The 53453-nt window shown below is 71.6% G+C and carries 38 protein-coding genes and 3 pseudogenes; 20 read left to right on the forward strand and 21 right to left on the reverse strand.

Annotated features, from left to right (window positions below; translation table 11 throughout):
* Nucleotides 1-213: 213 nt before the first annotated feature.
* Nucleotides 214-687 (reverse strand): annotated as a pseudogene (locus tag HLK59_RS18625) (FUSC family protein); the annotation flags it as partial.
* Nucleotides 688-897: 210 nt separating this feature from the next.
* Here HLK59_RS18625 and HLK59_RS18630 point away from each other — a divergent pair.
* Nucleotides 898-1374, forward strand: a complete 477-nt coding sequence (locus HLK59_RS18630; RefSeq protein WP_046257178.1) for an Lrp/AsnC family transcriptional regulator — start codon at nt 898-900, stop codon at nt 1372-1374.
* Nucleotides 1375-1387: 13 nt separating this feature from the next.
* A complete protein-coding gene (locus HLK59_RS18635) occupies nt 1388-2083 on the forward strand; it encodes an HAD family phosphatase (protein WP_171142585.1) in 696 nt (231 codons plus the stop codon).
* Nucleotides 2084-2126: 43 nt separating this feature from the next.
* Here the strand turns inward: HLK59_RS18635 and HLK59_RS18640 are convergent, their stop codons facing one another.
* A complete protein-coding gene (locus tag HLK59_RS18640; RefSeq protein WP_171142586.1) occupies nt 2127-3542 on the reverse strand; it encodes an FAD-binding oxidoreductase in 1416 nt (471 codons plus the stop codon).
* Nucleotides 3543-3642: 100 nt separating this feature from the next.
* Complete coding sequence (locus HLK59_RS52410) at nt 3643-6270, reverse strand: LuxR family transcriptional regulator (protein ID WP_171142587.1); 2628 nt, start codon at nt 6268-6270, stop codon at nt 3643-3645.
* Nucleotides 6271-6550: 280 nt separating this feature from the next.
* Between HLK59_RS52410 and HLK59_RS18650 the strand changes: the two genes are divergently transcribed.
* Nucleotides 6551-9364 (forward strand): beta-L-arabinofuranosidase domain-containing protein, encoded by a 2814-nt coding sequence (locus tag HLK59_RS18650; protein WP_171142588.1) that lies wholly within the window; start codon nt 6551-6553, stop codon nt 9362-9364.
* Nucleotides 9365-9381: 17 nt separating this feature from the next.
* Here the strand turns inward: HLK59_RS18650 and HLK59_RS18655 are convergent, their stop codons facing one another.
* Nucleotides 9382-10140, reverse strand: a complete 759-nt coding sequence (locus HLK59_RS18655) for a LysR substrate-binding domain-containing protein (RefSeq protein WP_171142589.1) — start codon at nt 10138-10140, stop codon at nt 9382-9384.
* Nucleotides 10141-10198: 58 nt separating this feature from the next.
* Here HLK59_RS18655 and HLK59_RS18660 point away from each other — a divergent pair, with 58 nt between their 5' ends.
* The 4 genes from HLK59_RS18660 to HLK59_RS18675 all read left to right on the forward strand — a co-directional run bounded on the left by HLK59_RS18660 (nt 10199) and on the right by HLK59_RS18675 (nt 16986).
* Nucleotides 10199-10597, forward strand: coding sequence for a DUF5997 family protein (locus tag HLK59_RS18660; RefSeq protein WP_171142590.1), 399 nt, complete (start codon nt 10199-10201; stop codon nt 10595-10597).
* 108 nt (nt 10598-10705) lie between these two features.
* Nucleotides 10706-12760 (forward strand): DUF11 domain-containing protein, encoded by a 2055-nt coding sequence (locus HLK59_RS18665; protein ID WP_171142591.1) that lies wholly within the window; start codon nt 10706-10708, stop codon nt 12758-12760.
* Nucleotides 12761-13036: 276 nt separating this feature from the next.
* Entirely contained in the window at nt 13037-15955 is a 2919-nt protein-coding gene (locus HLK59_RS18670; RefSeq protein ID WP_171142614.1) for a glycosyl hydrolase 115 family protein, read from the forward strand.
* Between the two features lie 221 nt (nt 15956-16176).
* On the forward strand, nt 16177-16986 hold the full coding sequence (locus HLK59_RS18675; protein ID WP_240982498.1) for a helix-turn-helix transcriptional regulator: 810 nt from the start codon (nt 16177-16179) through the stop codon (nt 16984-16986).
* On the opposite strand, the gene HLK59_RS18680 is transcribed toward HLK59_RS18675, so the two are convergent.
* From HLK59_RS18680 to HLK59_RS18695, 4 genes are all read right to left on the reverse strand, one after another.
* Nucleotides 16975-18456: an MFS transporter gene (locus tag HLK59_RS18680; protein WP_171142615.1), complete on the reverse strand. Its 1482-nt coding sequence runs from the start codon at nt 18454-18456 to the stop codon at nt 16975-16977. The two genes, HLK59_RS18675 and HLK59_RS18680, sit on opposite strands and share 12 nt — an antisense overlap.
* A gap of 147 nt (nt 18457-18603) precedes the next feature.
* The gene (locus HLK59_RS18685; RefSeq protein ID WP_171142592.1) at nt 18604-19521 is read right to left on the reverse strand and encodes a TIGR01777 family oxidoreductase; all 918 of its coding nucleotides are present in this window, start codon (nt 19519-19521) and stop codon (nt 18604-18606) included.
* 49 nt (nt 19522-19570) lie between these two features.
* Nucleotides 19571-21181: an MFS transporter gene (locus tag HLK59_RS18690; RefSeq protein ID WP_171142593.1), complete on the reverse strand. Its 1611-nt coding sequence runs from the start codon at nt 21179-21181 to the stop codon at nt 19571-19573.
* Nucleotides 21182-21240: 59 nt separating this feature from the next.
* Nucleotides 21241-21714: a MarR family transcriptional regulator gene (locus HLK59_RS18695; RefSeq protein WP_171142594.1), complete on the reverse strand. Its 474-nt coding sequence runs from the start codon at nt 21712-21714 to the stop codon at nt 21241-21243.
* An 83-nt stretch (nt 21715-21797) separates the two neighbouring features.
* Here HLK59_RS18695 and HLK59_RS18700 point away from each other — a divergent pair, with 83 nt between their 5' ends.
* Nucleotides 21798-23126, forward strand: a complete 1329-nt coding sequence (locus HLK59_RS18700) for a HEAT repeat domain-containing protein (protein WP_171142595.1) — start codon at nt 21798-21800, stop codon at nt 23124-23126.
* 7 nt (nt 23127-23133) lie between these two features.
* On the opposite strand, the gene HLK59_RS18705 is transcribed toward HLK59_RS18700, so the two are convergent.
* Complete coding sequence (locus tag HLK59_RS18705; protein WP_171142596.1) at nt 23134-26508, reverse strand: pyruvate carboxylase; 3375 nt, start codon at nt 26506-26508, stop codon at nt 23134-23136.
* 150 nt (nt 26509-26658) lie between these two features.
* The gene (locus HLK59_RS18710; RefSeq protein ID WP_240982499.1) at nt 26659-27099 is read right to left on the reverse strand and encodes a hypothetical protein; all 441 of its coding nucleotides are present in this window, start codon (nt 27097-27099) and stop codon (nt 26659-26661) included.
* On the opposite strand from HLK59_RS18710, the pseudogene HLK59_RS18715 reads away from it, so the two are divergent.
* Nucleotides 27094-27513: pseudogene (locus tag HLK59_RS18715) on the forward strand (PLP-dependent transferase); the annotation flags it as partial. The gene HLK59_RS18710 and the pseudogene HLK59_RS18715 overlap by 6 nt on opposite strands.
* Nucleotides 27510-28658: a homoserine O-acetyltransferase gene (locus HLK59_RS18720; RefSeq protein WP_171142617.1), complete on the forward strand. Its 1149-nt coding sequence runs from the start codon at nt 27510-27512 to the stop codon at nt 28656-28658. The pseudogene HLK59_RS18715 and the gene HLK59_RS18720, both read left to right, overlap by 4 nt.
* A gap of 24 nt (nt 28659-28682) precedes the next feature.
* Here HLK59_RS18720 and HLK59_RS18725 read toward each other — a convergent pair whose 3' ends face one another.
* On the reverse strand, nt 28683-29888 hold the full coding sequence (locus HLK59_RS18725) for a cysteine desulfurase-like protein (RefSeq protein WP_171142597.1): 1206 nt from the start codon (nt 29886-29888) through the stop codon (nt 28683-28685).
* Between the two features lie 184 nt (nt 29889-30072).
* Here HLK59_RS18725 and HLK59_RS18730 point away from each other — a divergent pair, with 184 nt between their 5' ends.
* Nucleotides 30073-30504, forward strand: a complete 432-nt coding sequence (locus HLK59_RS18730) for a DUF6174 domain-containing protein (RefSeq protein ID WP_171142598.1) — start codon at nt 30073-30075, stop codon at nt 30502-30504.
* Between the two features lie 2 nt (nt 30505-30506).
* On the opposite strand, the gene HLK59_RS18735 is transcribed toward HLK59_RS18730, so the two are convergent.
* The 5 genes from HLK59_RS18735 to HLK59_RS18755 form a co-directional block, all read right to left on the reverse strand.
* A complete protein-coding gene (locus HLK59_RS18735) occupies nt 30507-30938 on the reverse strand; it encodes a hypothetical protein (protein ID WP_346779763.1) in 432 nt (143 codons plus the stop codon).
* A gap of 67 nt (nt 30939-31005) precedes the next feature.
* Nucleotides 31006-31926: an ABC transporter substrate-binding protein gene (locus tag HLK59_RS18740; protein WP_346779764.1), complete on the reverse strand. Its 921-nt coding sequence runs from the start codon at nt 31924-31926 to the stop codon at nt 31006-31008.
* 46 nt (nt 31927-31972) lie between these two features.
* The gene (locus tag HLK59_RS18745) at nt 31973-32662 is read right to left on the reverse strand and encodes an ABC transporter permease (RefSeq protein WP_171142600.1); all 690 of its coding nucleotides are present in this window, start codon (nt 32660-32662) and stop codon (nt 31973-31975) included.
* Nucleotides 32659-33315, reverse strand: coding sequence for an ABC transporter permease subunit (locus HLK59_RS18750; RefSeq protein WP_171142601.1), 657 nt, complete (start codon nt 33313-33315; stop codon nt 32659-32661). The genes HLK59_RS18745 and HLK59_RS18750 overlap by 4 nt, the downstream gene beginning before the upstream one ends.
* Nucleotides 33302-34396, reverse strand: a complete 1095-nt coding sequence (locus HLK59_RS18755; RefSeq protein ID WP_171142602.1) for an ABC transporter ATP-binding protein — start codon at nt 34394-34396, stop codon at nt 33302-33304. Before HLK59_RS18755 ends, HLK59_RS18750 begins: the two co-directional genes overlap by 14 nt.
* Nucleotides 34397-34534: 138 nt before the next feature.
* Here HLK59_RS18755 and HLK59_RS18760 point away from each other — a divergent pair, with 138 nt between their 5' ends.
* The 4 genes from HLK59_RS18760 to HLK59_RS18775 all read left to right on the forward strand — a co-directional run bounded on the left by HLK59_RS18760 (nt 34535) and on the right by HLK59_RS18775 (nt 39433).
* A complete protein-coding gene (locus tag HLK59_RS18760) occupies nt 34535-35536 on the forward strand; it encodes an ornithine cyclodeaminase family protein (protein ID WP_171142603.1) in 1002 nt (333 codons plus the stop codon).
* Nucleotides 35533-37047, forward strand: coding sequence for an aromatic amino acid ammonia-lyase (locus HLK59_RS18765; RefSeq protein WP_171142604.1), 1515 nt, complete (start codon nt 35533-35535; stop codon nt 37045-37047). The genes HLK59_RS18760 and HLK59_RS18765 overlap by 4 nt, the downstream gene beginning before the upstream one ends.
* The gene (locus HLK59_RS18770; RefSeq protein WP_171142605.1) at nt 37044-37946 is read left to right on the forward strand and encodes an amidohydrolase family protein; all 903 of its coding nucleotides are present in this window, start codon (nt 37044-37046) and stop codon (nt 37944-37946) included. Before HLK59_RS18765 ends, HLK59_RS18770 begins: the two co-directional genes overlap by 4 nt.
* Before the next feature lie 110 nt (nt 37947-38056).
* The gene (locus HLK59_RS18775) at nt 38057-39433 is read left to right on the forward strand and encodes an MFS transporter (RefSeq protein WP_240982500.1); all 1377 of its coding nucleotides are present in this window, start codon (nt 38057-38059) and stop codon (nt 39431-39433) included.
* Here HLK59_RS18775 and HLK59_RS18780 read toward each other — a convergent pair.
* Entirely contained in the window at nt 39408-40259 is an 852-nt protein-coding gene (locus HLK59_RS18780) for an isocitrate lyase/phosphoenolpyruvate mutase family protein (RefSeq protein ID WP_171142606.1), read from the reverse strand. The two genes, HLK59_RS18775 and HLK59_RS18780, sit on opposite strands and share 26 nt — an antisense overlap.
* Before the next feature lie 110 nt (nt 40260-40369).
* Here HLK59_RS18780 and HLK59_RS52415 point away from each other — a divergent pair.
* Nucleotides 40370-41392, forward strand: a pseudogene (locus HLK59_RS52415) (FAD-dependent monooxygenase); the annotation flags it as partial.
* Between the two features lie 33 nt (nt 41393-41425).
* Nucleotides 41426-41950: a hypothetical protein gene (locus HLK59_RS52420; protein WP_346779765.1), complete on the forward strand. Its 525-nt coding sequence runs from the start codon at nt 41426-41428 to the stop codon at nt 41948-41950.
* Here the strand turns inward: HLK59_RS52420 and HLK59_RS18790 are convergent.
* Nucleotides 41941-43359, reverse strand: a complete 1419-nt coding sequence (locus tag HLK59_RS18790) for a condensation domain-containing protein (protein ID WP_171142607.1) — start codon at nt 43357-43359, stop codon at nt 41941-41943. The two genes, HLK59_RS52420 and HLK59_RS18790, sit on opposite strands and share 10 nt — an antisense overlap.
* 278 nt (nt 43360-43637) lie before the next feature.
* On the opposite strand from HLK59_RS18790, the gene HLK59_RS18795 reads away from it, so the two are divergent.
* Nucleotides 43638-44501: a glycoside hydrolase family 16 protein gene (locus HLK59_RS18795; RefSeq protein WP_240982502.1), complete on the forward strand. Its 864-nt coding sequence runs from the start codon at nt 43638-43640 to the stop codon at nt 44499-44501.
* 10 nt (nt 44502-44511) lie between these two features.
* Here HLK59_RS18795 and HLK59_RS18800 read toward each other — a convergent pair whose 3' ends face one another.
* Nucleotides 44512-45396, reverse strand: a complete 885-nt coding sequence (locus HLK59_RS18800) for an NAD(P)-dependent oxidoreductase (protein ID WP_171142609.1) — start codon at nt 45394-45396, stop codon at nt 44512-44514.
* 105 nt (nt 45397-45501) lie between these two features.
* Nucleotides 45502-46017: an SRPBCC domain-containing protein gene (locus HLK59_RS18805; protein ID WP_171142610.1), complete on the reverse strand. Its 516-nt coding sequence runs from the start codon at nt 46015-46017 to the stop codon at nt 45502-45504.
* Between the two features lie 97 nt (nt 46018-46114).
* Between HLK59_RS18805 and HLK59_RS18810 the strand changes: the two genes are divergently transcribed.
* A complete protein-coding gene (locus HLK59_RS18810) occupies nt 46115-47068 on the forward strand; it encodes a LysR family transcriptional regulator (protein ID WP_171142611.1) in 954 nt (317 codons plus the stop codon).
* 206 nt (nt 47069-47274) lie between these two features.
* Nucleotides 47275-53163: an Hsp70 family protein gene (locus HLK59_RS18815; protein WP_171142612.1), complete on the forward strand. Its 5889-nt coding sequence runs from the start codon at nt 47275-47277 to the stop codon at nt 53161-53163.
* A gap of 27 nt (nt 53164-53190) precedes the next feature.
* Here HLK59_RS18815 and HLK59_RS18820 read toward each other — a convergent pair.
* Nucleotides 53191-53453, reverse strand: a 263-nt coding sequence (locus tag HLK59_RS18820; protein WP_171142613.1) for a helix-turn-helix transcriptional regulator, incomplete at its 5' end; no start/stop codon positions are given.

The raw sequence follows: 53453 nt of genomic DNA on the forward strand, positions 1-53453 counted from the left end.
TTGTGGGGGTGACATGAGCTGTAACAGCTATGTGCTGTGTAAGTGTGTTTGCTGACTCATGTTTTGTCGGTCGGGTAGGACCGTAGATGAACGCTGCGCGATCGTCGTCGTCGGCATCGGCAGCTGTGCATAAGCGTGTGTGGCGGTACGCGGCCGTCCTGCTGTGCTTGTGTCCGGCCGCCGCGGTGCTCTCCGGCTCTCGTGGTGTCACGCGCCGAAGCGCACCGCGGCGGCGATCAGCACGGACAGCAGGACGGCCGCGTACAGCTCGGGCAGCCGGTGCGGGGTCGCGTGCAGGAACTGCGCGACGAAGAACGTCATGAACGCGAACACACCGAGGCTGTGCCCGCGCGGGCCCCAGCGGCGCGCGTACACGCCCGCGCCGATCACGGCGAGGAAGGTGAGATCGCGGGCGACCGGCTGATCGTCCAGCACGGCCGCGGCGGCCAGCACCGGAAGCCCGACGACGGGCAGCAGCCCGGTGGTCACCGCCTGTCCGCGGACCGTGGCGTCGGTGACCGTGAACAGGGCGAGCAGCGCCGCGAGGCCGCCGGTGACCGCGCCGACGAGGGAGTGTCCGGCGAGGCCGCAGACGACGACCGCGAGCCCGATGCCGAGCACGGCCCGCGCGGCGAAGCGCAGCCGTACGCGACCCGGGTCCGGCGCCATGAACACCCTCTTCAGCACTGCTGTCCGCCCCCAACTGAGTCCCGGCACGAATCCCGGCATGAAAAAGGCGCCGCGGGGTCCGCAGCGCCATCGACATGCTCATTGCAGCATCGTCGCCACGACTGGCTCAAGTGGCGTCGCATATGCTGAGCCATTGGTACAGTCGAATCGGTCTTCGCCCGTCCATCAGCGGGCCAACGGACCACGGACGAGGAGAGGCCGCGCACCATGGCCGTGGACGAGCTCGACACCCGCATCCTGCGGCTGCTCCTGGAGCAGCCGCGCACGAGCGTGCGCGAGTACGCCCGTGTCCTCGGCGTCGCCCGCGGCACGCTCCAGGCCCGTCTGGACCGTCTGGAGCGCGACGGTGTGATCACCGGCACGGGTCCGGCCCTCTCCCCCGCGGCCCTCGGCCACCCGGTGCTGGCGTTCGTGCACATCGAGGTCACGCAGGGGCGGCTCGACGACGTGGGCGACGCGCTGGCCTCCGTCCCGGAGATCGTGGAGGCCTTCTCGATCGCGGGCGGCGGGGATCTGCTGACGCGGGTCGTGGCGCGGGACAACGCGCATCTCGAGGACGTGATCCAGAAGGTGATCAGCCTGCCGGGCGTGGTCCGCACCCGTACGGAGGTGGCGCTGCGCGAGCGGGTGCCGCACCGGCTGCTGCCGCTGGTGGAGTCGATCGGCCGCTCCGTCCGTACCTGACATCCTGAGCACCATGAACAACCTCGGCACCCTCTCGGTCATCTTCGATCTCGACGGAACGCTCGTGGACAGCGAGCCGAACTATTTCGAGGCGGGCCGCCAGATCCTCGCCGAGCACGGCGTACCGGACTTCACGTGGGCTGAGCACGAGCGGTACGTCGGGATCAGCACCCTGGAGACGGTCGGGCTCTGGAAGCGGGAGTACGCCCTGGACGCCTCCGTGGAGGATCTGTTCGCCGCCAAGAACCGCCGCTATCTGGAGCTGGCCAGGGCGAACACCCCCGCCTACCCCGAGATGCGCAAGTTCGTGGAGCTGCTGGCCTCCGAGGGCGTACCCATGGCCGTGGCCTCGGGCTCGTCACCGGAGGCCATCGACGCCATCCTCCGGAGCACCGGCCTCGACGCCCATCTGCGGACCGTCGTCTCCGCCGACGAGGTCGAGCGCGGCAAGCCCGCCCCGGACGTCTTCCTGGAGGCGGCCCGCCGGCTCGGCGCGGACCCGGCGCACTGCGTGGTCCTGGAGGACGCGGCCCCGGGTGCCGCCGCCGCGCACGCGGCCGGGATGCGCTGCATCGCGATCCCGTACGTCGCCGCACAGGCCGACGCCCCGGAGTTCGGCACCGCGGGTCTGCTGCTGCGCGGCGGCCAGCCGGAGTTCACGGCACGGTCCGCGTACGACTGGCTCGTACGCTCGGCCCTGTCCTCCTGATCCGGCGCCAGGGTGCGGTTCGCGGCGTCGCCCTGATGGGCCGCTACGGCCGCGCCTCGTGCGAGGGCTTCGATGCCGGCTGGATGTTCTGGTTGAGGCGGAAGACGTTGTCCGGGTCGCGGTCGGCCTTGATGCGGGCCAGGCGGTCGTAGTTGCCGCGGTAGCTGGCCCGGACGCGTTCCTGGCCCTCGTCCATCATCATGTTCACGTAGGCGCCGCCCGCCGAGTACGGGTGCAGCGCGTCGAAGTAGTCGACCGTCCACCGCTTGATCAGCTCGGCGTTGGCCGGGTCGGGGTCGACACCGGCGTAGACCGACGCCCAGCGGGCGTGGCGGTAGGCCCAGGGGGTGTCGTCCTGGCCCACGTCGTGGGCGGCGCCGTCGATCGGGTAGAGGTGCATGGTCGACTGCATGGTGGGGACCTCGGCGCCGAACTTGGCGTGGAGTTCGACGGCGTCGTCCGGGATGTCCTCGACGAAGTCCGCGCGCCAGTACCACTGGTGGCCGGGCGGGTAGAGACCGTCGAACGCGGACTGGATGTCGGGGTGCTGCATGGGCATGGGCGCGTGCAGCAGCGGCTGGGGCAGGGCGTCGAGGAGCGGGGCCATCTCGCGGGCGGCGGCCTCGGTGTCGGCGCCGGTGTAGCACCACACCACGCCCGCCGTCTTGCGGAGCTGGATCTCCTCGGGGAACGGCGGGGCCGGTGGCACGGTGCCGTGCAGGAAGAAGCCGTTGAGCTCGCGGGGCGCGTTCGGCAGGAAGTCCCGGTAGGCGGCGAGGACTTCGGCGCTGTCCTCGACGGCCCAGAAGGTCGGTCCGGCGACGACGGCGCTGATCTCGTGGAGCCGGAACAGGAAGGACGTCACCACACCGAAGTTGCCTCCGCCGCCGCGGATCGCCCAGAACAGGTCGCTGTTCTCGTAGCCGCTGGCCTGCACCTTGCGGCCGTCGGCGAGGACGACGTCGGCCTCCAGCAGGTTGTCGATGGTCAGCCCGCACCTGCGGGTGAGATGGCCGAGCCCGCCGCCGGTGGCGATGCCGCCGACGCCGGTCGTGGAGATGATGCCGCTGGGGGTGGCCAGGCCGTGGGCGTTGGTGGCGCGGTCGACCTCGCCCCAGACGCAGCCGCCGCCGACCCGTACGGTGTGGGCCTCGGGGTCGACCTGGATGTCCTTCAGAGGTGACAGATCGAGGACCACGCCGTCGTCGACGGTGCCGAGACCGGCGCCGTGGTGTCCGCCGCCCCGGACCGCGAGGGGCAGGTCGTGCGCGCGGGCGAAGGCGATGACGCGGGCGACGGCGTCCGCGTCGGCACAGCGGGCGACGAGCGCGGGGCGCCGGTCGATCATGGCGTTGTAGACGGTCCGGGCCTCTTCGTAGGAGGCATCGTCGGGGCCTGTCAACTCCCCGGTGAATCCGGTCAGTTCCTTGCGTGCCTCCTGGGCGATCGTGCTGGTCATGCCGTCCCCCGTTCACAAATCGGTTGGATTCGAACATTCTACTCGTGTCATTCCACAGCGGACATCCGTGACCGTCACCCAGCTCGGGACTTCCGGGTACCTACGTTTGACCGGGAGGCGACGGAAGCGATTCCTCCGGTTCCGGCAGCAGTCCGAGCCGGGCCGCGCGGTCGGCGGCGTGACGGCGGGTGGGTGCGTCGAGTTTGTCGAGCACCGCGCGTACATGGTTGTCGACCGTGCGTACCGACACGACGAGCCGGGCCGCGATCTCGGCGTTGGTGAGTCCTTCCGTGAGCAGCCGCATCACCTGGAGCTGGCGCCGGGTCAGGCCCGCGGGGTTCTCACGGGTCGCGGCGAGGGGGCCGCGCGGGATGTGGCGTACGCCGAGCAGGCGCAGTTCGGCGCGGAGCAGCCGGGCCCTGGGTTCGGCGCCCAGGGCGTCGAGGGCGGCGAGCGCGGTGAGTTTGTCGGCGGGGTCGGAGCTCTCGGCGAGGGCGACGGCGTGTTCGTAGGGGCAACCCGCCGCCTGCCAGCGGGCGGCGGCCGTCCGCCACTGGCCGCGGGCCTGGAGCGCGTACGGATGGTCCGAGTCGTCCAGCGACACGGAACGTCCCGCCTTGGTGAGCCAGTAGCCGAGTTCGGCGCGGTACGGGACGCCGGGCAGGAGGTCGGCCTGGGCGTGGACGGGTTCCGCCGCCGCGACGACGGCGGCGAGGTCGCCGCGCAGCCACGCCGCCTCCGCGAGGGCGGCCGCCACCGGCCCGGTGCGTTGCAGTTCCCTGGTCCGTACGGCGATCTGCCAGGCCTCGGTGAGGAGTTCGGCGGCACCGGGCCGGCCGCAGCGGGTGCGGACCCGGGCGAGCACGGTGAGCGCGGGACACCGCGCGGGCACGAAGTCGTGCATGCCGAAGTCGGCGTGTTTCTCGGCGTCGTCCCAGTCGGCGGCAGCGAGCCGCCGCAGGGCCAGTTCGACGTGGAGGTAGTTGAGGAATCCGAGGTGTTCGGCGCGGTCGGCGAGGTCCATCGCCGGGGCCAGGAACGTGTCGGCCTCGTCGTAGCGGAGGTTGTCGAGGAGGGTCCAGATGAGGTTGGCGTAGGACCGGCAGGCGTGTTCGACCTCGCCGGCGGCGAGCGCGACGTCGAGGCTCTCCTCCAACTGCCGTCGTCCGGCGGGGTCCCCACCGCGCCAGCGGGCGCAGCCGACGTTGTTGAGGGCGTGCGAGAGGATCGCCGCGTCGCCCGCCTTGCGGGCCAGGGCGATGGCGCGTTCACCGTGTTCGACGGCCTCGGTGTAGCGGTCGGACAGCATGCGCAGCTGGGCGGTGTTGCTGACGGCGAGGGCCAGGAGGCGGTCGTCGCCTGCGTGTTCCAGCACGGCGACGGCCTCCCGAGCGGCCTCCTGGGCCTGGTCGGCGTCCCCGGCCCACCAGTGGATACGGGACAGCCAGCGCAGGTCGGCGCCGAGGGCGAGGGTGTCACCGAGGGAGCGGCGCAGGGCGACGGCCTCGCGCTGGGCGGTGACGGCGGCGGCCGAGTCGGCAATGGTGTAGCTCTCCACGGCATAGCGTTCCAGCAGGTCGGCGAGTTCGGCCGGGGCGTGGCGATGGCGCTCGCGCAGGACGAGGCGGAGTTGGGCGGCGGCCTCGCGGTGGGCGCCGGCGCCGGCCGCGTCCTTGGCCGCGTCGGGGCCGTAGCGGGTGACGGCTTCCCGGTCGCCCGCCTGGTCGGCGTGGTGGACGATGCGGGCGGCGTCGGAGCCGGGCCGGGCGACGAGTGCCGTGAGGACGTCGCGGTTGAGTGCGATGCGGCGGGCGGCAGGCAGGGAGTCGGCGACGGCGCGCCGGATCAGCTCGTGCCGGAACGCCACCCGCTCCGGCGCCACGGTGAGCAGTCCGCGCTGCTCGGCCTGCGCGAGTACGGCCACACCGTCCGTCAACAGCGCGTCCACCAGCGGGCGTTCGACGGCCGAGGGGACCACGGCGAGCTGTTCCAGCGCGTCCAGCGTGGCCGCGTCCAGTCCGCGCAGCCGGGCGAGGACGGCGTCGACGACGGTCGGAGGCACTCCCCCGGTGCCACCGGCGGCCACGATCTCGGCGACGAAGAACGGGTTGCCCGAGGTCACCTCGTACACCTGGGCGGCGTCGAGGCGCCGGGACGCGCTCAGTGTGCGGACCGCGTCCAGGGACAGCCGGGCGAGGGGCAGCCGGTGCACCCGGGGGGTGCGGGAGACCTGGCCGAGGAGGTGGCGCAGCGGGTGGCCGCGGCTCAACTCGTCGTCGCGGTAGGTCAGGACGAGCAGGGCGGGCAGCTGCTCCATGCGCCGGACCAGGAAGCGCAGGGCGTCCAGCGAGGCTTCGTCGGCCCAGTGGACGTCCTCGACGACCAGGACCGCCGGGTGCGGGGTGCCGGCGAGTTCGCCGCGCAGGGCCTCGTGGACGCGGTGCCGGTCGTGGCCCGCCATGACGGCCCGTGCCAGTTCGGTGCCGACGCTGCCGACGAGGTCGCGGAACGGGCCGAGGGGACGCCGGGTGGCGAGGTCGTCGCACTGTCCGACGAGGACGCGTGCCCGGTCGGGCAGCCGCTGCGGCATCGCCTTCACCAGACTCGACTTGCCGATTCCCGCCTCGCCGAGGACGAGCGCCACCGAACCGGCGCCGTCCGCCGCGTCCTGGGCGGCCGACGCCAGTCGCGTCAGCTCGGGCTCGCGTTCGAGGAGCCAGCGGTCCACTTGCCCGATTCTGCCACCGCGCTCCGCTGGTGGAGCGGGTCAGGAAGGTGCCGGGCGCGGTCGTCTGCCGGGTGCCGCGCCGTCGTGGCCGGTCGCGCAGTTCCCCGCGCCCCTGGAAGAGCGCTTCGCGCCTTCCCAGGATGCCGGATTCGCCGGTCTCCGCGGCCGACGTCCGGAACTTGACGCTCCAGACCCGTTGACGCTCATCCGCCCCCTCCCTATCGTCTGGTCGACCATACGAATGGCGTTCGAAATGACGAACACCGATAGAGGAGCACACATGGCACCGCCCCTCTCCAGACGAAACCTCCTCCAGGCCGCCGCGCTCGCCGCGGCCGCACCCGCGGTCTCGTACGCGGCGAGCGGCCGGGCGGCGGCGGCCACCGCCGCCGTGGCCGCCGCGCCCGCCGCCTGGACCGTGCAGCCCTTCGCGCTCGACGAGGTGGCCCTCAGACCCGGTGTCTTCGCCGACAAGCGGCAGTTGATGCTCGACCACGCGCGCGGCTACGACGTGAACCGGCTCCTCCAGGTCTTCCGCGCCAACGCCGGCCTCTCCACCGGCGGCGCGGTCGCACCCGGCGGCTGGGAGGGCCTGGACGGCGAGGCCAACGGCAATCTGCGCGGGCACTACACCGGCCACTTCCTGACCATGCTGGCGCAGGCGTACGCGAGCACCGGCGAGCAGGTGTTCGCGGACCGGATCGCGACGATGATCACCGCGCTGACCGCCGCCCGCGCCGCCCTGCGCACCGACCCGAAGATGCTCGCCGTCACCGGGAAGTGGGGCGCCGCACACGAGAACGTGCGCGGCTCCTACCAGTACGTCGACCTGCCCGCCACGGTCCTGGGCGGCGCCTCCGCGATCACCCTGTCGGTGTGGCTCAAGCCCACCCACGACGCCAACTGGCAGCGCGCCTTCGACTTCGGCAACAACACCACCCGGTACATGTACCTCGCCACCCGCAACGCGAGCGGTGTACCCCGGTTCGCCATCACCACCAGCGGCGCGGGCGGCGAGCAGGGCCTCAACGGCACGGCCGCGCTGCCGCTGAACCAGTGGAGCCATGTGGCGGTCACGATCTCCGGCAGCACCGGCACGCTGTACGTCAACGGCACGGCCGTCGCCACGAACACCGCGATGACCCTCAACCCGTCGACGCTCGGCACCCTCACCAACAACTGGCTCGGCCGCTCCAACTACTCGGGCGATCCCGTGTACGCGGGCGCCTACGACGAGTTCAACGTCTGGTCACGCGCGCTGTCCCAGGCCGAGATCACCTCGCTCCAGACCAACGAGGCCAAGCTCTCCACGGCAGGACTGGGCAACCTCGTCTCGTACTGGTTCCAGGCCACCGGCGGCGGCACGTTCTCGGACGGCTCCGGCCGTGGTCTGACCGCCACCCTGCGCCGCACCTGGGGCGGCCCGAGCCACCCCGGGTTCCTGGCGGCTTATCCGGAGACGCAGTTCATCGACCTGGAGACGAGGACCGCCAGCGACTACACCAAGGTGTGGGCGCCCTACTACACCGCGCACAAGATCCTGCGGGGCCTGCTGGACGCGTACGCCGCCACGGACGACGCGCGCGCCCTGGACCTCGCGTCCGGTATGGGCGACTGGATGTACTCCCGGCTGTCGGTGCTGCCCGAGGCGACGCTCCAGCGGATGTGGGCGCTGTTCTCCAGCGGCGAGTTCGGCGGCATCGTCGAGGCGATCGTCGACCTGCACTCGTACTCCGGGAAGGCCGAACACCTCGCGCTGGCCAAGCTGTTCGACCTCGACTCCCTCATCGACGCCTGCGCCGCGAACACCGACACCCTGAACGGGCTGCACGCCAACCAGCACATACCGATCTTCACCGGTCTGCTGCGGCTGTACGACGCGACGGGCGAGACGCGTTATCTGACCGCCGCGCGGAACTTCTGGGGCATGGTCGTCCCGAACCGCATGTACGGCATCGGCGGCACCAGCACCGCCGAGTTCTGGAAGGCCTCCGGGCTGATCGCGGGCACGATCAGCGACACGAACGCCGAGACGTGCTGTGCGTACAACATGCTCAAGCTCAGCCGGACGCTGTTCTTCCACGAGCAGACCCCGAAGTATATGGACTACTACGAGCGGGCGCTGCTCAACCAGGTGCTCGGTTCCAAGCAGGACAAGGCCGACGCGGAGAAGCCGCTCGTCACGTACTTCATCGGCCTGACGCCCGGTCATGTCCGGGACTACACGCCCAAGCAGGGGACGACCTGCTGTGAGGGCACCGGCATGGAGAGCGCCACCAAGTACCAGGACTCGGTGTACTTCAAGGCCGCCGACGGCGGCGCACTGTACGTGAACCTGTACAGCCCCTCCCAACTGACCTGGGCCGAGAAGGGGGTGACGGTCACTCAGGCCACCGACTACCCGCGCGAACAGGGCACCACGCTCACCTTCGGCGGCGGCAGCGCGGCCTTCGCCCTGAAGCTGCGTGTGCCGTCGTGGGCCACCGCCGGATTCCAGGTGACCGTCAACGGCACTGCGGTGAGCGGGACTCCGACCGCCGGGACCTACTTCACGGTGTCCCGGACCTGGGCGGCGGGCGACGTCGTCCGGATCACCGTCCCGTTCGGGCTGCGCGTCGAGAAGGCCCTGGACGACCCGACCTTGCAGACCCTCTTCTACGGCCCGGTCAACCTGGTCGCCCGCAACTCCGCCACCAGCTACCTGCCGTTCGGGCTGTACGCCAACGCGGCCCTCTCCGGCAGCCTGCTTCCCACCCTCAGCCCGGTGAGCGGCAAGCCGCTGCACTACACGCTGAACGGCACGGAGTTCGCCCCCTTCTCCGAGGGGACGGAGGATCCGACGCACGCCTACTTCCGGCGCTCGGAGCCCAAGGTCGTCCTCGGCACCCTCGACTCCGGGATCGCCAATCCCGCGAAGTCCGACGGCACCACGCTGCTGGACGAGATCTGGGCGGGGGCGCCGTTCGCGAGCAAGAGCGCGCTCGTGACCAAGGTGACGAGCACCGTGAACGCCTGGGTGTCCGCAGGACTGCTCTCCCAGGCCAACGGGCAGGTGGTGATCAACACGGCGGGGCAGGCGACCTACGTGTCCTGACCCTGTGTGTCCTGACCCTACGAGCGGCGCCGGGGCTTGCCACGCCTGGCGCCCTGGGTCTTCTTGGCGGCGGGCGGCTTGCGCCGTCCGCCGGCCGCGTCGGGGCGCTTGGCCTGCTTCTTCGGCTCGGCCTTCGCCTTGGCCCTGTCCTTGTCCTGGGTGGCCGGGCGGCCGCGGGTGCTGTTCACGGTGCGGCCGCGGACGATGCCGATGAAGTCCTCGACCATGTCCGTGGTCGCGTCCTCGGGCCACGACAGCGCGATGGACGACACGGGGGCGTCGGTGACCGGCCGGTAGGTGAGGTCCTTGCGGTGGTGCAGCCGGGCGAGCGACTGGGGGACGACGAGGACGCCGATGCCGGCCGCGACCAGTTCGACGGCGTCCTCCGTGGTCGCGGGCCGCTCGAAAGCGGGCTTGCCCGGCAGCTGAGCCCACTCCAGGACGTCGTCCAGGGGGTGCAGCACGATCTCGTCGGCCAGGTCCTGGACGGTGACCTCGTCGACCGCGGCGACCACGTGGTCCTTCGGGACGACGACGACCGTGCTCTCCTCGTAGAGCGGGATGGCGCTGAGCACCGTACGGTCCACGGGCAGCCGGACGAGACCGGCGTCCGCGGCCCCGTCCCGCAGCGCGTCGCGCGCCTCGGCGACGGAGAGCTGGAGGAGGGTCAGCGGGGTGTCGGGCAGCCGCTCGTTCCAGATCCGCACCCACTTCGAGGGGGTCACGCCCGGGACGTAGGCGAGCCGGAACTGCGGGGGTTCTTCCGAGCCTGTCACCTGGCCAGGTTACCGGCCGTGGTCGGCGGGCGTTCACCCAGTCGATACCCTTGACACCATGACGCAGCACCAGAGCACCCAGACGATGAAGCCCGCGACCGCGGCGAAGAAGCTGGGTGTGTACCTCGAGGCCACCCCCGCCGAGTTCCGTGAGGGTGTCGTCTCGCGGGCACAGCTCACCGAACTCCAGGCCGATCCGCCCCAGTGGCTCCAGGATCTCCGCGCCAACGGCCCGCACCCCCGTCCGGTGGTCGCGGCCAAGCTCGGCGTGTCCATCGCGGGCCTCGCGCGCGGCGGCGTCACCGAGCCGCTCACCACCGAGCAGATCGAGGCGCTGAAGCAGGAGCAGCCCGAGTGGCTGGCCAAGGAGCGCGCCACCCAGGCCGAGGTCCGCAACGAGACGGTCCGGATCAAGAAGAAGCACGCCGAGAAGGCCGAGCGCGACACCCGCGACTGACCTGGGTGTCCCCGCGCTCCCCCGCTCGGATGGATTCCTGCGTCCGGTGAGGGCAACCCCCGCTCGTGGCGGTCGCCCGTGTGTGCGAGCGGCGGAAGGCTGTCGCGCATGCTCACACCTCACGCGCGGTCGGCACGGCGCCGACACGACGGACGTGGCCGTCGGTCCCTCCTGGTCCGGGCCGGGACCGTCACGGCCATCGTTCTGGCACTCGTCCTGACCTTTCCGGGCGCCGCGAGCGCGGCCCCGGGAGACCTGGATCCCGCCTTCAGCGGCGACGGCAGGGTGCTCACCGGCTTCGCCGACGACGATCACGCCAATGACGTGGCGGTGCAGCCCGACGGGAAGATCGTCTCGGTCGGTGCCTCCACCGACGAGTCGGTTCTGGAGAGCCGCTTCGCGCTGACCCGCCATCACACCGACGGCACCCTGGACACCGGTTTCGGCGGCCACGACGGCGACAGCGCCGGGACGGTGACGACCGCCGTCAACAACCTGGACACGAACTTCCAGTGGAGCGAGGCCCATGCCGTGGTGCTCCAGGCGGACGGCAAGATCGTCGTGGTGGGCAGCAGCTGGCGGGAGTACGAGAACTGCTGCTGGTTCGTGGTGGCCCGCTACGACGCCGACGGCACCCTGGACGACACCTTCAGCGGCGACGGCCGGGTCTTCGCCGACTTCGGCGGCCCGACCGAGGCCCTGGAGGTGGCGATCGACACCGGCGGCAGGATCGTCGCGGCCGGCTACACCGGGGGCCACATGGCCGTGCTCCGCCTCACCGGTGACGGCACCCCGGACCCCACGTTCGGCGGCGACGGCACGGTGACGGCCAATCCGGCGGGACCGGTCCTCCAAGAGGGCGGGGACGGCCGCGCCCTGGCGCTACAGGCCGACGGGAAGATCCTCGTCGGGGGCGAGGTCGGTGCCACGCGGTTCGACTTCGCGCTGATGCGCTTCAACACCGACGGCAGCGTGGACACGGGCTTCGACGGCGACGGCATCGTCCGCACCGACTTCGGCGGCTACGACGGCGTGGAGGCGCTGGCGGTCCAGCCCGACGGCAGGATCGTCGCGGCGGGCGGCAGCGACAGTCGGGCCGCGCTGGCCCGCTACCACGCCGACGGCAGCCTGGACACGAGCTTCGACGGCGACGGCCGGGTCCTCACGGCCGCCGCGGGCGCGTCCGACATGGTGCTCCAGCCGGACGGGCGGATCGTCGCCGCCGGTACCGGCGGCGCCGACTTCTCGGTCCTGCGCTTCCACACCGACGGCAGCCTGGACAGCGGCTTCGGCACCGCCGGCCGGGCGACCGCGGACCTCGGCGGCGTCGACATGGCCCGCGGCGTGAAGCTCGACTCCGCCGGCCGGATCGTCGCCGCCGGCTGGGGCGGCCCGAACAGCGACTTCGCGCTGGCCCGCTTCCAGGGCGGCGGCACCGCGCCACCGCCTCCGAGCGGCACGGACCTCGCGGTCGCGAAGAGCGGCACCGGCACGGTGAGCATCGGTGACCGTGCCACGTACACCGTGACCGTCACCAACACCACCCCCGGCACCACGGCGACCGGCGTCACCCTCACCGACACGCTCAGCGGACCCGCCGCCTCGGTCGTCTCCGCCACCACCACGCAGGGCAGCTGCACGATCACCGCGACCGGCGCCACCTGCGCCCTCGGCAGCGTCCCGGCCACCGGCCCCGGTGTCACGGTCACGATCGTCGTGGAACCCCGCGCCACCGGTACCCTCACAGACCGCGCCACGGTCACCGCCACCATGACCGACCCGGTCGCCGCCAACAACACCGCCACCAGGACCACCGCGGTCGACAACGCCCGCGGCTGCACCCGCGTCGGCACCAGCGGCAACGACACCCTCACCGGCACCTACGGCAACGACGTGATCTGCGCCCTCGGCGGCGACGACACCGTCAACGCGGGCTACGGCAACGACACCGTCCACGGCGGACACGGCAACGACCGCCTCAACGGCCAGTTCGGCAACGACACGCTCAACGGCGGCCCCGGCAACGACAATCTGATCGGCGACTACGGCACCGACAGCCTCAACACCGTCGACGGCGTCCCGGGCAACGACACCGCCAACGGCGGCTTCAACACGGACACCTGCACGACCGACACGGGCGACATCCGCGTCAGCTGCCCCTGATCCCCGGCACAGCCACACGGCGGCGGTCCGCTCCGGTCCAAGTCACCCCACGCGCCACTCTGGACGTCCCGGGAAACCCTGGCCTAGGCTGCACAGCAAGCGCTTTCTAAGCAGCGCTTTCTCACCAGTCATCCAGCCAGTCCGTCATGCGCCGAGCTCCGCCGACAGTTCGTGCGCGAGCCGACGCGGACCGGCGCGGAAAGGTAGCGTTCCGTGCCGCACCACGAACCGAACGGCCAGTCGACGTCCTGGACCCGTAAGTCCTTCCTGCGAGGAATGGCCGCGGTCGGAGTGGCCCCCCTCCTTCCCACACTGCTGCCCGACGCGACCGCCCGGGCCGCGGACTCCGGCCGGCCCGACTTCCTCCTGGTGGGTGAGGGCGCCGCCGTCGACGTGTTCGTGGACGCCGTCGACGACCCCGCCGTGATCCGCGCCGCCGGCGATCTGCAGGCGGACATCGAGCGGGTCGGCGGCGTCCGTCCCGGGCTGCTGCACGAACTGCCCGAGCACACCGCCCGGTTGGTCCTGGTCGGCACCATCGGCTCCAGCCCGGTCATCGACCGCCTCGTCGACTCCGGGCGGCTCGACGTCTCGGGGGTGCGGGGGCGCTGGGAGGCCTCCGTGACCCAGGTGGTGGAGCGCCCGGTGCCCGGCGTGGACCGCGCCCTGGTGATCGCGGGGAGCGACCGGCGGGGCACCGTCTACGGCGTCTACGACACCTCGGAGCGCATCGGGGTCTCACCCTGGTACTGGTGGGCCGACGTGCCGGTCGAACGCCGTGACACCGTGACGGTCCCGGCAGGCGTCGTCAAACGGCGTGAGCCGTCGGTGCGTTACCGCGGAATCTTCATCAACGACGAGCAGAACCTGACCACTTGGTCGCACCGCACCCAGGAGACCGACAAGAACATCGGCCCGGAGACGTATCGGCGCGTCTTCGAGCTCCTGCTCCGCCTCAAGGCCAACTACCTGTGGCCGGCCATGCACCCCTACTCCGACTTCTTCAACAAGCACCGCGACAACCCCGAACTGGCCGACCGCTACGGCATCGTCGTCGGCTCCAGCCACCCCGAGGCGCTGCTGCGCAACGGCGTCCACGAGTGGGAGCCGTGGGCCGCCGAGCACCCGAACCCGGACGGCACCCCACCGGTCTACGACTACACCGTGAACCCCGCGGTCATCTCCGACTACTGGAGAGCCCGGGCGAGACAGAACGCGGCGTACGAGAGCAGCTGGACGCTCGGCATGCGCGGGCTGCACGACAGCGCGCTGGAGACGAAGTACGCGACGACGATCCCCGAGAAGGTCGTCGTGATGAACGACATCATCGCCGACCAGCGCAGGACCCTGACCGAGGAGGTCGGGGCCGCGGCCGAACCCCAGATCTTCATCCCGTACAAGGAGGTTCTGGACCTCTACAACGCGGGCGTCCAGGTCCCCGAGGACGTGACGCTGATCTGGCCGGACGACAACCACGGCAACATGCGCCAGCTGCCCAACGAGGCGGAGCGGGCCCGCCCGGGCGGCAACGGCATCTACTACCACCTCTCCTACTGGGGGCGCCCGAAGAGCTATCTGTGGCTGGACACCACTCAACTGGCCAAGGTCTGGCAGGAGTTGCGCCGGGTGTACGAGCACGGCGCCGACCGGATGTGGATCTTCAACGTGGGTGACGTCAAGTCGATCGAGACCGGGCTGTCCTTCTCCATGGACATGGCCTGGGACGTGGACCGCCGGGACGCCGACGACGTGGAGGACTTCCTCGCCGAGTGGGCCGGGCGGCAGTTCGGGCGGCTGCACCGGCGGGAGATCGCGGCGATCCGCACCGAGTACTACCGGCTGGCGGCGGAGCTGCGGCCGGAGTTCATCGCCCGCGGCATCCTGTCCGTGATCCACCACGGCGACGAGGCGGGGCGCCGGCTGGGCGCGTACGACCGGCTGCTGGAGCGGGTGCGGGCGGTGGGCGCCGAGTTGCCCGAGGCGTACCGGGACGCGTTCTTCGAGCTGGTCGAGTACCCGGTCCACGGGGCCTACTTGATGAACCTCAAGTACTACTGGGCGGACCGCAACGGGCTGGCGGTGACGCAGGGGCGCGGTGCGGGGACGAACCGGTTCGCGGACCTGGCCGAGGCCGCGCACGCCCAGGAAGTGGCGCTCACCAGGAGGTACAACACCGAGGTGGCGGGCGGGAAGTGGGACGGGATCGTGAACCCGTACCCCTCGCAGATCCCCAAGGCGCCGGGACGGCCGGGTGTCACCAGGGTGGCCCGGCGCGAGACCTCGGGGCTGGGAGTGGCGGCCGAGGGGAACGAGACCGGGGCGGCCCGGCCGCTGTCCTTCTCGTCCTACACCCGTGACCGTCGGTTCGTGGACGTCTTCAACACCGGCTTCCTCGCGCTGGACTGGACGGCCGAGCCCGGCGCCTCCTGGCTCCGGCTGAGCTCGGCGGGCGGTTCCCTGACCGAGCAGACCCGTGTGTGGGTCGAGGTCGACTGGGCGCGGGCACCCGAGGGCACGCTCGACACGACGGTCACCTTCGCCGGGGCCGGACAGAGTGCCGAGGTGCCGGTGCGTGTGGTCAACGACGGGCAGCGCGCGCTCGGTCGGGCCCGGGGGTTCGTCGAGGCCAACGGGTACGTGTCGATCGACGCGGCGCACTTCACGCAGCGGGTGGCCCGGGGCGGGGCGCGCTGGCGGGTCGTACGGGGACTCGGTCGTCGTACGGGCGCGATGGAGGCGATCCCTTCGACGGCGGCCTCGGTCACCGAGGACTTCGCCGACCGGGCACCGGAGTTGAGGTACCGGGTGCGGTTCGCGAGCACGGGCACCTTCCCGGTGACCGTGTTCCGGCTGCCCTCCCTCGACGAGCGCGGATATCGCCGGGTGGCCGTCGCGCTCGACGACCAGCCCGTCTCCGTGCTCACCGGACAGTCGGTCGCCACCGGCAACCGGGGGGACGCGTGGGCACGTCAGGTGGAGGACGGCGTCGAGAGACTGACGGCGACCGTCACCGTCGCCGAAGCCGGTGACCACATCCTGCGGATCTTCATGGTGGACGCGGCGATCGCCGTCGATCAGATCGTCGTCGACACCGGCGGTCTGCCCGTCAGCTACCTGGCGGCACCGGAGAGCCATCACCCGGTGTTCAACCCCGAGCCCGCCTATGAGCCGGGCCTGGACGTGCTGGGACAGTAGCCTGCCCGACCTGAGCGGGAGCACATCCCGGGCGGGAGAGGCTCCGTGCGGACCGCCGGTCCCCCGTGCCGGCGGTCCGCACGGAGAGAAGGAGAGATCCAGGCATCCCCTCCGAGCCTGTTCTCCCCTGTCTGCGGTCGCCGGGGCGCCGATGTGCTGGAGTACACGAGAACGTCGCTGTTGCTCTGTTGCATTCTGGAGGGGCAGGAGGTTGCGCAGGTATGGGTACAACTGCGTATGCGAACGAGTGGAGCGGGAACGTGGCACAGGGGCTGGGCGGAGCCTATGAACGGATGTTGGCGGTGGCCGTCGCCGCGCTCCACGAGCGGGATCCGGGGCAGTTGTGGCCGCTGGTGGCGGGTGCGCTGCCGGAGCTCATCGGGGCCGAGGTCCTGATCTACAAGCTGGACGACTGGAGCGAGAGCGACGGCACGCTCGGTCTGTCGCCCGGTGTGGCACCGGAGTTCGACGGGCTCGGGGACGAGGCCATGGCGTTGCTACGGGCCGGTTACCCCTTCGCGCGGCACTACGAGGCGAGCCCGGACCTGGCGCCGGTGACGGCACGCGGGGCGGCCGGGCGGGTGTGGTCGGCGAGCCCGACCGCGCGGCTGATCGACGACATCATGGACGTGGACCACGCGATGGGGATCCCGCTGCCGCGGTCGAGGGCGCCCATCACCGGCTGCATCGTCTACCGCTCCGGGCGGGACTTCACCGATGAGGAGGTCGTCGTCGCCGGGCGGCTTCAGCCGCTGCTGGCGGGGGTGGAGCAGCAACGCCAGCTCCTCCAGCGGGTGTTCGTGCCGGGCGGCGACGACGTGGGGCTGACGCCCCGGGAGTCGACCGTGCTGCTCCTGCTGGGCGACGCTCTGACGGCCGCCGCCATGGGCCGTCGCCTCGGCATATCCGAGCGGACGGTGCACAAGCACGTCGCGAACGTCTACCGCAAGCTCGGCACCCACGACCGGCTCGGAACGGTGCTGCGCGCCCAGCAGTTGGGCCTTGTCCCGGCGCCCGCCTCACGGGGGTGAGGAGACGCCGTCGCCCTTGAGGCGTTCCAGGTCGGAAGGGCGGACCTGGATGGCGAGGACCGCGATCAGCGCGGCGACCGCGGTGAAGATCGCCGCCACGACGAAGGCGGCCGAGACTCCGGCGGTCAGGACCTCGTCGCCCCAGTGGCCGGGGAGTTGCCCGGTGCGCTTGAACTGGAGGAGCTCGGCCGGGGTGGCCTGTTCCAGGAAGCGCGGGACCTGCTTCTCCGCCTCGTTGGTGCTGGCCGTGCCGAACATGGTGACCAGGATGGACAGCCCCAGCGAACCGCCCACCTGCTGCGTGGCGTTGAGGAGCCCGGAGGCCGCGCCGGTCTCCTGGACGGGCACGTCGGAGAGCGCCATCAGGGTGAGCGAGACGAACTCCATGCCCATGCCGAGGCTGAAGACGAGGATCGGGCCGAGGACGCTGCCCGCGTAGGTGGAGTGGACGTCGGTCAGGGTCAGCCAGGCCAGTCCCGCGGCGGCCAGGATCGCGCCCACCACCATGAACGGCTTGGGTCCGTAGACGGGCAGGAACCGCGAGGCCAGCCCGGCGCCGACCGCGATGACCGCGCTGACCGGCAGGAAGGCGAACCCGGTGGCCAACGGGCTGAAGTTCAGCACGTTCTGCACGAAGAGCGTGAGGAAGAAGAACATGCCGAAGATCGCGGCGGCGAGGCACAGCATGATGCCGTAGGTGCCCGCGCGGTTGCGGTCGGCGAACATGTGCAGCGGCGTGATGGGCTGCCGCGAACGCCGCTCGATGAAGATGAAGCCCGCGAGGATGACGACGGCCGCGCCGAACGAGGCCAGCGTGAGCGGATCCCGCCAGCCTTCCTGCGCGGCTCTGATGAACCCGTAGACCAGCAGGACCATCCCGACGGTGGAGGTCAGCGCGCCGATGATGTCGAAGTGGCCCGGGTGGCGTTCGGACTCCCTGATCCAGCGGGGCGTGGCGGCGGCGATGAGCAGTCCGATGGGGACGTTGACGAAGAGCACCCATCGCCAGTTCAGGTACTCGACGAGGATGCCGCCGGCGAGCAGTCCGATCGCTCCGCCGCCCGCCGAGACCGCGGCGAACACCCCGAACGCCCGGTTGCGTTCCGGGCCTTCGCGGAAGGTCGTGCTGATCAGGGCGAGGGAGGTCGGGGAGGCGATGGCACCGCCGACGCCCTGGAGGGCGCGTGCGGCGAGGAGTTGGGCCTCGTTCTGGGCGAGCCCGCCGAGCAGGGACGCGAGGACGAAGAGCAGCACGCCCCAGATGAAGACGCGCCGTCTGCCGAGGATGTCACCGGCGCGGCCGCCGAGCAGCAGCAGACCGCCGAAGGTGAGGGTGTAGGCGTTGACCACCCAGGCCAGGCTGGTGGTGGAGAAGTCGAGGGAGCGCTGGATGTCCGGCAGCGCGATGTTCACGATGGTGATGTCGAGGACCACCATCAGCTGACACGAGGCGATGACCAGCAGCGCCATGCCGTTTCCGCCACCGCCGGTGGTGCCGGTGGTGGCCTGCGCTGCGGAAGTCGGCTGCGGGTTGCTGGTCATGAGGTATCGCGCTTTCAGTGAACGGTGACGTCCACTGTTCGACCGTACGCCTGCCTCGGGAACGTCACCACTCGATCAGCCCAACGCCTCCCGGCCGACCGCCGAGGCGAGCGCCGCGTCGATGGTCGGGTGCTCGAAGGTGAAGCCGGATGCCAGCAGCGCGCCCGGCACCACGCGCTGGCTCATCAGGATGCCGTCGGCGAACTCGCCCAGGACGAGCCGCAGGGCGAAGCCCGGCACCGCGAGGACGGTCGGCCGGTGCAGGGCCCTGCCGACGGCGGCGGTGACCTCGCGGTTGGTCGCGGCGTGCGGGGACGTCATGTTGACGGCTCCGGCGATGCCGTCCGTGGTGACGATGTGGCGCAGGGCGCGGACCGTGTCGGTGCGGGAGATGTGGCTCCAGTACTGGTCGCCGCTGCCCAGGCGGCCGCCGAGCCCGGCGCGGGCGAGCGGCAGCAGGCGTCCCATCGCCCCGCCGCGCGGCGACACGACGATGCCGAAGCGGGTGTTCACGACCCGTGTGCCGACAGCACCGGCGGTCTGGGCGGCCGCTTCCCACTCCTGGCAGACGCCGGCCAGGAAGTCCCGGCCGGGCGCGCCCGATTCGTCGACCTCGCTCGTGCCGGTCTCGCCGTAGTAGCCGACGGCCGAGCCGGACACGAACACCGGCGGCGGCTTCTCGCAGGCCGTGATCGCCGTCGCCAGGGCGGTGGTGCCGAGGACGCGGCTGTCGCGGATCTGCTTCTTGTACGACGGTGTCCAGCGCCGGTCCCCCACGCCGGCCCCGGCCAGCCCGACCACCGCGTCCGCCCCGTCGAGCACCGCGGGATCCAGCAGGCCCGCCTGCGGATCCCACCGTGCCTCCGTGCTGCCGTCGTCGCGGGACCGCGGCTCGCGGCGGACCAGCCGGGTCACCCGGTGCCCGTCGTCCAGCAGTGACGCGGCCAGGGCGCCACCGATCAATCCCGAGGAACCGCTGATGACGACGTGCATGGGGGGCCTCGATCCGGGGGACGCGCTCATTCGTTTGAGACTTAAAGCATCATACGGTGTGCCCGGTGCCGGCCCGTGCGGCGGGTACGGCGGGTGCCCGCCGTACCCCGATCACCGCCGCGATCGCGCCCAGCACCGCGAGAACACCGGTCGCCAGCACCGCGGTGTGCACACCGTTCATGAACGCGTCGTGGCCGCCCTCGACCACCGCGGCCTTCAACGGGGCCGGCATCGCGTCGGACACCGGCGCCACCCCCATCGCCACCGCGTCCTTGGCCTCCCCCAGCCCCTGTGCCGTCCGCTCGGGCACCCCGGCGTCGGTCAGTTCGCCGGTGAGGGTGGAGCCCACCCGGCTGCTGATGACGGAGACCAGCACCGAGGTGCCCAGCGCGCCGCCGATCTGGAGCGCGGTGGCCTGGAGGCCGCCGGCCACACCGCCGTCCGTCACCGGGGCGTTGCCCACGATGGCCTCCGAGGAGGCGGACATCAGCATGCCGACACCCAGGCCCATCGCGATGAAGGGCGGCCACATGGTGGCGTACGGGGAGTCGGCGCTCCAGGTCAGCATGGTGAACATGGCGGCGGCCTGGAGCAGCATGCCCAGCGGCATGGTGAACCGGGCGCTGAACCGCTCGGTCAGAGCGGCGCCGAGCGGGGAGGCGACCACGGAGGCGAGGCTCAACGGCAGGGTGCGGACGCCGGCTTCGACGGGCGAGAAGCCGCGCACGTTCTGGAGGTAGAGCATGACGAAGAAGATTGTGCCGAGCAGGACGAAGAAGTTCAGGGCGGTGATGACCGTGCCCACGGTGAGGGCCGGGTCGCGGAACAGCCGCATGGGCAGCAGCGGATGGGCCACGCGGTTCTCGTGGAGACCGAAGACCACCAGGACGACCACGCCCGCGCCGATCGCGCCGAGGGTGCCGGCTGAAGTCCAGCCCCAGGTCTCGCCCTTGACCACGCCGAACACGACGGCGAGCAGACCCGCGGCGAGCAGGACGACGCCGGGGATGTCGAACGTCTCCCCCGCGGCCGCGGTGTTCTTGCTCTGCGGCAGGACGAGCGCGCTGTAGCCGAGGGCGATCACACCGATGGGGGCGTTGATGTAGAAGACGGACTCCCAGTCGACGTGCTGGACGAGCAGACCGCCGACGATGGGGCCGAGCGCGGTGGACACGGACGAGACCATGGCCCAGATGCCGACCGCCATGCCGAACTTCCTGGGCGGGAACACCGCGCGCAGCAGACCGAGGGTGTTGGGCATCAGCAGGGCACCGAAGAAGCCCTGGACCGCGCGGAAGACGATCACGCCCTCGATCGAGCCGACGAGCCCGATCGCGACGGAGGCGACGGTGAAGCCGGCGACGCCGATCAGGTAGAAGGTGCGGCGGCCCAGACGGTCACCGAGCTTGCCACCCAGGATCAGGGCGGCCGCCAGGGCCAGCAGATAGGAGTTGGTGACCCACTGAAGGTCGGCAGTGGAGGCGTTGAGGTCGCGGCCGATCTGGGGGTTGGCGATCGACACGACCGAGCCGTCGAGGCCGACCATGAACAGGCCGAAGGCGACGGCTATGAGGGTCAGCCAGGGGTTGGAGCGGGGGCCGCGGCGGGCCTCGTCGGCGGGCGCGGGCATGCCGACGGGGACGGCGGTGGAGGAGGGCATGGGGAAGCCGGGTCCTTGGTGTGAGGAAGGGCGTGCAGAGGGACAGGCCGCCCCGGGCGTCAGCCCCGGGCGGCGCGAAGGTGACCGGTCAGGGCGTGCAGGGCGCCCACGGCCGCACCGAGCGCGGCGCGCTCCCCGTCCGTCAACGCCCGCAGCGCGTCCACGAGATGACCGCTCATGAGCCGCTCGACCTCGGCGAGACGCTCCTTGGCGACGCCCGTCAGGTACAGGTGCGCGATCCGCTTGTCGGCGGTGTCCTGGCGGCGCTCCAGCTCTCCCTGCCGAGTGAGCTGCGAGACCAGGGCGCTGACATTGTTCGGCTTCATCATCAGGGCCTCGGCCACCTCGCGGACCGTGACGCCCTCGTGCGCCCGCACGTGCCACAGCAGGGCCAGTTGGGCCTCGGGCGGCTTGGGGTGCGGGAAGTCCTGGCCGATACGCCGGTCCATGGCCCGGTGCAGTGCGGGCAGGCACAGCAGGAGATCGGCGGCTGTGCGGTCGATCTGCCGGGCTGAGGCGCTGGACGGGGACACGCGCCGATTATGGGTATGTGACGATACCTATGTCAAGGTACCTTTCACTGGGACTGTCAGTGCCTCCGTCTAGGGTTTTCGCCATGGACGAGACCCCGCTGACCACCGAACTCTCCTCGGCGCTGGCCCTGCTGTGCGACGAGGGGCCGTCCGTGGACTGGAGGGCGTCGGCGGAAGCGCTCGTCACGATCGGCGAGCCCGCGCTGCTCCCGCTGGCCGAAGTGCTCGCGGCGGCGGAGTCGCCCGAGGTGGCGCGACGGGCCAAGGGCGCGCTGGCCCGCCTCGGAGTGGCTGACCCCGGGATCTATGTGCCGTTGCTGCGGCACCCGCACGCGGAGGTCCGCGGCACCGCGCTGTCCCCCTTCAGATTCCTGGGCGAGGCCGCGCTCAGGTACGCGGACCGGTTGATCCCCTCGCTGGGGGACCCCGATGCCGACGTCCGGCAGCGGGCGGTCTGGGCGTTCGAGGCGATGGGCGACGCGGCGGTCCCCGTGCTGCGGCGCCTGCGGCGGCAGCCCGCGACCGGTCCCCGGATCCGGGCCGCGGCTCTGGAGGCCTTGGCGGGAAGGGGCGGACCGAGCGCGCTCAGCGACCGGGACCTGGCCGCGTGGCGTCGGCTGACGAGAATCAAGCAGCTCGCCAAGACGACACCCGAGAGCCTGCATCTGTGCGGTTCCTGGTACGCGGTCCCGAGCGACGACCAGGCAGCGGTGCTCGCGGCGTTCGACCTGAGCGACCCGGAGCCGGTCACGCTGCGCACCGGTGCGTCGGCGTGGAACCACGACAGTCACAACTGGGGCGGCAGGCGCCCGCACGAGCGCTGTGCCCGCGTCTTCGTCAGCCCGGCGCTGGACGGCTGGACGCTGGTCTTCGGCCGCTCCTCGCAGGACAGGCACCGCATCGAGGACGCGGAGGACAAGGACGCGGCCCACTCGGAGGTGGCACGCGAGCGGTGCACCGATCTGAGCCGCCGCTTCGGGGCCGCGCACTGGTACGGCATGAGCTGCGGGGATGGCTGGACGGCGTGGTGCATCGCCGAGGGCGGCGAAGTGGTGCGCTTCTACGACGTGTTCGAGGCCGACGAGAAGGGGATCGTGGGCGTCGGACATCCGGCCGAGTCGGGCTTTCGCCTGCCGCACGAGTACACCGACACCAGCGCCGCCCACGACGCTGTCGGCGAGGTGCCGCACGGGGCGGGCCCGGAGGAGATCAAGGAGTTCTACGTCCGCTACGCGCAGGCGAGAAGAGACCTCGGCATACCCGACGCCTGCTACGCCACGGACATCGCGGCCCGCCTCTCCGTCAACCCCGCGGCGCTCGGGGCGAGGACCCGGATCACGGGTTCCGGAGTCCTCGCCCTCACCGCGTGCGGCCGCCGCTACGGCCACCCCGCCGGAGCGCTCAAGGCCTGACCGCGGCCTAGCCGATCACGAAGAGCAGATCGCCGCCCTCCACCTGCTGGATCCGGTTGATGGCGAGCCGGGACACCTTCCCCGCCTTGGGTGCGGTGATCGCGGCCTCCATCTTCATGGCCTCGATGGTGGCGACCGTGCCACCGGCCGCGACCTCGTCGCCCTCGGCGACGGCGAGCGTCACGACTCCCGCGAACGGGGCGGCGACATGGCCGGGGTTGGCGCGGTCGGCCTTCTCGGTGACCGGGATGTCCGACGCGGCGGCCGCGTCCCGCACCTGGATGGGCCTGAGCTGGCCGTTCAGGGTGGACATCACGGTGCGCATACCGCGCTCGTCGGCCTCACCGACGGCCTCCAGGCCCAGCAGGAGACGCACGCCGGGTTCGAGGTCGACGGCGTACTCCTTGCCCGGGCGCAGACCGTAGAAGAAGTCCTTGCTGTCCAGGACGCTCGTGTCGCCGAAGGACTGGCGGTGGGTCTCGAAGTCGCGGGTCGGGCCGGGGAAGAGGAGGCGGTTGAGGGTGGCGCGGCGGTCCTTCTCCAGGCCGTCGTGGTCCTCCGTGGTCAGCCGCGGTGCGGGCTTGGCGGCGGCGCGGCCCTCGAGTGCCTTGCTGCGGAAGGGCTCCGGCCAGCCGCCGGGCGGGGTGCCCAGTTCGCCGCGGAGGAAGCCGATCACGGAGTCGGGGATGTCGAACCGGTCGGGCGTCGCCTCGAAGTCCTGCGGGGAGACCCCCGCGCCGACGAGGTGCAGGGCGAGGTCGCCGACCACCTTCGAGGACGGGGTGACCTTCACCAGGTGGCCCAGGATGCGGTCGGCGGCGGCGTACATCTCCTCGATGTCCTCGAACCGGTCGCCGAGGCCGAGGGCCACGGCCTGGGTGCGCAGGTTGGAGAGCTGGCCGCCGGGGATCTCGTGGTCGTAGACGCGCCCGGTCGGGGAGGCGAGGCCCGCCTCGAAGGGGGCGTAGATCCGGCGGACGCTCTCCCAGTACGGCTCCAGGTCGCCGACGGCCCGCAGGTCGAGGCCGGTGGGGCGGGCGGAGTGGTCGGTCGCGGCGACGATCGCCGACAGGGAGGGCTGCGAGGTGGTGCCCGCCATGGAGGCGACCGCCCCGTCGACGGCGTCGGCACCGGCCTGGATCGCGGCCAGGTAGGTGGCGAGCTGGCCGCCCGTCGTGTCGTGGGTGTGGATGTGGACGGGGAGGTCGAACTCCCGGCGCAGGGCGGAGACGAGGGTCGCCGCGGCGGGGGCGCGCAGGAGGCCCGCCATGTCCTTGACGGCCAGGACGTGGGCGCCCGCCTCGACGATCTGCTCGGCCAGCCGCAGGTAGTAGTCGAGGGTGTAGAGCCGCTCGTCCGGGTTCGACAGGTCGGAGGTGTAACAGAGGGCGACCTCGGCGATCGCGGTGCCCGTCTCCCGTACGGCCTCGATCGCCGGCCGCATCTGGCCGACGTCGTTGAGGGCGTCGAAGATGCGGAAGATGTCGATGCCGGTGGCGGCGGCCTCCTGTACGAAGGCGTCGGTCACCTCGGTCGGGTACGGGGTGTAGCCGACGGTGTTGCGGCCGCGCAGCAGCATCTGGAGGCAGATGTTGGGGACGGCCTCGCGCAGCGCGGCGAGCCGCTCCCACGGGTCCTCGGCGAGGAAGCGCAGGGCGACGTCGTAGGTCGCGCCGCCCCAGCACTCCAGGGACAGCAGCTCGGGCAGGGTGCGCGCGACGACCGGGGCGACCGCGAGGAGGTCCTTGGTGCGGACGCGGGTGGCGAGCAGCGACTGGTGGGCGTCGCGGAACGTGGTGTCGGTGACGCCGATGGTCGGGGACTCGCGCAGCCAGCGGGCGAAGCCCTCGGGGCCGAGCTCGGTGAGCTTCTGCTTGGAGCCGGCCGGGGGCACCTCGGCGGTCTGCCTCGGGAGCTTGGTGGTGGGCTCGATCAGCTCGGGGCGGTCGCCGTGCGGCTTGTTCACCGTGACGTCGGCGAGATAGGTGAGCAGCTTCGTACCGCGGTCGGCCGAGGTGCGGGAGGTCAGCAGGTGCGGGCGCTGCTCGATGAACGACGTGGTGACACGGCCCGCCTGGAAGTCCGGGTCGTCGAGGACAGCCTGGAGGAACGGGATGTTGGTGGCCACACCGCGGATCCGGAACTCGGCGACGGCACGCCGGGCGCGCTTGACCGCGGTGCCGAAGTCCCGGCCCCGGCAGGTGAGCTTGACCAGCATGGAGTCGAAGTGCGCGCTGATCTCCGTACCGGCGTGGGTGGTTCCGCCGTCGAGGCGGATGCCCGAGCCGCCGGGCGAGCGGTAGGCGCTGATGCGGCCGGTGTCGGGGCGGAAGCCGTTGGCGGGGTCCTCGGTGGTGATACGGCACTGGAGCGCGGCGCCGTGCAGGACGACCGTCTCCTGGGACAGGCCGAGGTCGGCCAGGCTCTCGCCGGCGGCGATGCGGAGCTGGGACTGGACGAGGTCGACGTCGGTGACCTCCTCGGTGACCGTGTGCTCGACCTGGATGCGGGGGTTCATCTCGATGAAGACGTGGTTGCCGGCCGGGTCGAGCAGGAACTCCACGGTGCCGGCGTTGCGGTAGCCGATCTCGCGGGCGAAGCGTACGGCGTCGGCGCAGATGCGGTCGCGCAGCTCCGGGTCGAGGTTGGGCGCGGGGGCCAGCTCGACGACCTTCTGGTGGCGGCGCTGGAGGGAGCAGTCGCGCTCGTAGAGGTGGATGACGTTGCCCTGGCCGTCGGCCAGGATCTGCACCTCGATGTGGCGGGGGTCCACGACGGCCTTCTCCAGGAACACCGTCGGGTCGCCGAACGCGGAGGCGGCCTCGCGGGCCGCCGCCTCGATGGACTCCCGCAGCTGAGCGGGTTCCTCGACCCGGCGCATACCGCGCCCGCCACCACCGGCGACCGCCTTGACGAACACCGGGAACCCGATGTCCTCGGCGGCCCGCACCAGCTCGTCCACGTCGCTGGAGGGCTCGGAGGAGCCCAGCACCGGTACGCCGGCCGCGCGGGCGGCGGCCACGGCGCGGGCCTTGTTGCCCGTCAGCTCCAGGATCTCCGCGCTCGGCCCGACGAAGGTGATACCGGCTTCCTCGCAGGCCCGGGCGAGCTCGGGGTTCTCGGACAGGAACCCGTAGCCCGGGTAGACGGCGTCGGCGCCGGCCTGGCGGGCGGCCCGGATGATCTCCTCGACGGAGAGATAGGCCCGCACCGGGTGTCCCGGCTCGCCGATCTCGTACGCCTCGTCGGCCTTGAGCCGATGCAGCGAGTTGCGGTCCTCGTGGGGGAAGACGGCGACCGTCCTCGCGCCCAGCTCATAACCGGCTCGGAACGCGCGAATCGCGATCTCACCACGGTTGGCGACCAGTACCTTGCGGAGCATTCCGGATCCCTTCGGCCTGCCGGTGACGCCCCCCATCGTCTCGGCAATGTCTCCGTCGTGCCATGAGAGCCGGGTCACGCACGAATGGCCTATTGGTGATGATCTGCGGCGGTACGGTAGTGCGCCGAGCGCGGCGGGCATCGCCGACGATCACGGCACCTCGGCATTCGTGGGCTTCGTCGCGACGCGTGCCGGGGGCTTTGGCGGTGTGGCGGAGCCCCGTGTCAGGGACAGCAGCAGCGCGACGGCGAGCAGGCCGGCGCAGACGCAGGAGGCGAGCGCGTACGCGGCTCGCGGCGATCCGGGCGTGGCATGCAGGTACACCGCCGGGACCGCGCTGAGGCAGACCGCCGCCGCGATGCGCTGGGCCATCTGAAGGATGGCGCCGCCGACTCCGGCGGCCTCGGCGGGGGCGTGCTGGAGTACCTGGGTCTGGTTGGGCGAGACGGCGAGCCCTGAGGCGAGCCCGGCCAGCAGTTGCGTCCCGGCCAGCGCGGCCGGCAGCCCCGCGTCCGGTGCGCGGACCGCGACCAGCGCCCCGGTCAGGGCGGCGATGCCGAGCGTGAGTCCGACGTGGACGGTGCGCGGCACTCCTCGAACGCCCAGGCGCTGGCCGAGTGGCTGGAGCAGCGGGACGAGGTCGCGGCTGTCCACTACCCGGGACTGGAGTCCAACCGCTGGTACGAGGCCGGACAGAGGTATCTGCCGCGTGGTGCGGGCGCGGTGCTGGCCTTCGAGCTGCGGGACGGCGTCGAGGCGGGCAAGCGCTTCGTGGACGCCGTCGAGCTGTTCAGCCATCTCGCCGACATCGGCGATGTGCGCAGCCTGATCATCCACCCGGCGTCCACCACCCACAGTCAGCTGGACGAGGAGCAGTTGGCGGCCACCGGCACCTCACCCGGTCTGGTGCGCCTTTCGGTGGGCATCGAGAACCTCGCCGATCTCAAGGCGGACCTGGAGGGCGGGTTCCGCGCGGCCAAGGGCGCCGCGAAGGGCGCGTCCTGAACACCGTACGGACACCGTCCGGGGTTCCTCTCCCGCCGGCCTCCGGGGCCTGGCGGGAGGGGGACCCTCCGGGGCTCCGGCGGTGGCATGTCCGGGAGAAGCCGTTGCCGTTGGAGGCCGGCGGTGAACTCCCGGGCGCCCGGCTGGCGTTCGAGACGTGGGGGCGGCCCGCGCCGGACGCCTCCAACGCCGTTCTCGTCCTGCACGCCCTGACCGGTGACAGCCATGTCGTGGGTCCGGCCGGGCCCGGACACCCCACTGCCGGCTGGTGGGACGGGCTCGTCGGACCCGGGCGCGCGCTCGACACGGACCGCTGGTTCGTGGTCGCGCCCAACGTCCTCGGCGGCTGCCAGGGCAGCACGGGACCGTCGTCGCCGGACCCCGCCGGGCGCCCCTGGGGCGGGGCCTTCCCGTTTCTGACCCAGCGTGACCAGGTGGCCGCCGAGGCCGATCTGGCGGACGCGCTGGGCATCGACCGCTGGGCGCTCGTGATCGGGGGTTCGATGGGCGGGATGCGCGCGCTGGAATGGGCCGTCTCGTATCCCGGGCGCACGGACGCTCTCCCGCTGCTCGCCACGACGGCCGCGGCGAGCGCCGAGCAGATCGCCCTGGCCGACATCCAGCTGCACGCCATCCGCTCGGACCCGCACTGGCGCGGCGGCGACTACCACGGCACCGGCCACGGCCCGCACGCCGGTCTCGGCCTCGCCCGGCGCCTCGCCCATGTCACCTACCGCAGTGAGGCGGAGCTCCAGGTCCGCTTCGGCCGCTCGCCGCAGGGCGCGGAGGACCCGTGGTACGGCGGCCGGTACCAGGTCGCGTCCTATCTCGACCATCACGCGGCGAAGCTGGTGCGCCGTTTCGACGCCGGCAGTTATGTCGCGCTGTCCGAGGCGATGAACAGCCATGACATCGGACGCGGCCGCGGCGGGGTGCGTGGCGCCCTGAGTCGGGTGACCGCCAGGACACTGGTCGCCGGAGTCGACTCCGACCGCCTCTATCCGCCGTCCCAGCAGGCGGAGTTGGCGGCCGGGATCGCCTCGGCGGACCGTCTCCGGGTGATCGGGTCGCCGTACGGCCATGACGGGTTCCTCATCGAGGTGGAACAGGTGGCCGCGCTGGTGGGCGAGCTGCTGGCCCCGTAGTCCGTCAGGAGGTCCAGTCGCCCGTCAGGAGGTCAGGAACTCTCCCAGTCCTGCCAGAAGCCGGTCGATGTCCTCCGCGTTGTTGTAGGGCGCGAGGCCGACGCGGAGGCCGCCGGTGTCGCCGAGGCCCAGATGGCGGGAGGCCTCGATGGCGTAGAAGGAGCCGGAGGGGGCCTGGATGCCGCGCTCGGCGAGGAAGGCGTAGGCGTCGGTCGTGGCGTGGTGTTCGAAGGTCAGCAGCAGGGTGGGGGTGCGGTCGGCGGCCCTGGAGTGGACCGTGATGCCGGGGAGTGCGGCCAGGCCCTTGTCGAGCTGGGTGCGCAGGGTGTCCTCGTGCGCTTCGAGTTCCGCGAAGGCGGCGGTCAGGCGCTGGCGCCGGGTGCCCGTCGCCGTCGGGTCGAGGCCCGCCATGAAGTCAACGGCCGCCCTGGTACCGGCGAGGAACTCATAGGGCAGGGTGCCCAGTTCGAACCGTTCGGGGACCTGGTCGGTGGAGGGCAGCAGCTTGTCGGGGCGCAGGTTCTCCAGCAGCTCCGGCCCGGCGGCGAGGACTCCGTGGTGGGGGCCCAGGAACTTGTACGGGGAGCAGACGTAGAAGTCCGCGCCGAGCGACTCCAGGTCGACCAGGGTGTGAGCGGTGTGATGGACACCGTCGACGTGGACGAGCGCGCCCACCTCGTGCGCGACTCGGGAGATCGCGTCGATGTCGGGGCGGGTGCCGATCAGGTTGGAGGCGGCGGTGACGGCGACCAGGCGGGTGCGGTCGGACAGCACGGCGCCGATGTCGTCCGGGGCCAGCTCGCCGGTGGCCGGGTCGAAGTCGGCCCAGCGCACGGTGGCACCGACCCGCTCGGCGGCCTGCACCCAGGGGCGGATGTTGGCGTCGTGGTCGAGGCGGGTGACGACGACCTCGTCGCCGGGCGACCAGGTGTCGGCGAGGGTGCGGGAGAAATCGTAGGTGAGCTGTGTGGCGCTGCGGCCGAAGACGATCCCTCGCGGGTCCGCGCCCAGCAGGTCGGCCATGGCCCGGCGGGCCTCGGTGACGAGGCTCTCCGCGTTGCGCTCCCCCAGCGTCACGCTGCCCCGGTTGGACAGCGGGTGCGCCAGCGCGTCGGCGATGGCGTCGATCACGGGCCGGGGTGTCTGGGTGCCGCCCGGGCCGTCGAAGTGGGCTGTTCCGGCGGCCAGGGCGGGGAACTGGGAGCGGAGGGCGCTGATGTCGTACGTCACGAAGGGCTCCTGTCGTGGTTCCGGGCCGGGACTCGAGTCAACCCCATCCTCCCGGCAGGGGCGAGATCGCCCCCGCGGCACCGGCCGCGCCGCCGACGCGGAGAGCGTGTACGAGCGCCGGCCGGCCCCGAACGTCCCGGGGCCGGCCGGCGTCGTAGCAGTAGCCGTCTTCGAAGGGGCCGCCATGACCGTCGTCCGCTCGCTCTTCTCCGTGGCCGTGCTGGTGGGCGGGCTGGCCGCCTGCGGTGACGAGGCGGAGCCCGCCGCGTCCGCCTGGGAGGAACCCGCCGCGTACACGTACACGCTGACGTCGAGCGAGGGCGAGCGGGCCCTCATCGGCATCTTCCGGATCACGGTCCGGGACGGCGAGGTCACGAAGGCGGTCGGCCTCGACGACAGCGCGCGTCGGGTCGTACGAGAGCTGCCCGACCAAGTGCCCACGATCGGTGCGCTGTTGGAGGAGCTGGAGCAGGCGCGGGGCGACGACGCGGACACGGCTGAGGCCCGGTACGCGGCCGACGGGCATCCGACCCGCATCGAGATCGACCGGGAGAGGAACGCCGTCGACGACGAGGTCCGCTACGACATCAGCACGTACGAACCGGCGGCCGGCTGACGCTACAACTGCTGGATGTTCCCGCCGAGTTCCGGGCGGAACTTCTTCAGCAGTGCCTCCGGGGCGCTGACCACCCAGCGGGTGCCGACCAGGTACTTGCCGCCGTAGATGGAGGCGGCGTCCAGCCAGGTGAGCTTGAACCGCTCCTCGGGGAACGTGGTGATGAGGAAGTCACCGTCCTTCCCGTGGCACACGCCTTCCCTCAACTCGTCGGCATCCGTGCGGATCTTGACCTTGCAGCCGATCAGCCCGGCGATGACCTCCACCTTCGCGGGTGCCACGACACCGGCGGAAGGGGCGGCCGTCACCTTCGTGCTGCTGCTCACCTTGGACTCGTCGGATCCCGCGCCGCACCCCGTGGCCAGGGTGAGCAGGGCGAGCCCGCCCGCCAGTAGCAGGCGGGCGGTGAGCGGACTGCGGGCGCGCTGGGACACGTACCTCTCCGTTTCGGGACGTCGGCCGGACGTATGCCAGGAGGTACGGGTGCGGCGCGCCGGGTGTTCAGTTCAGTCCGGCCGAGGTCAGCCACTCCTTGGCGACGTCGCTCGCGTCCTCCTTGTCGTTGACGAGCTTCTTCATCATGTCGAGCAGGTCCTGTGTGGTGAGCTTGGCCGAGACCCCGTTGAGGGCTCCCTTGGCGGTGTCGTTCACGGCGTCCTTGTAGACCAGGGGCGTGACGTTCTGCGAGGAGAAGAGGTTCTTCGGGTCCTCCAGGACCACCAGCTTGTCCTCGACGATCGCGGGGTCGGTGGTGTAGATGTTCGCCGCCTGGACCTTGTCGTCCTTGAGGAGCTTGAGCAGGGTGCTCTGCGCGCCCGCGTCGAGCGGCTGGAACTTGCCGAACTCGACACCGTAGACCGTCTTCAGGCCCACCCCGCCCTGGGTGCGGGTCTTGAACTCCGAACCGGCGCCGATCGTCCAGTCCTTCGCGACGGACTTCAGGTCGGCGAGGGACTTGAGGTCGTACTTGGCGGCCTTCTCGGCCGTGACCGTCACCGAGTCCTTGTCCTGGGCCTCGGCGGAGTCGAGGATCTCCACCGAGGACGGCAGCTTCTGCTTCAGCTCGGCGTTGATGTCATCGGTGCTGGTCGCGGTGCTGTTCTTGTCGACCGCCACGGCCAGCAGGGCGCCGTTGTACTCGGGGAAGACGCCGATGCCGCCCTTGACGACCTGGTCGTAGTAGACCTCGCGGGCCCCGATGTCGAACTTGCGGGTCACCTTCAGGCCCTTGGCCTCCAGGGCCTGGGAGTAGATCTCGGCGAGCAGCTGGTTCTCGGGGAAGTTGGCGGAGCCGACGACGATCGACTTGCCGTCGCTGTCGGCGCTGCTGCCGGACAGCGGGTTGTCGTCGCTGTCGCCGCCACCGCCGCAGGCGGTGAGGGAGAGAGCGGTGATCAGGGTGAACGCGGCGGCTCTGGAGATGCCTCGCATGGGTGGTTCCTTTCTCAATGCCTTACATGAACCTGAATCAGGACTTCGGCACCGCGACCCTGAGGCCCGGTGAGACGGCGACGCGCCGTAGCGCGGTGAAGGCGACCTGCACGACGAGCGCCAGGGCGACGACGACCGTGGAGCCGCCGATGACGAGCTCGTAGTCGTTGCGGGAGAGGCCGTCGACGATGAAGCGGCCGAGGCCGCCGAGGCCGGGGTAGGCGGCGACGGTCGCGGTGGCCACGACCTGGATCGCGGCGACCCGCAGGCCGAGGAGGATCAGCGGCAGCGCCATCGGCACCTCGACCCGGGCCAGGATCTGCCACTCGGTCATGCCGACCCCGCGGGCGGCGTCCCGGGTGGCGGGGTCGACACCTCGTACGCCTTCGAAGGTGTTGATGAGGATCGGCGGCACCGCGAGCGCCACCAGCGCGACCAGCACCGGCGTGGTGCTGAGCCCGGCGAGGGTGACGACCAGCACCACCAGACCGAAGGTCGGGACGGCCCGCGCGAGGTTGGCCACGCTGGCCACGGCGAACGCCCCGCGCCCGGTGTGTCCGACGAGCAGTCCGAGCGACAGCCCGATGAGGGCGGCGAACAGCAGTGAGAGGCCGCTGTAGGTGAGGTGCTCCACGAGCCGCGCGGGGATGCCCTCGTCGCCGTGCCACTGCCCGGACGAGGTCAGCCAGTGCCAGACGAGCTCGGTCTGGTTCAGGAAGTCGTTCATGCCTTGCTCCGGGACCAGGGGGTGAGCAGCCGCTGCGCCAGTACCAGCAGGGCGTCGGTGGCGAGCGCGAGCAGCATGATCAGGGCGATCGCGGTGACGATCGGCGTCGGGAAGTCGAGCTGGAGGCCGCGGATGACGTAGTAGCCGAGGCCGCCCTGTCCGATCAGCTGTCCCACGGCGACGAGGCTGATGGAGGAGACGGCGGCGACGCGCACTCCGGCGATGACGACGGGGACGGCGATGGGCAGGTCGACCTGGACGACCCGGCGCACCGGTCCGAAGCCCATGGCGGTGGCCGCGAGCCGGACCGGTTCGGGGACCGAGGCCAGTCCGTCGACGACGTTGGGGACTAGGACGGACAGGGTGTAGAGGGTCAGCGGGATCATCACCGTGCGCTCGGTCAGCCCCGTGTACCGCACGAAGATCATGAACAGGGCGAGCGACGGTATCGAGTACAGGATGTTGGTCACGGTCAGCACCGGCGGGTACAGCCAGCGCCAGTGCCGGCACGCGATGCCGAGCGGTATGGAGATGATCAGCCCGAACAGCACGGGCAGCAGGCCCAGCCGGAGGTGGACGCCGGTGTAGTCGGCGAGTTCACCGGCGTGGTCGGCTATCCAGCCCCAACGGACCAGTGGCTCACCGTCGTTCATCGCTCACCCCGCCGCTCAGCTCGTGGGCGTCCACGACTCCGGCGACCGCGCCGTCCGCGTCCACGGCCACCGCGAGCCGGGCGGGTGACAGGAGCGCGGCGTCGAGGGCCGCGCGCGCGGAGTCGCCGGCGAGGCTGAAGGTGTGGCCGAGCTCCTTCAGCGGGGCGTCCGCGAGGGTGCCGCCGTCGGGGAGTTCGGCGACCGCGGCCCAGCCGAGGGGCCGTCCGGCGTCGTCGACGACGAGGATCCAGGGTCCGTCGGCCGCCCGGGCCTTCGCCACGGAAGCGGTCGCCGGCAGCACCGGTCCGTCGCGCAGCGGTATCTCGGCGGCCTGGACGAAGGAGAGCCGGCGAATACCGCGGTCCTGTCCGACGAACCCGGCCACGAAGTCGTCGGCGGGATGGGCGAGCAGCCGCTCGGGGGTGTCGAACTGGGCGAGCTTCCCGCCGGTGCGGAACACCGCGATGTTGTCGCCGAGCTTGATCGCCTCGTCGATGTCGTGGGTGACGAACACGATCGTCTTGTGCAGCTCCTTCTGGAGCCGGATGAACTCCGCCTGGAGCTCGGCGCGGACGATCGGGTCGACCGCGCTGAACGGCTCGTCCATGAGCAGGACCGGCGGATCGGCGCCCAGCGCCCGGGCCACTCCGACGCGCTGCTGCTGTCCGCCGGAGAGCTGGTTCGGGTAGCGGCCCGCGAACTCGCCCGACAGGCCCACCAGTTCGAGGAGCTCGGCGGCCCGTGCCCGTGCCTTCTTCTTGTTCCAGCCGAGCAGCAGCGGCACGGTCGCGATGTTGTCGAGGATGGTCCGGTGCGGGAACAGCCCCGCGTGCTGGATCACGTAGCCGATGCCGCGGCGCAGTTCGGGCGCGTTGACCTCGCGGATGTCCTTGCCGCGCAGGCTGACCGTGCCGGAGGTGGGATCCACCATGCGGTTGATCATGCGCAGGGTCGTGGTCTTGCCGCAGCCGGAGGGGCCGACCAGGACCGTGATGCCGCCCTCGGTCAGTTCCAGGGACAGCTCGTCCACGGCCGTGGTGCCGTTCGGATACTTCTTGCTCACCGCGTCGAATCTGATCAAGACTGCCCCTTGCCCGCCTGCATATGGTCATGCAGAGTCCCCGGTGACTGAATGGCGCGTCAATGGCGTTCTGTGAACGGCGCGTTACGTTCGTACGAAATCAGCAATTCCCCCAGCTCAGAGGCGCGGAGAGGCCCCATGGAACCGATCTGGTTCACCTTCCTCAATGGCACGGACATCGCACGGCTGGAACTCACCGACGACGAGATACTCGACGCCGTCGAGGCCGGGCTGCGCGCCCAGGGCCTCGGTGAGACGGTGGTCGAACCGCGCGTCCACCTCACGCCGGACCCCGCGTTCAACGGGCATTTCAACGTGCTCCGCGGCTATGTCGCCCCGCTGTCGCTGGCCGGGGTCAAGATCGTGGGCGACTACGTGGACAACTACCGGCAGGGGCTGCCGTCCGAGATGGCGCTGCTCAACCTCTTCGATCCGCGCACCGGCATGCCGGCGGCGGTCCTGGACGCGACCGCGCTCACCGAGATGCGCACCGGCGCGCTGACCGCGCTGGGGGCCCGCCATCTGGCCCGCCCGGACGCCAGGGTGCTCGGGCACATCGGGGCGCGCGCCACGTCGTACTGGAACGTGCGTCTCCTGGACCGGATCTTCGACCTGGCGGAGATCCGCGTCCACTCGCGCCGCCCGGAGAGCCGCCGGGCCTTCGCCGAGCGGCTGGAGCGCGACCTCGGCAAGCCCGTCGTCGTGACCGAGGACTGGAAGACCTGTGTCCAGGGCGCGGACATCGTGGTGGAGGCGTCCCGACTGGAGCGCCCGGAGCCGCTGTTGAGGACCGAGTGGATCACGCCCGGTGCCCTGGTCGTGCCCTACGGGACGAACAGCGCCGTCGAGCTCGATCTCACGGACGTCATGGACAAGATCGTCGTCGACGACTGGGGGCAGGCGCACGCGGGACCCTTCGGGGCGCTGCGCGCCCACGTCGACTCCGGACGGCTCAACAGGGGCAATCTGCATGGCGAGTTGGGTGAGATCGTCGTCGGTCTCAAGCCCGGCCGGGAGAGCCCCGACGAGACCAATCTGTTCTGGCACCGCGGCCTGTCCCTCTCCGACATCGCGCTGGGCGCGGCGATGCTCCGCAAGGCCGAAGAGCGCGGTGTCGGGCAGAAGTTGAGGTTCGCGTGATCGCCGTCGACGGGCGGACACTGACGTACGACGATGTCGTCGCCGTCGCGCACGGCCATGCCCAAGTCACCTTGTCCGAGGGCGTGTCGGCCCGGCTGAAGCGTGAGCGTGCCGTCGTCGAGGACATCGTCGACCGCGGCATTCCCACGTACGGCCTGACGACCGGTCTGGGCACCCGCTCCTCGTACGCGCTGCCTCGCGAGGAGCTGGAGCGGTTCAGTGTCCGTACCGTCCGGGGGCGGGCCAACGCGGTGGGCGACCCGCTGCCGGTGCCCGTCGTACGCGCCGCTCTCCTCGCCCGGGTGAACGGCATCGCGGGCGGCGGGAGCGGGGTGCGGCCCGAGACCGTGCGGCTGCTGGTGGACATGCTCAACGCGCGTGTGCACCCCGTCGTCCCGGAGGTGGGGTCGATCGGCGCCTCCGACCTGTGCCAGATGGCCCATGTCGGCCTGGTCGTCATCGGTGAGGGCCGCGCGGAGCACGGCGGCGAGGTGCTCGACGGCGCGACCGCGTTGCGGCGGGCCGGTCTCACGCCGGTCCGGCTGGGGCCGAAGGACGGGATCGTGCTGTGCGGGGCGAGCCCGCTGGCGGCCGGGCAGGGTGCGCTCGTGCTGCACGAGGCGGCGGCGGTCCTGCTGCTGGCCCAGGCGGTCACGGCGCTGACGTACGAGGGGTTCCGGGCCAACACCAGCCCGCTCGACCCCCGTGTGCTGGGCCTGCGCCCCGCGCCGGGCCAGGCCCGTGCGGCGGGCGAGCTGCTCGCCCTGCTCAGGGGCGGTGACCTCCCGCGGAACGCCCGGCGCGTCCAGGACCCCGTCAGTCTGCGCTGCTCGGCCCAGGTGCACGGAGCCGCGTACGCGGCGCTCGACTTCGCCTCCGCCGCGCTGCACCCGGAGCTGAACGGCTGCGGCGACAACCCCGTCGTCCTGGCGGGCACCGGCGAGATTCTCTCCTCCGGCAACTTCCACACCCCGGCCCTGGCCCTGGGTCTCGACACCCTGGCGCTGGCGCTGACCCAGACCGCGGCCCTGTCCGCCGAACGGATGCGGCGGCTGCTGGACCCGGCCGTCAGCGGGCTGCCGGCGAACCTCTCGCCGTACGGCCCCGAGCGCTCGGGCTTCGCGCCGCTGACCAAGACGGCGCAGGCGCTGGCCGCCGAGATCCGCGTGCTGTCCGTCCCGGTGTCCACCGACCCCCGGCACGGCGCGGACGCCGTCGAGGACGACTCGACCAACGCGTCCCTCGGGGCCCGGCGGCTGGCCGCGCTGCTCGACCGCCTGCGCCTGCTCCTCGCCGTGGAGGCCGTGGTCGCCGCGCAGGCCGTGGACCTGGCGGCACCGCCCGCACCGGGGCGGGGCCCGGAGTTCCTGCACCGCGCGATCCGCGCCGTGGTGCCCCCGCTGGACGAGGACCGGCCCTGCGGGGTGGACGTGGAGGCGGTGGCCCGCGAGATCCTGAGTGGTGAGGACGTCCGGAGCACGCTGCGCGCCTGGGTGGGAGAAGTGTCATGAGCAACGTCGACGTGCACCAGCATCTCTGGACCCCGTCCCTGCTGGCGGCCCTGCGCGCCCGCCGTGAGCCGCCGTACCTGGACGGCTGGACGCTGCACCTGGACGGGGAGCCGCCGTACGGCATACCGCCCGCCGACCACGATGTCGCCCGGCGCGCCGAACTCGCCGGCGCCGACGGTCTGGGGCGGGCGATCGTCTCGATGTCGGCCCCGATCGGTGTGGAGTGGCTGCCGTCCGCCGAGGCCCGCCCGCTCCTGGACGCCTATCACGAGGGCGCGGCAGCCCTCCCCGAGCCGTTCGGCGCCTGGGCCGCCGCGGGTGTGCGGGACATCGACGCGAAGGCGACGGCCCAGGACCTCGACGGGGGTTTTGTCGGGCTCCAGCTCCCGGCGAACGCCCTGGTGGACGCCGCCGGTTACGCGCGCTGCGCCCCGCTGCTCGATCTGCTGGAGGAGCGGGACCTGCCGCTCTTCGTCCACCCCGGGCCCGCGCCGGGCGGGTCCGAGGGGCCCGGCTGGTGGCCTGCGATGGTGCCCTACGTCCAGCAGATGCACGCCGCCTGGTTCGCCTTCCGCACCTTCGGCCGCCCCCGCCATCCTCGGCTGCGGGTGTGCTTCGCGCTGCTCGCCGGGCTGGCCCCGCTGCACGGGGAGCGCTTCGCCGCCCGGGGTGACGGCTCGGCGGCGGTGGACCCGGATGTCTTCGTCGAGACGTCCTCCTACGGTCCGCGCTCCGTGGACGCCGTGGTCCGCGCGCTCGGGGTGGACGCCGTCGTCCAGGGCTCGGACCGGCCGTACGCGGAGCCGCCGCAGCATCCCGGCTTCGGTCTGGGCGGGGCCGCGGCCTATGCCTTCCGGATCGCGAATCCCCGGCGGCTGCTCACCGGAGGGGGCCACTGAAACCCGGGCGCGCCCGGCCCCACGGCATTCAATGTTGTGCACTTTCTTGACGGCGGTCACACCAGAGCCCTACTTTCGCGGTGTCCTTCCCCCGGTCAAGGGAGACCGCGATGCACTCGTCCCCCGTCGCACCACCGTCCACGACCGCCGAGCGAAACCGCCAGCTGCGCCTGGTCGCCGCCTCCGGGCTGCTCGGCACCGCCGTGGAGTTCTACGACTTCCTCGTCTACGGCACGGTCGCCGCGCTCGTCTTCGGCGAACTGTTCTTCCCCGGCGCCGATCCCGCCGTCGGCACGATCGCCGCGTTCGGCACCTTCGCCGCCGGCTATGTCGCCCGCCCGCTCGGCGGCATCCTCTTCGGGCACTTCGGCGACCGGCTCGGCCGCAAGTCGATGCTGCTGCTCACCATGGGCCTGATGGGCGGCGCCAGCTTCCTCATCGGTCTGCTGCCCACGTACGACACGATCGGCGTGTGGGCCCCGGTCCTGCTGATCGCCCTGCGCGTCGTCCAGGGCATCGCCATCGGCGGTGAGTGGGGCGGCGCGACCCTGATGGTCGTCGAGCACGCCGGAGAGCGTCGCCGCGGCCTGTGGTCCAGCTTCACGCAGATGGGAGCCCCGCTCGGCTCCCTGCTGTCCACCGCCGTCGTCGCGTACGTCGTCACGCTCCCCAAGGACGACTTCGCGGCCTGGGGCTGGCGGGTGCCGTTCCTGTTCAGCGTCGCGCTGCTCGGCGTCGGCCTCTTCGTCCGGCTCAAGGTGGTGGAGAGCCCGCTCTTCGCCGAGGTGAAGAAGGACCGCGCCGAGTCCCGGCTGCCGATCCTCGACGTACTGCGCAACCCGCGCCCCGTCTTGCTGGCCTGCGGGGTCGGCATCGGCGCCTTCACCGCACAGTCGCTGCTGACCAGCTACATGATCGCCTACGCCACCGGCATCGGGTACGCCCGGCCGCAGGTGCTCAACGCCCTCACCGTCTCCGCGTGCGTCGCGCTCGTCGTGCTGCCCTGCGCCTCTGCGCTCTCCGACAAGGTCGGCCGCCGCCCGGTCGTCCTCGCCGGAGCCATCGCCTCGGCCGCGCTCGCCTTCCCCGTCCTGGCGCTGGTCGACTCGGGGTCGCCCGGGCTGCTGATCCTCGCCGTCGTCTTCGGCCACGGCATCGCCCAGTCCACGATGTACGGCCCGCTGGGCGCCCTGCTCACCGAGATGTTCGGCACCAAGGTCCGCTACACCGGCGCGTCCCTCGGCTACCAGGGCGCCACCCTCGTCGGCGCCGGCTTCTCCCCCATGATCGCCACCAGCCTGGTGGCCGGCAGCGGCAGCAGCACCCCGGTCGCCCTGCTGCTCTGCGGCGGCGCCGCCATCACCGCGGTGACCGTCTGCCTCGTCCGCGAGACCCACCGCACCACCCTCGACGACTCCACCGCCCCGGAACCCGCCGGGGACCGTCCGCCCGTGGTGAGCGTCAGTCCCGGCGGAACAGATCGTTGAGTTCGCCCTGAGAGAGCTGGCCGTCGGCGTAGGAGAAGGTGCCCCGCTCCGCCAACTCCCGCGCCGCGTCCAGCAGATGGCGGTACATAGCGCGGGCGATGCTGCCGCCGACGGTCACCCTGCGTACGCCGAGCTCCCGCAGGTCGTCCAGGGACAGCGCGTTCCCCGTGAGGCCCATGACCACGTTGAGCGGGCCGTCGAGTTCCCGCACCAGGGTGCCGATGGTCCCGGCGTCGGCGGCGCCCGGCACGAACGCGCAGTCCGCGCCGGCCGCCAGATAGGCGTTGGCCCGCCGTACGGCCTCGTCGAGCGAGCCGCCGACCAGGAGCACATCGGTCCGGCCGACCAGGACGAAGGGATCACCGGCGGCGTCCACGGCGGCACGGGCGGCGCGGATACGGTCCTCCGCGAGCGGCTCCTCGTACAGGGGCCGGGCGCGGTCGCCGGTGAAGTCCTCGATGTTGCCGCCCGCGGCGCCTGCCGCACGGGTCATCGAGATGGTCCGCGCCACGGTCTCGGGCGCCTCACCGAACCCGTCCTCCAGGTCCGCGCTCAGCGGCACCCTGAGTTCGTCGGCGATCTCACGGACCCGGCTGATCATGGTGTCGCGGCCGATCCGCCCGTCCGACTCCTTCTCCTCGTGGAAGTCGTGGTCCGGGCGCCCGAGCGAGAACGCGACACCCGCGCTGGTCGTGGCCACGGCGGGGAACCCGGCCGACTCCAGGACCCGGGCACTTCCCACGTCCCAGGCGTTGGGGAGCAGGAAGCACCCCTCTCGATGCAACTCGACGAAACGCTGTGCTCGTTCTCGGCTGTCGATGTTCACGCACCCGAACGTACGGCGTGGCACCTCCCGCGGACAACGTGTGGATCACGCTTCCGTGCGCCGCCCGCGCCCGCTTTGCGGTCGGTCGTCGGGTACGGATCATTGATCTCATGACGCTTCGAGGCGACGCCGAGGTGGATGTACTGATCGTCGGAGGCGGACCGGTCGGGCTCACCGCCCGGGCACTGCTGGAGCGCTGGAGGGTGCGGACCCTGCTCGTCGAGAAGCACGGCGAGCTGTCGCCCTTTCCCCGGTCCCGCCTGGTCAACACGCGCTCGATGGAGATCTTCCGCCGGCTCGGACTCGCCGGCCGGATCGCGGCCCGGGCGTTCCCGCCCGAGTTCGGCCGGATCCGCTTCCGCGACACCCTGCACGGCGACGACTTCGCCACGGCCGCGATGGCCGGGATCAACGCGCCCGTCCCCGAGAGCCCCGAGCTCGGCGTGGTCACCTCGCAGGACCGGCTGGAACCCACCCTGCTCGCCGCGGCGGACGCGGAGACGCGGTTCGGGGACGAGCTCGTCGACCTGACCGAGGAGGCCGACTCGGTGGTGGCCTCGCTCGTCGACCACGGACGCGGCGCCCGGACCCGGGTCCGCGCCCGTTACGTCCTCGCCGCCGACGGCGCGAACTCCACCGTCCGCGAGCGGCTCGGCATCGCCACCACCGGTCCCGGGGCGCTCGCGGAGGTCACGACGGTCGTGTTCGACGCCGACCTCAAGGCCTGGTGCGCCGACCGGCCCGCCGGGTTCTAATTCACCGCGCACGGCGGCTTCCTCCCGCTGTATCCCGAAGGTGGCTGGGCCTGGACCGACCCCACCCCCGAGGACACCGAGTCCGCCGACTGGGCCGGCCTCGTCTCCCGCGCTCTCGGCGCCGACGTATGCCCGGACGTGCTGCGGGTCCAGCACTGGACGGTGCAGGCGTTCGTCGCCGACCGCTTCCGCCGGGGCCGGATCCTGCTGGCGGGCGACGCCGCGCACACGGTCCCGCCCGCCGGCGGCCTGGGCATGAACGCCGGGCTCTCCGATGTGCACAACCTGTGCTGGAAACTCGCGGGCGTCGTCCACGGGTGGGCCGGACCGGGCCTGCTGGACACCTACGAGCCGGAACGGCAGCCCGTCGCCCACCGGACGCTCCGCCAGGCGGTGACCAACACCCATCTCATGTTCCAGGCCCAGAGCCGACGCCGGGAGCAGCTCCAGAACGGTGAGGCGGCGTCCGACCGGATCGAACTGCCTTGGTCGGACGGGTACTTCGCCCAGCTCGGCCTGGTGCTCGGCGTCACCTATCGCTCCGCCGCGGTCCTGACCGGCGGTGCCGACGCGCCCGAACCACCCGACGCGGGCACGGAGTACGTCCCCACCCCGGAGCCCGGCCACCGCATGCCGCACCTCTGGCTCACGCCGGACCACTCCACGATCGACGCCGTCGGCGAGTGGTTCACGCTGCTCACTCCGGACCCCGACCCCTGGAAGCGGTGCGTGTCTCCGCCCTGGCCGCTGCGCGTCGAGCCCCTCCCCGCCGAGCACCTCGACGCCTGCGAGCTCAGTCCCCACGGCGCCCTGCTCATCCGGCCCGACGGCCACATCGCCGCCCGCTGGCCCGACGGCCCACCCGCCGACTCCGCGCTCCGGAACGCCCTGGCCACCCTGACCGGGACGGGGTCCGACGGGAGGCCCTACGCCTGACGGGCCGGTGCCCCCACGGCGACGGTCCCGGTCTCGCGGGCCACCGCGACGATCCGCGCCCGCAGCAGCTCCGCGCAGCGCCGCATGTTCTTGTCGGCGACCGGTGTGTCCGGCAGCCGGCAGGCGAACTGGAGCCCCTCGGGGACCCGGGTGACCCACGCGCACACCTGGTCGCCGTACGAGACCCGGATCAGCCCGTACGCCTTCAGCTCCTGCCAGCGCCCGGCACCGGGAAGACCGCGCGAGTCGACGTACGAGAGGATCGAGTACAGGTCCGGTGAGGTGGGCCGGAAGTCGGCGCCCAGGAGGCGCAGGACACGGGCCAGCGGCATCCGGGACAGCGCCCGGGTGTCCCGCAGGGCCGCCCGGACCAGTTCCAGCGCGGCGTCGAAGTCCACGGCCCGTTCCACCGGGATCTCGACGGGCGCGCCGCCCACGTACCAGCCGACCGAGTCGGCCCAGCGGGACTTGACCCGGGTGTGGAAGGGCACGACGGTGCGGTACACGCTCAGGCCGCTGATCTCGCGAGCGGCGAGCGCGACGGCGGCGACGACCCCGACCAGGCTGCCGCCGTAGGGACGGCAGTACGCGTCGAAGGCCGCCGCGTCCGCGGCGTCCACGAGCATCTCCTGGACGAACTTCTGCTCGGGCAGCGGGCCTTCGGGGTCCAGGCCGAGGTCGACGGGGAAGTTCGGCAGCTTTCCGTCGCAGCGCGCGATGAACTCCCGCCAGCGGCCGACGACTTGGTGGGTGTCGTCGATCCGGTCGGCGTCCGAGCGCTCGTCGGCGCAGAAGTCGACGTAGCTGGCGACCGGTTCGGGCACGACGACGCGCCCGTCGAGGCCGGCCGCGTACAGCTCGTGGATCTCGCCGGTGATGCGGTGGATCGAGTACGCGTCCACGTTGCTGTGGTCGAACGCCATGTACACACTCGCGCCGTCGTCCCGTACGACGGCCGTGAACAGGAAGTTGGGCCAGGTGAGCGCGTCCGCGGCGACATCGAAACGGTCCTGCAGGTAGCGGGTCAGCGTCACCGCGTCCGCGAACTCGCCGATGTCCTCGCGGTGCAGGGCGACGGCCCCGGCATCCAGGGTGAACCGCCGCATCTCGTCGCCGGCCCATCGGAACCCGCTGCGCAGCGTCTCGTGCCGCAGCATCCAGGCCTCCAACGCGCCCTGGAGGACGTCGAGTTCGACCTGTCCGGGGATGTCGAAGGCGGTACCGAGCCAGGTCGGCACGAACAGCCCGTCCTCACGCACCGTCCGTGCCGTGCGGATGTGGGACTCCTGGACGTACGCCGGTGGCCTCGTGTCGTCCGGCAAGGCCCGCGCCGCGTCCACCGACGCCGGATGCAGGGTCCACTCCACCAGCCTTCCGGGCCGGATCTCGCACCGCTGGAGGTCGCTCATGCGCACAGGGCTCTCCGATCATCGCTCACCGCGTGGAGAGATCAACGAGCGGACGGTCCCGAAGCAACGCGACTGGAGGACGACGCTCCGGTACGCCGGCCGTTCCGGGGATGGTGTTCGCGCCGGCCCGCGGCGAGGATGCTCCCTCGCACGGCTCTTCACGCGGCACATCGCGCGGCACTTCCCGTCGTACGACACCGGCGCACCGAGGACCGGAGGGCCTCCCGATGGGATCACACGCAGCACCGAACGGCCGTAGGCGCGCTCTGCTGATGTCCATGGGGCTGGTGCTCCTGGCCGCCGTCCTCGGCATCCCGCGTGCCGACGGAGCGGCGGGGGCCGACGGAGCGCCCGACGCCTGCCGGAGCACCGGGACCGCGCTGCCCCGCGGCGACTGCGGGCCGTTCTGGCAGGTTCTCGCCGAGGACTTCAACGGTGACCGGGTGCCGCTGGGCTCGTTCGGCGACTGCGACCACCACGTCGACACCTCCGCCGCGTACTGCGGAGGCCTGCGCGGTACGTACCGCGACAACTGGTGGGCCTATCCGACCGGTTGGCGTGACACGGCCAATGACCGGGGCCGGCAGGTGGTGGGTGTCTACCACCCGGAGGACACCGTGAGCGTGGGACCCGCGGAGAACGGCGACGGACGGATGTTCATCCGTATGTGGCGCCCCTCCGACGGCGGTCCCGTGCACGCTGCGGCGGTGGTACCTCGTGCCGTCATGCAGATGAAGTACGGCAAGTACAGCGCCCGTATCAAGGTGACCGAGCTGGCGCCGGGCTACAAGTCGGCCTGGCTGCACTACGGCGGGGGCTGCGAGATGGACCACCCCGAGGGCGAGTGGACCGGCGATCTCACCGCCTTCCACCACCCGTGCGGTGGGGGCGAACAGGGCTACTTCCCGGGCAGCGACGACTGGACGCAGTGGCACACGGTCTCCACCGAGTGGACGCCCGGCCATGTGCGGTTCTTCGTGGACGGCCGGCAGGTGGGGCACGACACCCGCGAGGTGCCGGCCGAGCCCCTGTCCTGGGTGCTCCAGAACGAGAGCGCCCTTCAGGGCCCCGGCGCGGCTCCGGGCAGCAGCGCCCAACTCGACATCACCTGGGTCGCCACGTACGCCTACGACTGGAAGTGATCCGCCCGCATCAGGCCTTCTCGTCGAAGCTGGCGAAGTACGCGGCGGCCATGTCCTCGTCGCCGTGGCCCTGCGCGGCGGCACGTTCCAGGCGTTCCGCGCTCGCGGCGGCCACGTCGAGCCGGACGCCGCCCCGCTCGCCGGCCTCGACGATCAGCCGGGCGTCCTTGGCGGCGGTCGACACGGCGAACTGGGCCGGGGACAGCTTCCCGTCGAGGATCAGCGCGGACTTGGCGCGCAGATAGCCCATGTCCAGCGGGCCGCCCGCGATGGCGTCGAAGAAGTCCTGCGGGTCGACGTCGAGCGCCTTCGCCAGGGCCAGAACCTCGCCGACCGCGTTGGTGGTCGCGATGACCCAGCTGTTGGCGACCAGCTTCAGCCGGGTGGCGCTGCCTTCGGCGCCGTCCTCGCCGGTCCACACGGTGCGGGCGCCGACGGCGTCGAGGACGGGCGTCACCTTGTGCCGTCCGTCCACCGGCCCCGCGGCGAGGACGAGGAGCTGTCCGGCCTCGGCGGGGCCGCGGGTGCCGAGCACGGGGGCGTCGTAGAAGACGAGGTCCTGCTCGCGAGCGAAGGCGGCCAGGGCGGCGACGCCCTCGACACCGGCGGTGGTGGACTGCACCCAGGTGGTCCCGGAGCGCAGCGCTGCGGTGGCCTGCCGCATGACGTCGAGGGCGGCGGGGCCGTCGTGCAGCATGGTCAGGACGGTGTCCGCGCCCTCGACGGCCTCGGCGGGGGTGCCGGCGACGGCGATGCCGTCGGCGGCGAGGGGTTCGGCCTTGGCGCGGCTGCGGTTCCAGGCGCGGACGGTGTGTCCGGCGCGGGCGAGGTTGCGGGCCATCGCAGCGCCCATGATCCCGGTGCCGAGGACACTCACGGTGAGCTTGTCGGTCATGACGTCAACTTCCCTTGGGGGTGGGGCCCGGGTGCGTCCGGAGGCCGGGGCGCACCCGGAGTGCGGAGGTTACTCGGAGTGCGGGGGCTATTCGGAGTGCGGGGGTTATTCGGAGGCGGCGCCGACGAGGCCGTCCAGCCAGGCCTGGTGACCGTTGAGCATGGGGTTGGGGCGCTCCTGCGCCAGGGCCGCGGCGGGCTGTCCGATCTGGGTCTCCTGGGTCAGGATGCGGACCCGGCCGCCGGGGAGGTCCTCCACCAGCCAGGCGTGCAGCACATCGAGCCGCTCCTCGGGCGCGCCGTCCTGCTTCGCGGTCCAGGACAGCCGGCCCGGGGTGCCCTCGGCGGGGGCCTGGAACTCGACGACGCGGGCGTCCAGGGGCGGGAAGCCGAAGGTACCGAAGCTGAAGGCGAGGTCGTCCTTGAGGCGGGGGCCGTCGCCCTGCGGGAAGGAGATGTCGGCGACGTTGTCGTAGTAGCCCTCCCACTGCGAGGTGTCGGTCAGGAAGCGCCACACCCGGGCGGCGGTGACGCCCGGGACTATCACCTCGTTGGAGACGAAGTTGTCGCCGGTGCCGGGCAGGTACTTCTCGGGCCAGTTGATCGCGTTCTGTGTGCTCATGGCTTCGACGGTAGGCTTCCCTGCGATCGATTCACCAATAGACGCACCGATCCCTCCCATCGGCCATCCGATGGATGCCGCCGGTAGGCTGGCAGGCATGAAGAACCCGGACCTCGCCGTCGGCGCACCGGACGGCGTCGCCGGGCGGCTTCCGTCGCATGCCGATCTGAACCTGCTGCGCACCTTCCTGGCCGTCCACCGCTCCGGCTCGTTCACCGCGGCCGCTCCTCTGCTGGGGCTCTCCCAGCCGACCGTGACCGCGCAGATCCGCACCCTGGAGCAGCAGACCGGCCGGGAGCTGTTCACCCGGCTGCCGCGCGGGGTGGAGCCCACTCCGGCGGCCCATGAGCTGGCGAGTCAGGTCGCGGCGCCGCTGGACGCGCTCGCCGCGCTCGAAGGCGGCGGCCCGCTCTCCGGCCACACCTCGCCCGTGCACCTCGCGGGGCCCTCGGAGCTGCTGTGCGTGCGGGTGCTGCCCAGCCTCGTCCCGCTCGTCGCGGACGGGGTGCGGCTGCGGGTCGCCCAGGGGCTGACCGAGCCGCTGCTGGAGGAGATGCGCTCGGGCCGGCACGACCTGGTCATCGCCACCCGCCGCCCCCGCGGCCGCGCCCTCGCCTCGGTACCGCTGGCGGACGAGGAGTACGTCCTGGTCGCCGCCCCGCACTGGGCCCGGCGGGTCGCCGGGCATCCCGAGGCCGACGACCTGTGCGCCGCGCTCCGGGACGTCCCGCTGGTCACCTACGCGGAGGACCTGCCCATCGTCCGGCGCTACTGGCGGACCGTCTTCGGCAAACCCCTCACCGCCCGCGCGGCGGTCACCGTGCCGAACCTCTACGCCGTGCTCTCGGCCGTCAACTCCGGCGCCGGCCACAGCGTGCTGCCCCGCTCCCTGTGCCAGGAACACCTGGACTCCGGCCGCCTCACCCTCCTCCACACCCCGGAGGAACCCCCGCTCAACACCCTCTTCCTCGTCCAGCGCGCGGGCGCCGACGCGAACCCGGACGTCGTACGGGTCCGCGATCTGCTGCGGGAGGCGGCGCGGGACTGGTAGGCGGGCCTCCGGCACCGTCGGTGCGGGCGGGTCGCTTCGTCATCACTCAACTCACTTCCGCAGCAGGCGCGTTGGGTCCGATCCACGAACCGTGCGTTCCCCTTGTGCAGGGTGTACCGATTTTCGAGCGAACAGGGTACATCACGTGATTAGGCGCCTTATCGTGGCAACTCGTCGCCGATACCCACTCGTTCGGATGCGGGTCGATGCCAGACGCCAACACCACCATCGTCATCCTCACCGCGCTTCCGGTGGAGTACGAGGCGGTGCGGGGTGTACTGCGCCGTGGCCGGCCGCTCAAGCACGAGGAAAGCGGCACCCGGTTCGAAGAGGGGTTCCTCCCAGACACACCGTGGCGGATCGTCATGGCCCAGGTGGGTCAGGGCAACGACAGCGCCGCCGTCATCGCCGAGCGCGCCGCCCAGATGTTCCAGCCTCGCGCGATGCTGTTCGTCGGGATCGCCGGCGCCCTCAAGACCGATGTGTGCATCGGGGATGTCGTCGTCGCCACGCAGGTGTACGCCTACCAGGGCGGGAAGCAGACCGGGAACGGACTGAAGTCGCGGCCCAAGTGCTGGGAGGCGAACCACGAACTGCTCCAGGCCGCCCACTCAGCACTGCCTGCCAAGGCCCACCACTTCAAACCGATCGCCGCGGGCGACGTGGTCGTCGACAGCTCCGGCACCCCCGACCAGCAGTTACTCGAAGAGAATTACAACGACGCGGTGGCCGTCGAGATGGAGAGCGCCGGATTCGCCCAAGCGGCTCACCTCGGTGGCGGGCGGCCCGCTCTCGTCATCCGTGGGATCAGCGACCGCGCCGACGGGAGCAAGAGCGCGTCCGATGCGGACGGTCAGCAGGAGGTCGCCGCGGGAAGGGCGGCGCGGGCCGCGATGTCCGTGCTCCAGGTTCTCGCCGACGACCTGCATCCATGGGACTACTGCATCTCTTACGCGGCAGAGGACCACCGCTGGGCCGAGTGGGCCGCCTGGGAGCTGCGGAAGGCCGAGGGCGACCGGTGCCGTGTGCTGCTGCGGAAGTGCCCGAGTACGAAGAGTGAGTACGACGCGTTCCCTTTGTGGGACGGAGTGGCCAGGGCCGACCGGATCCTGGCGGTCATGTCGGAGAGGTATCTGCGCTCGGCCTACCGACAGCCGGAGTGGCAGGCGGCCGAACAGGCCGATCCGGAGGGGCTGTTCCGCAGAGTGGTCCCGGTCCGCGTGGACGACGAGGAGCTCCCGGCCGAACTCGGCCTGGTGCGGCCCGTGGACCTGCGTGACCTGGAGGTGGAAGAGGCGCGCGAGATGCTGCTCACGGGGGTCAGGGAGGCCGAGGCCGGGGCTCCGACGGTGAGACCCTCAGGGTTCGACAGGCCCACGAAGTCCACCCCTCCGCCGGTGGACGGCCCGCTGCCCGAGTTCCCGGGCTTCCCCGGGCGCACACAGACGCAGCTCCCGGTCGTACGGAATCCCGCCCCCGTGCCGATGGAGGCACCGGCGCCCGTTCCCGCACGAGGGCCCGGTCTGCTCGCTCGGGGCGCGACCGCACTCGCCGACGGGCTCGCGGGCGGCGGACAGTGGCGGCTCCGCCGAGCTGTCAACCGGGTGGACGCCACGCTGGCGTTCTCCGGACTGAGCCCCACCGAACTCGACCGCGCCACTCGCTACTACGGCCGGGCCCTGCGCCTGGCACTTCGCCTCGCACCCGCGCAGGCACGCCGGCTCTTCGAGAGATACGACCCGCGCATCCCGGACACCTGCTATGTGCTCGCCTTCAGGCCACAGGACGAGGAGTGGCTGACCACCGTCGCCAGGCGCGGCGACCTCGACGCACTGACCGTGGTGTTCGAACTGGCCGGTCGGCTACGGCTGCCCGGGCTGCAACCCCTGGCGAGGGATCTGTCGATCGGACACCTCGCACGGAGCTACGACGCGAAAAGGGTGGCATGGCATTTCGAGCGGTGGCGGGCGCTGGCCCTTCTGGAGGGCGACGGCTGGTGCTGGGCGCTCCAGGAGCACGCGGCCCGTGTGCCCTTGGACGGCTACGCGGAGCTGTGGCGGACGTTTCTCGGCAGACTGCCGGAGTCCCTCCTGCCCCGGATGTGCGCCGTCCACCTCCTGCTCGGCCGAGCCGCCGACGCGGCCCTGCTCGCCGCCACGCCCGAGGAGCGGCGGCAGGCTCTCGACGCTTGCCTGCGCTCGGGGAACGACCTCCGCGATCTCCGCGAAGGCCTCCGTCTGGCCCGTGCGCTGCGCGACGGCGATGCCGCGCGCGAGTTGCAGGAACGCCTCGGCGACTCGCTGTTCGCGGCAAGTCACCCGGCCGAGGCACTGCCGCACTACCAGGAGACCGGCAATCTGGAACGGGCCGGTGAATGCCATCGGCTGCTGGGGAATCCCTTCAAGGCCCTCCCCTGCTGCCCGGCCGATCGGCCCGACCGTCTGGTCGAACTGGTCGACGCCTGTCTGCCGCCGCTTCGCCAACTGGTCGAGCGGCGCGCGTACGCGGAGGCGGCGGAACGGGTGCAGCAACTGGTGGAAGCCCTACGGCGGGTGGGGGATGTGACACCCGGGATCACTGCGTGCCGAGAGGACACGGCGGCACGCCGCGACGCCCTGTTGAAGGAGGGGCGGCACCATTTCAAGACCCGGTTGCGCGGCGCGGCCGAGCCGGACCGATCGGGTGTTCGCCTTGAGTGGTGTGCCTTCGAGGAAGCCGCCGGAGAGCTGGTGGCGGCCGCGGCGCAGGCCGAGGCGGCCGACAAGTCCTTTCACGCCCACGAGTTGTACCGACGAGCAGGGTGGTACGGCGAGGCCGACCGTGTGCTGCGCGATGACCCGACAAAGACGGGACTCATCGCCCGGGCCGCCGTCCTCACCATCGGGGGCGATCTGCCCGGTGCCGCCCAGTTGCGCGAGGAGGCGAAGGACTGGGAAGGGGCCATCAGCCTCTGGCTGGCGGAGCAGGACCTGGACAGTGCCATCCGTTGCCTGTGCCAGGAACTGGGCGACGAGGCCGTGGAAGACCCCCGGCTCACCGAGTGGCTACGGGCCGTCGGCGAGCACGACACACTGATCGAGCTCTTCCTGGACGCTGTCGACCGCAAGGGGACAGCCACCCGCGCCGTCGCCGAACTGCGGGAGATCAACGCCCAGTTGCTCGGCACGCCAGGGCAGCTCGACATAGCGCCGGAGCTGGCCGCCCGGATCCGCGAGAAGCTCGACGAACTGGACGCCGCCGCGCGCAGGCGGTTCGAAGAGCGCGTACCGGCGTGGATCGCCCAGGCCCGCCAGGAGGTCGACGAACGGTTCGCGGGCATCTGGGGACTGGACCTCGGCACCTCGCAGTGCGCGGCGGCCATCTTCGACACGGTCACGAAGCAGCCCGTGGCATGCGAGTGGAAGAGCCGGAGCCAGTTTCCCTCGACACTCTGTTTCGACAAGGAGGGCAACGAACTGGTCGGCCTGACGGTGGAAGAACTGCAGACCGCAGGAGCCGTGGCCTTCTTCCGTGACACCAAGCGCAAGATGGGCACGGCCACCACGTACCGGTCCGCCTCGGGCAGCTACCGGCCGGAAGAGGTCGCCGCGCACCTCATCCGCCACGCCCGCCAGATCGTGGAGCACTCCGTTTCCTCCCGGGTGCGGGATCGCGTCGCCGAACTGGCCGGGGCCGAACTGGACCACGTGGCACCGGAGTGGCTCGACCGGGCCGGGCAGCAGCACAGCTACCACCTCTCCCGGCCCAAGGCGATCATCACCATTCCGGCGCACTTCCCCAGCCAGGCCCGTAGCGCCACGCGGGACGCCTGCGCCATCGCCCAGGTGGAACTGGTCCGGATGATCCACGAGCCCACCGCGGCCTGCATCGCGGCGAACTTCCAGCGCAAGGGCATGCTGGCGGACTCGGTGGTCGTGGTCGACCTCGGGGCCGGCACGCTCGACATCAGCCACCTGGACGTGGGCGGCGGGGTCCATCAGGTGAAGAAGGTCTTCGGGAACAACTCCTGCGGCAGCCGGGACTTCGACCTGCTGATCGTCCGAGCCCTCACCCGGCAGATCGAGTCCCTCGGCTTGGAGGTTCCGGCGACCGCGGCGGCACGCCGGCAGCTGGAGGTGGCCGCCGAGGAGATCAAGATCGCTCTCTCGACGTGCCAGAGGGACACGAGATTCGTCCATGGCTTCACCGACGGCCCGCCCGTCGAAGTGTCCCTGACCCGAGACGAGTTGGCCGATGCCGTGGCCGAGCCCCTGGGCACGCTGCGCCGGCTCTGCGCCGAGTTCCGAAGCGGCCTCCCCGGGAAGCCGGACCACCTCGTCCTCATCGGCGGACCGATGCTGTCCCCGCGCGTGAGCGACCTGTTGGAAGACGTCTTCAAGTGCTCCCGGACCTCACCGGGAGACCCTCGCACCGCCGTGTCGCGCGGAGCCGCGCTGGTGGCCGCCCAACTCGACGGGAAGCTGACCGGCACGGTCATCGTGGACGTCACTCCGTTCGCCCTGGGGCTCAGGTCGGCCACGAAGGACTCGGAGGACGGCGGGTTCGCCGTGGTGATCGAGCCCAACACCACCATTCCGACCGAGCGCTCACAGATCTTCACCACGGCAAGGGACGATCAGCCCAATGTCGGGGTCGAGATCTTCAGCGGAGAGGTCAGTCCTGACACCCGGATCGGCGAGTTCACGCTTTCCGGCATCGAACGGGCCCCCCGCGGCACGCCGCAGATCAGGGTGTCCTTCGAACTGGACGCCAGCGGTGTGCTCCACGTCACCGCGCGCGATCTCAGCACCGGTCGCAGCAGGTCGGTCCGGGTGAACGACGTCACCCTCCTCACCCCCGAGCAGGTCGCCGAACTCACCGACCGTCTTGAGCGACGCATGGCCCGAGAGCAGCTGCGCCGCGAGTGCGACGAGGTCCGCGACCGGCTCGACGACCTCGCGGCCACCGCCGAAGACCACGACAGCACCGCCGACTGGAGTGAGTTCCGGCACCGTCTGGCCACCTTCCGGACTCCTCCGGAACTGCTGGACGCGCCCACCCAGCACGCGCTCGTCACCATGCACACCGAGTCGTCCTCGGCCGAGCTGGAGTTCACCGCTGCCCACGACGCGCTGCGTCGGCAGAGCGCGACCGCACGTGCCCTTCTCGAAGGCCTCAGGGGGCGGGAATTGACCGCGGCCATGGTGGAACAGGCCCATGAGCTCAGTTCCCGGATGAAGGACACCCTCGATGAACTCACCGAACAGCAGCGCAAGTTGGCCGCCTGGAACACCGTCCTCATACGCTCGGCGGTGGGCCGGCAGACACTGCTCACACGTTTCCGGGACCGTCATACCGAGCGCGACCTCGCCGGTGCGCTGTCGGTTCTCGACGGGATCTCCCTACGTCTGGACCAGACGGACGACATCGAGCGTCTGCTGCACTGCATCGCGGAGACCGGCGACGTCCGCACCCGCGCCGCCCGTTACCGCACCGCCCTCCGCGACCACGCCGACCGCCTCACCGTCTGTTCCCTGCCTCCGGATCGCCCCGAAGAGCTTCCGCAGGCCATCCGGTCCGCGCTCGTCCGCATCCTCATGACCACCGACGGCACGCCGACCCACCGCACCGGATTCCTGGTCGGCGACAATCTGGTCGCCACCGTCTGGCAGCATCCGGTGCGCCCGCAGCGCATCACGGTGGAGGGCGACGACTTCGAAACCACTGTCCACAAGTTCCGGCTCCAAGGGCCCGGATCCGGACTCCTCGCCGTCCTGCGACTCGATACGCCCGTCCCGGCCACCCCTCTGCGTTTCGGCCACCTGGGACTCATCCGCCTCGGCGACCCCGTGTGGGCTCCGGTCTGGCCGGACTCTCTTCGCTCCGCGAGCGTCAACGGCCTGGAGAGCTTCCCCGAACGACGGCTACGCCTCATCAGAACGGGTCTGCGGCCGTCACCCGACCAGAGCGGGGCGCCGTTGCTCAACGCTCTCGGAGAGGCCATCGGCCTGCTCATCGCCGACGACCGCGCCCCGACCGCTCGCGGGGGCTTCGCCGTGAGCGTTGAGGCGCTCGGCCCGTTGCTGGCCGGGACAGGCCGGCACCTGCATCTCTGAAACCCGCGAGGAGCTCTGGCCGGGCCCCTACCTGCCGGGCCCCGAAGGTGACGCTGGCCGTACCAGGCCCGTCTGGTAGGCGATCACCACGAGTTGGGCGCGGTCACGGGCGCCCAGTTTCGTCAGGGCGCGTTGGATGTGGCTGCGGACGGTGAGGACGCTGAGGACGAGTTCCTCGGCGATCTGGTCGTTGGACCGGCCTCGGGCGGCGAGGGAGGTGACCTCGCGTTCGCGGGGGGTGAGGTCGTCGAGGCGGTCCAGGTCGATGTCCGACAGGGGCATCGGCTCGT

The organism is Streptomyces sp. S3(2020) (assembly GCF_013044505.1).
GTDB lineage: Bacteria > Actinomycetota > Actinomycetes > Streptomycetales > Streptomycetaceae > Streptomyces.

Excerpts from the sequence above, each read along its gene's own strand:
- HLK59_RS18775 (WP_240982500.1), top strand. The coding sequence starts at position 38,057 with ATGCACTCGTCCCCCGTCGCACCACCGTCCACGACCGCCGAGCGAAAC.
- HLK59_RS52420 (WP_346779765.1), top strand. The coding sequence starts at position 41,426 with ATGTTCCAGGCCCAGAGCCGACGCCGGGAGCAGCTCCAGAACGGTGAG.
- HLK59_RS18670 (WP_171142614.1), top strand. The coding sequence starts at position 13,037 with ATGGCCGCGGTCGGAGTGGCCCCCCTCCTTCCCACACTGCTGCCCGAC.
- HLK59_RS18630 (WP_046257178.1), top strand. The coding sequence starts at position 898 with ATGGCCGTGGACGAGCTCGACACCCGCATCCTGCGGCTGCTCCTGGAG.
- HLK59_RS18690 (WP_171142593.1), bottom strand. The coding sequence starts at position 21,181 with ATGCCCTCCTCCACCGCCGTCCCCGTCGGCATGCCCGCGCCCGCCGAC.
- HLK59_RS18750 (WP_171142601.1), bottom strand. The coding sequence starts at position 33,315 with ATGAACGACGGTGAGCCACTGGTCCGTTGGGGCTGGATAGCCGACCAC.
- HLK59_RS18810 (WP_171142611.1), top strand. The coding sequence starts at position 46,115 with ATGAAGAACCCGGACCTCGCCGTCGGCGCACCGGACGGCGTCGCCGGG.
- HLK59_RS18760 (WP_171142603.1), top strand. The coding sequence starts at position 34,535 with ATGGAACCGATCTGGTTCACCTTCCTCAATGGCACGGACATCGCACGG.
- HLK59_RS18770 (WP_171142605.1), top strand. The coding sequence starts at position 37,044 with ATGAGCAACGTCGACGTGCACCAGCATCTCTGGACCCCGTCCCTGCTG.
- HLK59_RS18660 (WP_171142590.1), top strand. The coding sequence starts at position 10,199 with ATGACGCAGCACCAGAGCACCCAGACGATGAAGCCCGCGACCGCGGCG.
- HLK59_RS18730 (WP_171142598.1), top strand. The coding sequence starts at position 30,073 with ATGACCGTCGTCCGCTCGCTCTTCTCCGTGGCCGTGCTGGTGGGCGGG.
- HLK59_RS18705 (WP_171142596.1), bottom strand. The coding sequence starts at position 26,508 with ATGCTCCGCAAGGTACTGGTCGCCAACCGTGGTGAGATCGCGATTCGC.
- HLK59_RS18700 (WP_171142595.1), top strand. The coding sequence starts at position 21,798 with ATGGACGAGACCCCGCTGACCACCGAACTCTCCTCGGCGCTGGCCCTG.
- HLK59_RS18635 (WP_171142585.1), top strand. The coding sequence starts at position 1,388 with ATGAACAACCTCGGCACCCTCTCGGTCATCTTCGATCTCGACGGAACG.
- HLK59_RS18805 (WP_171142610.1), bottom strand. The coding sequence starts at position 46,017 with ATGAGCACACAGAACGCGATCAACTGGCCCGAGAAGTACCTGCCCGGC.
- HLK59_RS18745 (WP_171142600.1), bottom strand. The coding sequence starts at position 32,662 with ATGAACGACTTCCTGAACCAGACCGAGCTCGTCTGGCACTGGCTGACC.
- HLK59_RS18640 (WP_171142586.1), bottom strand. The coding sequence starts at position 3,542 with ATGACCAGCACGATCGCCCAGGAGGCACGCAAGGAACTGACCGGATTC.
- HLK59_RS18685 (WP_171142592.1), bottom strand. The coding sequence starts at position 19,521 with ATGCACGTCGTCATCAGCGGTTCCTCGGGATTGATCGGTGGCGCCCTG.
- HLK59_RS18665 (WP_171142591.1), top strand. The coding sequence starts at position 10,706 with ATGCTCACACCTCACGCGCGGTCGGCACGGCGCCGACACGACGGACGT.
- HLK59_RS18680 (WP_171142615.1), bottom strand. The coding sequence starts at position 18,456 with ATGGCGCTGCTGGTCATCGCCTCGTGTCAGCTGATGGTGGTCCTCGAC.
- HLK59_RS18800 (WP_171142609.1), bottom strand. The coding sequence starts at position 45,396 with ATGACCGACAAGCTCACCGTGAGTGTCCTCGGCACCGGGATCATGGGC.
- HLK59_RS18650 (WP_171142588.1), top strand. The coding sequence starts at position 6,551 with ATGGCACCGCCCCTCTCCAGACGAAACCTCCTCCAGGCCGCCGCGCTC.
- HLK59_RS18790 (WP_171142607.1), bottom strand. The coding sequence starts at position 43,359 with ATGAGCGACCTCCAGCGGTGCGAGATCCGGCCCGGAAGGCTGGTGGAG.
- HLK59_RS18815 (WP_171142612.1), top strand. The coding sequence starts at position 47,275 with ATGCCAGACGCCAACACCACCATCGTCATCCTCACCGCGCTTCCGGTG.
- HLK59_RS18675 (WP_240982498.1), top strand. The coding sequence starts at position 16,177 with ATGGGTACAACTGCGTATGCGAACGAGTGGAGCGGGAACGTGGCACAG.
- HLK59_RS18795 (WP_240982502.1), top strand. The coding sequence starts at position 43,638 with ATGGGGCTGGTGCTCCTGGCCGCCGTCCTCGGCATCCCGCGTGCCGAC.